This window comes from Mycobacterium sp. UM_11, assembly GCF_001414075.1.
GTDB lineage: Bacteria > Actinomycetota > Actinomycetes > Mycobacteriales > Mycobacteriaceae > Mycobacterium.
Genome location: NZ_LATC01000017.1, coordinates 1 through 55695 on the forward strand (window position 1 = coordinate 1; position 55695 = coordinate 55695).

Annotated in this window: 57 protein-coding genes and 2 pseudogenes (1 of these 59 only partly in view); 27 read left to right on the forward strand and 32 right to left on the reverse strand. The window is 69.4% G+C overall.

The features are described 5' to 3' along the window. From WU80_RS06615 to WU80_RS06625, 3 genes and pseudogenes are all read right to left on the reverse strand, one after another. Positions 1-240, reverse strand: a pseudogene (locus WU80_RS06615) (hypothetical protein); the annotation flags it as partial. Positions 241-349: 109 nt separating this feature from the next. After that, positions 350-775, reverse strand: a complete 426-nt coding sequence (locus WU80_RS06620; RefSeq protein ID WP_055400711.1) for a helix-turn-helix domain-containing protein — start codon at positions 773-775, stop codon at positions 350-352. A gap of 82 nt (positions 776-857) precedes the next feature. Then, on the reverse strand, positions 858-2237 hold the full coding sequence (locus tag WU80_RS06625) for a DUF445 domain-containing protein (protein ID WP_156349450.1): 1380 nt from the start codon (positions 2235-2237) through the stop codon (positions 858-860). Positions 2238-2373: 136 nt separating this feature from the next. Here WU80_RS06625 and WU80_RS06630 point away from each other — a divergent pair, with 136 nt between their 5' ends. Both WU80_RS06630 and pcaA read left to right on the forward strand, forming a co-directional pair. Beyond that, entirely contained in the window at positions 2374-3093 is a 720-nt protein-coding gene (locus WU80_RS06630; protein WP_055400709.1) for a TetR/AcrR family transcriptional regulator, read from the forward strand. 192 nt (positions 3094-3285) lie between these two features. Beyond that, the gene (pcaA, locus tag WU80_RS06635) at positions 3286-4149 is read left to right on the forward strand and encodes a cyclopropane mycolic acid synthase PcaA (protein WP_055400707.1); all 864 of its coding nucleotides are present in this window, start codon (positions 3286-3288) and stop codon (positions 4147-4149) included. A gap of 30 nt (positions 4150-4179) precedes the next feature. Here the strand turns inward: pcaA and WU80_RS06640 are convergent, their stop codons facing one another. The 3 genes from WU80_RS06640 to WU80_RS06650 all read right to left on the reverse strand — a co-directional run bounded on the left by WU80_RS06640 (position 4180) and on the right by WU80_RS06650 (position 7549). Beyond that, entirely contained in the window at positions 4180-5043 is an 864-nt protein-coding gene (locus tag WU80_RS06640) for a 3-hydroxybutyryl-CoA dehydrogenase (protein WP_156349449.1), read from the reverse strand. A 155-nt stretch (positions 5044-5198) separates the two neighbouring features. Further along, positions 5199-6485, reverse strand: a complete 1287-nt coding sequence (gene aceA / locus WU80_RS06645; RefSeq protein ID WP_055400703.1) for an isocitrate lyase — start codon at positions 6483-6485, stop codon at positions 5199-5201. A gap of 269 nt (positions 6486-6754) precedes the next feature. Further along, positions 6755-7549 carry an acyl-[acyl-carrier-protein] thioesterase gene (locus WU80_RS06650; protein WP_055400701.1) on the reverse strand — a complete coding sequence of 265 codons (795 nt, stop codon included), beginning with the start codon at positions 7547-7549 and terminating at the stop codon, positions 6755-6757. Between the two features lie 161 nt (positions 7550-7710). Between WU80_RS06650 and ramB the strand changes: the two genes are divergently transcribed. Together ramB and WU80_RS06660 are read left to right on the forward strand one after the other, a co-directional pair. Further along, entirely contained in the window at positions 7711-9126 is a 1416-nt protein-coding gene (ramB, locus tag WU80_RS06655; RefSeq protein WP_055400699.1) for an acetate metabolism transcriptional regulator RamB, read from the forward strand. Next, positions 9123-9683, forward strand: coding sequence for a carboxymuconolactone decarboxylase family protein (locus WU80_RS06660; protein ID WP_055400696.1), 561 nt, complete (start codon positions 9123-9125; stop codon positions 9681-9683). The genes ramB and WU80_RS06660 overlap by 4 nt, the downstream gene beginning before the upstream one ends. Before the next feature lie 10 nt (positions 9684-9693). Here the strand turns inward: WU80_RS06660 and WU80_RS06665 are convergent, their stop codons facing one another. The 6 genes from WU80_RS06665 to WU80_RS06690 are packed head-to-tail and all read right to left on the reverse strand — an operon-like array spanning position 9694 to position 14255. Beyond that, entirely contained in the window at positions 9694-9966 is a 273-nt protein-coding gene (locus tag WU80_RS06665; RefSeq protein ID WP_055400694.1) for a hypothetical protein, read from the reverse strand. 7 nt (positions 9967-9973) lie between these two features. Next, positions 9974-11368, reverse strand: coding sequence for a dihydrolipoyl dehydrogenase (lpdA, locus tag WU80_RS06670; RefSeq protein WP_055400692.1), 1395 nt, complete (start codon positions 11366-11368; stop codon positions 9974-9976). Positions 11369-11401: 33 nt separating this feature from the next. Then, positions 11402-11962: a hypothetical protein gene (locus WU80_RS06675; RefSeq protein ID WP_055400690.1), complete on the reverse strand. Its 561-nt coding sequence runs from the start codon at positions 11960-11962 to the stop codon at positions 11402-11404. Further along, complete coding sequence (locus WU80_RS06680) at positions 11955-12233, reverse strand: putative holin (RefSeq protein ID WP_055405739.1); 279 nt, start codon at positions 12231-12233, stop codon at positions 11955-11957. Before WU80_RS06680 ends, WU80_RS06675 begins: the two co-directional genes overlap by 8 nt. 19 nt (positions 12234-12252) lie before the next feature. Continuing rightward, on the reverse strand, positions 12253-12732 hold the full coding sequence (locus WU80_RS06685) for a DUF779 domain-containing protein (protein WP_055400688.1): 480 nt from the start codon (positions 12730-12732) through the stop codon (positions 12253-12255). Further along, positions 12732-14255, reverse strand: a complete 1524-nt coding sequence (locus tag WU80_RS06690; RefSeq protein WP_055400686.1) for an aldehyde dehydrogenase family protein — start codon at positions 14253-14255, stop codon at positions 12732-12734. The genes WU80_RS06685 and WU80_RS06690 overlap by 1 nt, the downstream gene beginning before the upstream one ends. Before the next feature lie 67 nt (positions 14256-14322). On the opposite strand from WU80_RS06690, the gene WU80_RS06695 reads away from it, so the two are divergent. Genes WU80_RS06695 through WU80_RS06710 form a run of 4 tightly spaced genes read left to right on the forward strand, consistent with a single transcriptional unit; the run spans position 14323 to position 18097 of the window. Further along, entirely contained in the window at positions 14323-16353 is a 2031-nt protein-coding gene (locus WU80_RS06695; RefSeq protein ID WP_055400684.1) for a prolyl oligopeptidase family protein, read from the forward strand. A gap of 9 nt (positions 16354-16362) precedes the next feature. Next, complete coding sequence (locus tag WU80_RS06700) at positions 16363-16674, forward strand: hypothetical protein (RefSeq protein WP_055400682.1); 312 nt, start codon at positions 16363-16365, stop codon at positions 16672-16674. 7 nt (positions 16675-16681) lie between these two features. Beyond that, positions 16682-17599 (forward strand): crotonase/enoyl-CoA hydratase family protein, encoded by a 918-nt coding sequence (locus WU80_RS06705; protein ID WP_055400680.1) that lies wholly within the window; start codon positions 16682-16684, stop codon positions 17597-17599. A gap of 51 nt (positions 17600-17650) precedes the next feature. Then, a complete protein-coding gene (locus WU80_RS06710; protein WP_055400678.1) occupies positions 17651-18097 on the forward strand; it encodes a DUF5078 domain-containing protein in 447 nt (148 codons plus the stop codon). A gap of 29 nt (positions 18098-18126) precedes the next feature. On the opposite strand, the gene WU80_RS06715 is transcribed toward WU80_RS06710, so the two are convergent. From WU80_RS06715 to WU80_RS06735, 5 genes are all read right to left on the reverse strand, one after another. Beyond that, the gene (locus WU80_RS06715) at positions 18127-21066 is read right to left on the reverse strand and encodes an RND family transporter (protein WP_055405740.1); all 2940 of its coding nucleotides are present in this window, start codon (positions 21064-21066) and stop codon (positions 18127-18129) included. Next, positions 21063-21617, reverse strand: coding sequence for an MmpS family transport accessory protein (locus WU80_RS06720; protein ID WP_055400723.1), 555 nt, complete (start codon positions 21615-21617; stop codon positions 21063-21065). The genes WU80_RS06715 and WU80_RS06720 overlap by 4 nt, the downstream gene beginning before the upstream one ends. 25 nt (positions 21618-21642) lie before the next feature. After that, positions 21643-22329, reverse strand: a complete 687-nt coding sequence (locus WU80_RS06725; RefSeq protein ID WP_156349447.1) for a TetR family transcriptional regulator — start codon at positions 22327-22329, stop codon at positions 21643-21645. Positions 22330-22410: 81 nt separating this feature from the next. Then, a complete protein-coding gene (locus WU80_RS06730) occupies positions 22411-23277 on the reverse strand; it encodes a hypothetical protein (protein WP_055400674.1) in 867 nt (288 codons plus the stop codon). 11 nt (positions 23278-23288) lie between these two features. Beyond that, the gene (locus WU80_RS06735) at positions 23289-23813 is read right to left on the reverse strand and encodes a mycothiol transferase (RefSeq protein WP_055400672.1); all 525 of its coding nucleotides are present in this window, start codon (positions 23811-23813) and stop codon (positions 23289-23291) included. A gap of 53 nt (positions 23814-23866) precedes the next feature. Between WU80_RS06735 and WU80_RS06740 the strand changes: the two genes are divergently transcribed. Genes WU80_RS06740 through WU80_RS06755 form a run of 4 tightly spaced genes read left to right on the forward strand, consistent with a single transcriptional unit; the run spans position 23867 to position 27232 of the window. After that, entirely contained in the window at positions 23867-25609 is a 1743-nt protein-coding gene (locus WU80_RS06740) for an amidohydrolase family protein (RefSeq protein WP_055400670.1), read from the forward strand. Positions 25610-25647: 38 nt separating this feature from the next. Then, the gene (locus WU80_RS06745) at positions 25648-26253 is read left to right on the forward strand and encodes a PPE family protein (protein WP_082459749.1); all 606 of its coding nucleotides are present in this window, start codon (positions 25648-25650) and stop codon (positions 26251-26253) included. A 29-nt stretch (positions 26254-26282) separates the two neighbouring features. Next, positions 26283-26675 (forward strand): hypothetical protein, encoded by a 393-nt coding sequence (locus WU80_RS06750; protein WP_055400666.1) that lies wholly within the window; start codon positions 26283-26285, stop codon positions 26673-26675. Next, on the forward strand, positions 26672-27232 hold the full coding sequence (locus tag WU80_RS06755; RefSeq protein WP_055400664.1) for a carboxymuconolactone decarboxylase family protein: 561 nt from the start codon (positions 26672-26674) through the stop codon (positions 27230-27232). The genes WU80_RS06750 and WU80_RS06755 overlap by 4 nt, the downstream gene beginning before the upstream one ends. On the opposite strand, the gene WU80_RS06760 is transcribed toward WU80_RS06755, so the two are convergent. From WU80_RS06760 to WU80_RS06775, 4 genes are all read right to left on the reverse strand, one after another. After that, positions 27221-28042, reverse strand: a complete 822-nt coding sequence (locus WU80_RS06760; protein ID WP_055400719.1) for an SDR family oxidoreductase — start codon at positions 28040-28042, stop codon at positions 27221-27223. The genes WU80_RS06755 and WU80_RS06760 overlap by 12 nt on opposite strands. A 30-nt stretch (positions 28043-28072) precedes the next feature. Then, entirely contained in the window at positions 28073-28447 is a 375-nt protein-coding gene (locus tag WU80_RS06765) for a heme-binding protein (RefSeq protein ID WP_055400662.1), read from the reverse strand. A 165-nt stretch (positions 28448-28612) separates the two neighbouring features. Next, the gene (gene groL, locus WU80_RS06770; protein ID WP_055400660.1) at positions 28613-30238 is read right to left on the reverse strand and encodes a chaperonin GroEL; all 1626 of its coding nucleotides are present in this window, start codon (positions 30236-30238) and stop codon (positions 28613-28615) included. A 205-nt stretch (positions 30239-30443) separates the two neighbouring features. Next, on the reverse strand, positions 30444-31010 hold the full coding sequence (locus tag WU80_RS06775) for a TetR/AcrR family transcriptional regulator (RefSeq protein WP_055400658.1): 567 nt from the start codon (positions 31008-31010) through the stop codon (positions 30444-30446). A 103-nt stretch (positions 31011-31113) separates the two neighbouring features. On the opposite strand from WU80_RS06775, the gene WU80_RS06780 reads away from it, so the two are divergent. The 3 genes from WU80_RS06780 to WU80_RS06790 are packed head-to-tail and all read left to right on the forward strand — an operon-like array spanning position 31114 to position 33296. Then, on the forward strand, positions 31114-32040 hold the full coding sequence (locus WU80_RS06780) for an SDR family NAD(P)-dependent oxidoreductase (RefSeq protein WP_055400656.1): 927 nt from the start codon (positions 31114-31116) through the stop codon (positions 32038-32040). 17 nt (positions 32041-32057) lie between these two features. Continuing rightward, positions 32058-32777, forward strand: coding sequence for an FkbM family methyltransferase (locus WU80_RS06785; RefSeq protein WP_055400654.1), 720 nt, complete (start codon positions 32058-32060; stop codon positions 32775-32777). Positions 32778-32801: 24 nt separating this feature from the next. Continuing rightward, complete coding sequence (locus tag WU80_RS06790) at positions 32802-33296, forward strand: cupin domain-containing protein (RefSeq protein WP_055400652.1); 495 nt, start codon at positions 32802-32804, stop codon at positions 33294-33296. Positions 33297-33478: 182 nt separating this feature from the next. Here WU80_RS06790 and WU80_RS06795 read toward each other — a convergent pair whose 3' ends face one another. Continuing rightward, the gene (locus WU80_RS06795; RefSeq protein ID WP_055400646.1) at positions 33479-34921 is read right to left on the reverse strand and encodes an NAD(P)/FAD-dependent oxidoreductase; all 1443 of its coding nucleotides are present in this window, start codon (positions 34919-34921) and stop codon (positions 33479-33481) included. After that, entirely contained in the window at positions 34912-35385 is a 474-nt protein-coding gene (locus tag WU80_RS06800) for a VOC family protein (RefSeq protein WP_055400644.1), read from the reverse strand. The genes WU80_RS06795 and WU80_RS06800 overlap by 10 nt, the downstream gene beginning before the upstream one ends. A gap of 51 nt (positions 35386-35436) precedes the next feature. Between WU80_RS06800 and glp the strand changes: the two genes are divergently transcribed. From glp to WU80_RS06820, 4 genes are read left to right on the forward strand one after another with little or no spacing between them, the layout of a single operon-like run. Further along, positions 35437-36642, forward strand: coding sequence for a gephyrin-like molybdotransferase Glp (glp, locus tag WU80_RS06805; protein ID WP_055400639.1), 1206 nt, complete (start codon positions 35437-35439; stop codon positions 36640-36642). A 23-nt stretch (positions 36643-36665) separates the two neighbouring features. After that, complete coding sequence (locus WU80_RS06810; RefSeq protein ID WP_055400637.1) at positions 36666-37388, forward strand: phosphatidylserine decarboxylase; 723 nt, start codon at positions 36666-36668, stop codon at positions 37386-37388. Then, complete coding sequence (gene pssA, locus WU80_RS06815; protein WP_055400635.1) at positions 37385-38248, forward strand: CDP-diacylglycerol--serine O-phosphatidyltransferase; 864 nt, start codon at positions 37385-37387, stop codon at positions 38246-38248. The genes WU80_RS06810 and pssA overlap by 4 nt, the downstream gene beginning before the upstream one ends. Continuing rightward, positions 38245-40425 carry an AAA family ATPase gene (locus tag WU80_RS06820; RefSeq protein ID WP_055400633.1) on the forward strand — a complete coding sequence of 727 codons (2181 nt, stop codon included), beginning with the start codon at positions 38245-38247 and terminating at the stop codon, positions 40423-40425. Before pssA ends, WU80_RS06820 begins: the two co-directional genes overlap by 4 nt. Here the strand turns inward: WU80_RS06820 and WU80_RS06825 are convergent. Continuing rightward, positions 40399-41007, reverse strand: coding sequence for a TetR/AcrR family transcriptional regulator (locus tag WU80_RS06825; protein ID WP_055400631.1), 609 nt, complete (start codon positions 41005-41007; stop codon positions 40399-40401). The two genes, WU80_RS06820 and WU80_RS06825, sit on opposite strands and share 27 nt — an antisense overlap. A 21-nt stretch (positions 41008-41028) precedes the next feature. Here WU80_RS06825 and WU80_RS06830 point away from each other — a divergent pair, with 21 nt between their 5' ends. Then, positions 41029-41814 carry a DUF2867 domain-containing protein gene (locus WU80_RS06830; protein WP_055400629.1) on the forward strand — a complete coding sequence of 262 codons (786 nt, stop codon included), beginning with the start codon at positions 41029-41031 and terminating at the stop codon, positions 41812-41814. Beyond that, complete coding sequence (locus WU80_RS06835; protein WP_055400627.1) at positions 41811-42740, forward strand: SDR family NAD(P)-dependent oxidoreductase; 930 nt, start codon at positions 41811-41813, stop codon at positions 42738-42740. The genes WU80_RS06830 and WU80_RS06835 overlap by 4 nt, the downstream gene beginning before the upstream one ends. Here the strand turns inward: WU80_RS06835 and WU80_RS06840 are convergent. The 7 genes from WU80_RS06840 to WU80_RS06870 are packed head-to-tail and all read right to left on the reverse strand — an operon-like array spanning position 42694 to position 47832. Then, positions 42694-43506 (reverse strand): enoyl-CoA hydratase/isomerase family protein, encoded by an 813-nt coding sequence (locus tag WU80_RS06840; protein ID WP_055400625.1) that lies wholly within the window; start codon positions 43504-43506, stop codon positions 42694-42696. The genes WU80_RS06835 and WU80_RS06840 overlap by 47 nt on opposite strands. Continuing rightward, complete coding sequence (locus WU80_RS06845) at positions 43503-44525, reverse strand: TIGR03617 family F420-dependent LLM class oxidoreductase (RefSeq protein WP_055400623.1); 1023 nt, start codon at positions 44523-44525, stop codon at positions 43503-43505. The genes WU80_RS06840 and WU80_RS06845 overlap by 4 nt, the downstream gene beginning before the upstream one ends. A gap of 16 nt (positions 44526-44541) precedes the next feature. Further along, positions 44542-45168: an LON peptidase substrate-binding domain-containing protein gene (locus WU80_RS06850; RefSeq protein ID WP_055400621.1), complete on the reverse strand. Its 627-nt coding sequence runs from the start codon at positions 45166-45168 to the stop codon at positions 44542-44544. Next, the gene (locus tag WU80_RS06855; RefSeq protein WP_055400619.1) at positions 45168-46298 is read right to left on the reverse strand and encodes a glutamate--cysteine ligase; all 1131 of its coding nucleotides are present in this window, start codon (positions 46296-46298) and stop codon (positions 45168-45170) included. The genes WU80_RS06850 and WU80_RS06855 overlap by 1 nt, the downstream gene beginning before the upstream one ends. Continuing rightward, positions 46288-47004, reverse strand: a complete 717-nt coding sequence (locus WU80_RS06860; RefSeq protein ID WP_055400617.1) for a superoxide dismutase family protein — start codon at positions 47002-47004, stop codon at positions 46288-46290. Before WU80_RS06860 ends, WU80_RS06855 begins: the two co-directional genes overlap by 11 nt. Positions 47005-47028: 24 nt before the next feature. Then, on the reverse strand, positions 47029-47505 hold the full coding sequence (locus WU80_RS06865; protein WP_055400614.1) for a LytR C-terminal domain-containing protein: 477 nt from the start codon (positions 47503-47505) through the stop codon (positions 47029-47031). An 18-nt stretch (positions 47506-47523) separates the two neighbouring features. Then, positions 47524-47832 carry a DUF3263 domain-containing protein gene (locus WU80_RS06870; protein WP_007167558.1) on the reverse strand — a complete coding sequence of 103 codons (309 nt, stop codon included), beginning with the start codon at positions 47830-47832 and terminating at the stop codon, positions 47524-47526. A 204-nt stretch (positions 47833-48036) separates the two neighbouring features. Here WU80_RS06870 and WU80_RS06875 point away from each other — a divergent pair, with 204 nt between their 5' ends. From WU80_RS06875 to WU80_RS06895, 5 genes are all read left to right on the forward strand, one after another. Beyond that, the gene (locus WU80_RS06875; RefSeq protein ID WP_055400612.1) at positions 48037-48630 is read left to right on the forward strand and encodes a peptide deformylase; all 594 of its coding nucleotides are present in this window, start codon (positions 48037-48039) and stop codon (positions 48628-48630) included. Then, positions 48630-49460: a hypothetical protein gene (locus WU80_RS06880; RefSeq protein ID WP_055400610.1), complete on the forward strand. Its 831-nt coding sequence runs from the start codon at positions 48630-48632 to the stop codon at positions 49458-49460. Before WU80_RS06875 ends, WU80_RS06880 begins: the two co-directional genes overlap by 1 nt. 47 nt (positions 49461-49507) lie before the next feature. Then, positions 49508-50314, forward strand: coding sequence for an exodeoxyribonuclease III (locus tag WU80_RS06885; RefSeq protein WP_055400717.1), 807 nt, complete (start codon positions 49508-49510; stop codon positions 50312-50314). Positions 50315-50528: 214 nt separating this feature from the next. Further along, entirely contained in the window at positions 50529-50963 is a 435-nt protein-coding gene (locus WU80_RS06890) for a hypothetical protein (protein ID WP_055400608.1), read from the forward strand. Between the two features lie 50 nt (positions 50964-51013). Then, positions 51014-55396 carry a cation-translocating P-type ATPase gene (locus tag WU80_RS06895; RefSeq protein WP_156349445.1) on the forward strand — a complete coding sequence of 1461 codons (4383 nt, stop codon included), beginning with the start codon at positions 51014-51016 and terminating at the stop codon, positions 55394-55396. Here WU80_RS06895 and WU80_RS26635 read toward each other — a convergent pair. After that, positions 55362-55439 (reverse strand): annotated as a pseudogene (locus tag WU80_RS26635) (hypothetical protein); the annotation flags it as partial. The gene WU80_RS06895 and the pseudogene WU80_RS26635 overlap by 35 nt on opposite strands. A gap of 63 nt (positions 55440-55502) precedes the next feature. Between WU80_RS26635 and WU80_RS06900 the strand changes: the two are divergent. Then, on the forward strand, positions 55503-55695 hold the 5' portion of the coding sequence (locus WU80_RS06900; protein WP_156349451.1) for a hypothetical protein. 83 nt of this gene lie beyond the right edge of the window; 193 of the gene's 276 nt are visible here — the first part of the coding sequence; it begins with the start codon at positions 55503-55505; the stop codon falls past the right edge of the window.

Sequence of the window (55695 nt, forward strand, 5' to 3'; positions counted from 1 at the left end):
ACCAAGCTGCAGGAGGACCTGCCCGAGCAGCTCGCCGATCTGCTCGGGCAGGTCCTCCTGCAGCTTGGTCAGGCGAGCGCGGCTCTCCTCGACCCGGGTGCGGGTGTCGGCGCGCGTCTCCTCGGCGCGATCGCGCAGGTTCGCGATCAGCTCGTTGACCGTCGCCAGGGCCAGGTCGGCCGCGCCGAGGGCCGCGAGCAGCGGGGCCCGCAGATCTTCGATGTTGGTGTTGTCCGCCATGATGATTCCTTTCGTTACGGCGTTCTTGGGTGGTTGTTATTGGGAGACGAAGGGCGACGGTTCCCTGCTTGTCTGTGGGTCTATGCGTGCCGGCCAGAACGGGGAAGCTTCACTCGCCGTTGGATTCGGGGGCACACTCCTCGTTGCTCGGTTCGGTGGATTCGTTCTGTTGGGTGAACGACGTGTAGATGTCGAGCAGGATCTGCTTCTGGCGCTCGGTGATCGCGGTGTCGGTGATGATGGCGTCGCGCACCTGGCTCTTGTCGCTGGGCTCGAGGATCCCGGCCCGCACGTAGAGCACCTCGGCGGAAACCCGCAAGGCCTTGGCGATTTGGTTGAGCACGTCGGCGGACGGTTTGCGCAGTCCCCGCTCCACCTGGCTCAGATACGGATTGCTCACCCCGGACTTCTCGGCGAGCTGGCGCACCGAAACCTGCGCTTGTTCGCGCTGGGTCCGGATGAAGCTACCGATGTCCGAGGCCATGTCGGAGGCGGCGTTGGACACCTTGGCGGAGAGCTTCTCCTCGGGCGCCATGGCGTGCTCCTGGTCGGACGGTCGATCTGACGGCCCTCAGACTACTACAAGTGCTTGCTATTGCAAGCACTTGTTAGCACTACTAGAAAAGCAGCTGCGCGACGGCGTAGATCACCAGGCCGGCGAGCGAGCCGACGACCGTGCCGTTGATCCGGATGAACTGCAGGTCACGGCCCACGTGGAGCTCGATGCGCCGGCTGGCCTCCTCGGCGTCCCAGCGCTCGATGGTGTCGGTGATGATCGCTGTGATCTCCACCCCATACTGAGAAACCAGGTGCTGGGCCGCCCGGACGATCCAGTTGTCCACCTTGTCGCGCAGGTCGGCGTCGTCGCGCAGCGACTCCCCGATGCGGACCACCGTGTCGGCGATGCGGGTGCGCAGCGTGCTGGACGGGTCGTCCACGCCCTCGAGCACCAGCCGCTTCAGCGTCTTCCACGCCGTCGCCGCCGCGTTGGCGATCTCGTCGCGCGCCATCAGCTGTTCTTTGATCGCGTCGGCGCGCGCGATGGTGTCCGCGTCGTGTTGCAGGTCGTCGGCGAATTCGAATAGGAACCGGGTCGCCGACCGGCGCAGCTCGTGATCGGGATTGCGGCGCACCTTGTCGGTGAAGTCCATCAGCTCGCGGTGGATGCGGTCGCCGACCAGGTGGTCGATGAAGCGCGGCGACCAGGTCGGCGAATCCCGCTCGACCACCCGCTGGATCACCTCGCCGGCGTTCAGGGACCACTGGAAGGCGCGGTCGGCCAGCAATTGGATCAGCGCCTCCTGGCGGTTCTCGGCCAGCAGGGTCGCCAGCACCCGTCCGACCGGCGGCCCCCACTGCGGTTCGGCGATGCGGCGCACGATCATCCGGTCGATCACCTGCTGGACGTCGTCGTCGCGCAGCAGCTCCACCAGCACCCGCAGCACGGTGGCCGTCTCGCTGGCCACCCGCTGCGCGTGCGCGGGCTCCGACAGCCACTTGCCGAGCCGTCCGGGCACCTGCGCGTCCCGCAGCTTGGTCTCCACCACCGGCGGTGACAGGAAGTTCTCCCGCACGAAGGTTCCCAGCCCCTCCCCGAGCTGATCCTTCTTGCGCTTGATGATCGCGGTGTGCGGGATGGGGATGCCCAGCGGATGGCGGAACAGCGCCGTCACCGCGAACCAGTCGGCCAGCGCGCCGACCATCCCGGCCTCCGAGGCGGCGCCCACGTAACCGACCCAGGCGCCCAGGTTGGCGTGGGCCTGGGCCCATCGGCAGGCGAGGAACAGGCCGGTGGCGCCGATCAGGAAGCTCAGGGCCACGGCCTTCATCCGGCGCAGCGCCACCCGGCGCTCGGCGTCGGCCTGCGGGTCGGCACCGGCGAAGGACTCGGCTAACGACGCGTGCGGGCGCCCCGCAGCGGTCGACGAAATCAGTGCGTCCGGCCCCGTCGATCGAGGGGCCGGCGCTTCGCCTCGCGACGAGGCTCTGTGTACCACCCCACCATCATCTATCGAAGCGGCCGATTGATGCGACGACACTGCTCCCGGGCCCGCAGCGGCGCGCCGTCAGAGTTCGAAACAGGCCCGCACGCCGTAGTATCGAGTGCGTCTAGTGAATGGGATATCGGCGACAGTGGCAGAGCGAATGTTGGCTGTGGCGGCCAAGACGGATGGCCGCAAGCGACGCTGGCACCAGCACAAGGTGGAGCGCCGCAACGAGTTGGTAGACGGCACGATCGACGCGATCCGGCGCCTCGGCGGCACCATCAGCATGGACGACATCGCCGCGGAGATCGGCGTCTCGAAGACGGTGCTGTACCGCTACTTCGTCGACAAGAACGACCTGACCACCGCCGTGATGATGCGGTTCACGCAGACCACCCTGATCCCCAACATGGCCTCGGCGCTGACCTCCAACCTCGACGGCTTCGACCTGACCCGCGAGGTCATCCGGGTGTACGTGGAAACCGTCGCGAACGAACCCGAGCCGTACCGCTTCGTGATGGCCAACAGTTCGGGCAGCAAGAGCAAGGTGATCGCCGACTCCGAGCGGATCATCGCCCGCATGCTCGCGGTGCTGATGCGCCGCCGGATGCAACAGGCGGGGATGGACACCGGCGGCGCGGAGCCGTGGGCTTACCTGATCGTCGGCGGCGTCCAGCTGGCCACCCACTCCTGGATGTCCTACCCGCGCATGAGCCGCGACGAGCTGATCGACTACCTGACGATGCTGAGCTGGAACGCGCTGAAGGGGATCGTCGAGGTCGGTGGGTCGCTGGAGAAATTCCGCGAGGAGCCCCACCCGTCGCCGATCGTGCCGCCGCGGGGACACGAGGATTCGTCCCCGACGTAGCCGGCCCACGGTGCGGCGCCGGGGTCGCTCTTTTGTGCATTCGGGCCATGTCGTGTGACGCTATGAGCCGCTAGCGAAGACGACTCGCATCGCCGCGACGACTAGCATGCAGGGATGCACCGGGGGTGACGCAGGGCTGCGTCGTGCAGACCGGTCATCCCCGCCTCCGCATAACGAAAGGCTCTTCTCGACATGTCTGTGCAGCTCACGCCGCATTTTGGAAACGTGCAAGCCCACTACGACTTGTCCGACGACTTTTTCCGGCTGTTCCTGGACCCCACCCAGACCTACAGCTGCGCCTACTTCGAGCGGGACGACATGACGCTGGAAGAGGCGCAGCTCGCCAAGATCGACCTGGCGCTGGGCAAGCTGAAGCTCGAGCCCGGGATGACGCTGCTGGACATCGGCTGCGGCTGGGGCGCGACCATGCGGCGGGCCATCGAGAAGTACGACGTGAACGTCGTGGGCCTGACGCTGTCGGAGAACCAGGCCGAGCACGTGCAGAAGTCGTTCGACGAGATGGACACCCCGCGCACGCGGCGGGTGCTGCTGGAGGGTTGGGAGAAATTCCACGAGCCCGTCGACCGCATCGTGTCGATCGGGGCGTTCGAGCACTTCGGCCGCCAGCGCTACGGCCGCTTCTTCAAGATGGCCTACCAGGTGCTGCCGTCCGACGGAGTGATGTTGCTGCACACCATCGTTCGGCCCTCGTTCAAGGAGGCCCGGGCGCGCGGCATGACGCTGACCCACGAGATCGTGCACTTCTCGCAGTTCATCCTCACCGAGATCTTCCCGGGGGGCTGGCTGCCCACGCCGCAGACCGTCGGGGAGTACGCGGTGACGGCCGGCTTCGAGCTGACCCGGGTGCACTCGCTGCAGCTGCACTACGCGCGGACGCTTCAGATGTGGGCCACCGCCCTGCGGGCGAACCGCGAGGAGGCGATCGCCATCCAGTCGCAAGAGGTCTACGACCGGTACATGAAGTACCTGACCGGCTGCGCCAAGCTGTTCCGCCAGGGCTACACCGACGTCGACCAGTTCACGCTGGAAAAGTAGGCGCGGCAAGCGCTTTCGCGGCGCCCGCCGTCAGTACGTGTAGAAGCCCTGGCCGGTCTTCTTGCCCAGCCGGCCCGCCTCCACCATGCGCAGCAACAGCGGCGGCGGGCCGTACTGCGGCTCCTTGAATTCTTCGAACATCTTGTCCGCGATCAGTTTCAGGGTGTCCAGCCCCACCAGGTCGGACAGCCGCAGCGGGCCCATCGGGTGCGATAGCCCGGCGACGACCGCCTTGTCGACGTCTTCGATGGTGGCGAAACCTGCCTCCACCATGCGGATGGCCGACAGCAGGTAGGGCACCAGCAGCGCGTTCACCACGAAGCCGGACCGATCCGAACAGCGCACCACCTGCTTGCCCAGCACCGCGCTCGCGAACTCCTCGGTGCGCGCCGCGGCGGCCTCGTCGGTGACCAACGTGCAGACCAACTCGACCAGCGGCAGCACCGGCACCGGGTTGAAGAAGTGCAGCCCGAGCACGCGCTGCGGGTTCTTGGTGGCCGCTGCGATCTTCATGATCGGAATGCTGGAGGTGTTGGACGCCAGCACCGCGTCGGGATCGGTGATGGCGCGGTCGAGTTCGGCGAAGATCTCCGCCTTGACGGCCTCGTCCTCGACGATGGCCTCGATCACCAGCTGGCGGTCGGCGAGGTCCTTCAGATCGGTGGTGAAGGTGAGCTTGCTCAGCGCGCGGTCGCGCTCCCGCTCGGTCACCTTGCCCGCGCTGACGCCGCGCTCCAGCGATTTCACGATGCGGTTGCGTCCGGCGGTGATCAGGGCCTCGGTGGTCTCGAACACCGTCACGTCGACACCGGCGCGGACCGAGACCTCGGCGATGCCGGACCCCATCTGGCCGGCCCCGACCACCCCTACCCGCTGAATCGCTGCGTCGCTCACTGTCATCTCTTTCGGTGTCGTATCGTCTTGCACCGCAATAGGCCCCGCCCAGGTTCGCTGGGCGGGGCCAATGCTACTTCACGGTCAGCAGGCGCTGATTCGCACGATCTGGATCGCAGCGGTGCGATTTCGCGACTGCTCGGCTCCGCAGACGATCAGTGAAACTGACCCTCTTCGGTGGAGCCGGTCAGCGCGGTCGTCGACGAAGTGGGGTCGACGGTGGTGGCGATGCGGTCGAAGTATCCCGCACCGACCTCGCGCTGGTGCTTGGTCGCGGTGTAACCGCGCTCCTCGGCGTCGAACTCGCGCTCCTGCAGCTCGACGTACGCGGTCATCTGGTTGCGGGCGTAGCCGTAGGCCAGATCGAACATCGAGTAGTTCAGCGCGTGGAAGCCGGCCAGCGTGATGAACTGGAACTTGAATCCCATTGCGCCCAGCTCCTTTTGGAACTTGGCGATGGTCGCGTCGTCGAGGTGCTTCTTCCAGTTGAACGACGGCGAGCAGTTGTAGGCCAGCAGCTGGTCGGGGAACTCGGCCTTGACGCCCTCGGCGAACTTCGCCGCCAGCTCCAGGTCCGGGGTGCCGGTCTCCATCCAGATCAGGTCCGAGTACGGCGCGTAGGCCTTGGCCCGGGCGATGCAGGGCTCGAGGCCGTTGCGCACCCGGTAGAAGCCTTCCTTGGTCCGCTCACCGGTGATGAACGGCTGGTCGCGCTCGTCGACGTCCGAGGTGATCAGCGTGGCCGCCTCGGCGTCGGTCCGGGCGATCACGACGGTCGGCACGTCGGCCACGTCGGCCGCCAGGCGGGCCGAGGTCAACGTGCGGATGTGCTGCTGGGTCGGGATCAGCACCTTGCCACCGAGGTGACCACACTTCTTCTCCGAGGCGAGCTGGTCCTCCCAGTGCGAGCCCGCGACCCCCGCGGCGATCATCGCCTTCTGCAGCTCGTAGACGTTGAGCGCGCCACCGAAGCCCGCCTCGCCGTCGGCGACGATCGGCGCCAGCCAGTTCTCCACCGAGGTGTCACCCTCGACCTTGGCGATCTGGTCGGCGCGCAACAGCGCGTTGTTGATCCGGCGCACGACCTGCGGCACCGAGTTGGCCGGGTACAGGCTCTGGTCGGGGTAGGTGTGACCGGACAGGTTGGCGTCACCGGCGACCTGCCAACCCGACAGGTAGATGGCCTTAAGGCCGGCGCGGACCTGCTGGACGGCCATGTTGCCGGTCAGCGCGCCGAGCGCGTTGACGAACTCGAGGTCGTGCAACTGGCTCCAGAGGACCTCGGCGCCGCGGCGGGCCAGGGTGTTCTCCTCGACCACTGTGCCCTGCAGGGCGACGACGTCCTCGGCGCTGTAGGTGCGGGTGACACCCTTCCAGCGCGGGTTGGTGTCCCAGTCCTTCTTGATCTCTTCGGCGCTCTTGGGGGTGCCAACGGCAGACATTGGGCATGCTCCTTCAACGATCTTCACTACTGGTTAGGTGAACGCGTCACCGGCGGCAGCTAGAGGCTCAACTTCGCTGGTGTGCTAACTCGACGATGGCACAGCTGTTGACGCAGGTCCAGCCGTTTCATTTGCCAATTTCGGCAACGACTGCTCCCCATTTTGCGAATTTTGCGAAGTTGAACGGAAACTTAACCGTTTCAGAATCTACCGGTCAGTAACCCCATATCCGCAGGTCAGAATGGAAATTGACGGGGGTGAAGGTTGCCCTATCGGGTGAAGATCGCGGCGACCGCTTTGGCCTCGTCGCCGACCGCGTATGTGAGCGTTGTAACAGTGCGATCGGCCAGGTTGGGACCGAACTGATCGGTCGAACCGGGCGGGTGCACGTGCGAAATGATCTCCAGCTTGTCGCCGAGGGCCACCGGCGCCTCGTGCTCGATGGTGATCCGCAGGGGAAGCTGCATCAGCTCCAGGTGCGAGGCCAGGTAGTCCTCGATCACGCTCCAATACACCGAGTTGTTCATGTGGTCGAACAGGTCGATGTCGGTGACCCGGACCGGAAACTCGTGGATCTCCGAGGCGTCGTCCCGGCTGCCCGGCTTCAGGTAGCCCTTCCAGCGCAGCCGGTCGATCGACGTGGTCTTGTGCAGGCCGGCGAGGAAGTCGTCGGAGATGCGCGACGGCATCTGGGTCTCGCGGTTGATGTTGATCCAGAAGGCCTCGGACTCGATCAGGCCGCCCTTGCGCCCGTCGACGCGAACCCGCATCTCACACCAGCGGTTCGAGGTGCCCGAACACCACCGGCGGCAGCGCAGCATGTCCTGGAATTCGATCGGGCGGATCAGGTCGAGCATCGTGCGGCGGACGATCCAGAGCGGGTGTGTTTCCTCGAAGCCCATCTCGCGCAGCTGATCCTGCCCGATGTCCTGGATGTGCCGGCACGCCGCGTCCAGCCGCAACCGGCCGGTGCGGTCGATGTCGGCGACCCGCAGCGGCCATTCGCGGTCGAACACGTCGGGGTGCCCGTCGGGAACCGGCATCAGTTCTTTGTCCAGGCTCACGGCTTCGCTCCCCGTTTCCTCCTCGTGGGCACCCCAGGCCAGTCCTGGGGCCTCCGCAGCGAATCATGCCAACCACCTGGGTCAAAAACCAATTGCGACGCGGACGCCGCCCATGCGAACTCTGCCAACGTCCGCTTAGCAACCCCGGTACCCTGGGCGAAGTGTCCAAGACCTTCGTCGGCTCCCGCGTCCGCCAGCTGCGCAACGAGCGCGGGTTCTCTCAGGCCGGCCTGGCGCAGATGCTGGATATCTCGCCGAGCTACCTGAACCAGATCGAGCACGACGTTCGCCCCCTGACGGTGGCGGTGTTGCTGCGCATCACCGAGGTGTTCGGCGTGGATGCGACGTTCTTCGCCTCCCAGGACGACACCCGGCTGGTCGCCGAGCTGCGCGAGGTCACCCTGGACCGCGACCTGGACATCGACGTCGAGCCCGCCGAGGTGGCCGAGATGGTCGCCGCGCACCCCGGGCTGGCCCGGGCGGTGGTCAACCTGCACCGGCGCTACCGGATCACCACCGCGCAGCTGGCGGCCGCCACCGAGGAGCGGTTCTCCGACGGCAGCGGCAGCGGGTCGATCACCATGCCGCACGAGGAGGTCCGCGACTACTTCTACCAACGCCAGAACTATCTGCACGAGCTGGACACCGCCGCCGAAGACCTGACCATCCAGATGCGCATGCACCACGGCGACCTGGCTCGCGAGCTGAACCGCCGGCTGACCGAGGTGCACGGGGTGCACATCAACCGCCGCATCGATCTCGGCGACACCGTGCTGCACCGGTTCGACCCCGCCACCAAGACGCTGGAGATCAGCAACCACCTCTCGCTGGGGCAGCAGGTTTTCAAGATGGCCGCCGAGTTGGCCTACCTCGAATACGGCGACCTGATCGACGCCCTCGTAGCGGAGGGCAAGTTCACCAGCGACGAGTCGCACACCTTGGCCCGGCTGGGGCTGGCCAACTACTTCGCCGCGGCCGCGGTGCTGCCCTACCGCCAATTCCATGACGTCGCGGAGAATTTCCGTTACGACGTCGAGCGGCTGTCCTCCTTCTACTCGGTGAGTTACGAGACCATCGCGCACCGGCTTTCGACGCTGCAGCGGCCGTCGATGCGCGGCGTGCCGTTTTCGTTCGTCCGGGTGGATCGGGCCGGCAACATGTCAAAACGCCAGTCCGCCACCGGTTTTCACTTCTCGTCCAGCGGCGGCACCTGCCCGCTGTGGAACGTGTACGAGACGTTCGCCAACCCGGGCAAGATCCTGGTGCAGATCGCCCAGATGCCCGACGGCCGCAACTACATGTGGGTGGCCCGCACCGTGGAGCGCCGCGCCGCCCGGTATGGTCAGCCGGGTAAAACCTTCGCGATCGGGCTGGGCTGCGAGCTTCGCCACGCGCACCGGCTCGTCTACTCGGAAGGACTCGACTTGTCGGGTGATATCGCCACACCGATCGGCGCGGGCTGCCGCGTCTGCGAGCGCGACAACTGCCCGCAGCGGGCGTTCCCGGCGCTGGGGCGCGCCCTGGACCTGGACGAGCACCGCAGCACGGTCTCCCCGTACCTGGTGCAGCAACCGTGACCGCGCCTGAAAACGGCCGCATCCCGTCGGGGCGGTTGCGCGAACTCGGGCTGATCAACTGGATTCTCGCGAAGTCGGCCGCCCGCAAGGTCCGCGCGCCCGAGATGCACCTGTTCACCACGCTGGGCCAGAACAAGTTCCTGTTCCTGGTGTGGAGCATCTACAGCGGCCGCGTGCTGCGCGGCCGGCTGCCGGCGATCGACACCGAGCTGGTGATCCTGCGGGTCGCGCACCTGCGCTCGTGCGAATACGAGCTGCAGCACCATCGCCGGATGGCCGCCAGGCAGGGGCTCGACGCGGACCTGCAGGCCGCGATCTTCGCCTGGCCCGAGCGGCTGGAGCCGGTCGAGGCGCGGCTGACCGTGCGCCAGCAGGCGCTGCTGACCGCGACGGACGAGTTCGTCAAGGACCGCACCATCACCGACGCCACCTGGCAGCAGCTGGCCCAGCACCTGGACCGGCGTCAGCTGATCGAATTCTGCTTGCTGGCAAGCCAATACGACGGCCTGGCCGCGACCATGTCGGCCCTGGCAATCCCGCTGGACAACCCCCGCTAGGCCCTACCCGTCAGAGGTAGACGTTGGCGAACACGGCCAGCGTCAGCAGTAGCGGCGGCACCGGCAGCCCGAACCCGAAGCCCGACCACGCGTACTGTCGGCGCCGCCGCAGCAACGACGCCCACATCGTCGCGCAGACCGCCAGGGCGAGCGAGGCCAGTAACACCGTCGGCGCCCACTGCCCCACCGCCGCGTTGTCGTCGGCGATCGAAAAGGCAAGCAGCCACAGGACATAGCCCGCGGCGAGGCCGCCCACGGCCCCCAGAACGACGTCGCTGCGCATGGGTCCGTCAGAAGTTGATCATGTGGCCGGTCAGGCCGTGGAAGCACTCCTGCAGCGCCTCCGACATCGTCGGGTGCGTGTGCACGTTGCGCGCCAGCTCGGTAGCGGTCAGGTCCCACTTCTGCGCCAGCGTCAGCTCGGGCAGCAGCTCGGACACGTCGTGGCCGATCAGGTGCCCGCCCAGCAGCTCGAGGTGTTTCGCGTCGGCGATCAGCTTGACGAAGCCGCTGGGGTCGCCGAGGCCGTGCGCCTTGCCGTTGGCGGTGAACGGGAACTTGGCCACCACGACGTCGTAGCCCTCGTCGCGGGCCTGCTGCTCGGTCAGCCCGAAGCTGGCGACCTGGGGCTGGCAGAACGTCGCCCGCGGCAGCATCCGGTAGTCGCCCAGCGCCAAAGTCTCTGCGCCGGCGATGGTTTCGGCCGCCACCACGCCCATCGCCTCGGCCACGTGGGCCAACATCAGCTTGCCGGTGACGTCGCCGATGGCGTAGATGTGCGGAACGCTGGTCATCATGTAGTCGTTGATCCCGATGGCCTTGCGGTCGGTCAGCGCGACCCCGGTCTTCTCCAGCCCGAAGCCCTCGATGTTGGGCGCAAACCCGATGGCCTGCAACACCTTCGCGGCCTTGAGTTCCTGCTTCTCGCCGTCCTTGCTGACGGCGACGGTCACCTCGGAGCCGTTGTCGTCGATCGACTCGACCTTGGTTCCGGTGAGGATCTTGATGCCCAGCTTCTTGAACTGCTTCTCGATCTCCTTGGACACGTCGGCGTCCTCGTTGGGCAGCGCCCGCGGCAGGAACTCCACGATGGTCACGTCGACGCCGTAGTTCTTCAGCACGTAGCCGAACTCCATGCCGATCGCGCCGGCCCCGGCGATCACGATCGACTCGGGCAGCTCCCGGGACAGGATCTGCTCCTCGTAGGTGACCACGTTCTCCGACAACGAGGTCCCCGGCACCAGCCGGGTGCTGCTGCCGGTGGCGATGATGGCGTTGTCGAACGTGACGTTCTCGGTGCCGCCGTCGTTGAGCTCGACCGAGAGCGTGTTGGCGTCGGTGAACCGGCCGTAGCCGTGGATCTCGGTGATCTTGTTCTTCTTCATCAGGAAGTGCACGCCCGCAACCCGGCCCTCGGCCACCTTGCGGCTGCGGTCGAAGGCGGTGCCGTAATCGAAGGTCGCCTCGCCGTTCATGCCGAACGTCTTGGCCTCCTTGGTGAAGATGTGCACCAGCTCGGCGTTGCGCAGCAGCGCCTTGGACGGGATGCAGCCGACGTTGAGGCACACGCCGCCCCAGTACTTCGGCTCGACGACTGCGGTGTTCAGGCCGAGCTGTGCGGCGCGAATGGCTGCGACATATCCACCGGGACCGGCCCCGAGGACGACGACGTCAAAATGGGTCACGGCCCCTACCCTAATGGCCACCCGGGCCGGGCGTTAATACGGAACGACGCCCAGCAGGCAGTGGCCGACGCGCGCGCAGTGGTAGTAACCAGCCATGGGCGCCGCGGCGGCCAGGGCGGCGAACGGCCCCGACATCACCGCCAGCGACAGCGCCGAGACCAGCGGCCGGCCCTCCACCATGGCGAGCAGCACGCCGCCGACGGCGCACGCCACCACATACACCAGGACCGCGAACAACGCCGGCGTCTTGTCGGCGGCGTGGTACCACCAATAGAACAGGCCGAGCCCGACGACGGCCGCCACGAACCAGACGCCGAGGATGACCAACAGCAGCTTCCACCACTTGAGGTAGAGGTAGCGCCCGGGGACGGTGACCGGCTGCACGGGCACGACGGCGGATTCGGCCTCGTCATCGTCCGCCGCGACGGCCGGCTCGGCCGGTTCGTCCTTCGCGGCGGCCGGGTGCTCGCCGGTGTCGTCGTCGTCGGAGAAATCCGGCACCCACGACTGCGTCCCGGTGTCCTCCTCGGAATCGGAGAAGTCCGGCACCCATGACTGGGTCCCCGGGCTCGACGGGGTGTCCTCGTCAGCCACCGGCCGTCACCTGAAGGGCGACGAGCACGCCGAACCAGCCCGGCCCCACCGACAGGACGAACGCGCCCAGCATCGTCACCCATCGACGTCCGGAGAAGAGGACGGTCACCAGCCCGACCACGCTGGGGATGCCCACCACCAACGCCAGGGCGACGGCCGGGCGGACGTCCCCGTGGGCCGGGACGGCGAATCCCACCCCCGCCAGCAGCCCGAGGGCGGCGCCAATCAGCATGGCGCCGGCCAATAGTCGCGGGCGCGGCAGCGGGATCACACTTTCGACACTACTGCGGTCACCGACCCGGAGGGCACGTTCGCAGCGCCGCGTCGGCCACCACCCGGCCGCGCGCCGACGGGCGCTCGCCGCGCTCGTAATCGGCGCCGGTGATCACCGGCGCGGCCCGCAGCCCGGCCTGCTCGTCGTCGCTGAAGACCCGGCCGCGCGACAGGAACCGCAGCCCGTCGGGCGCCTCCAGGCTGAAGCCGCCGCCGCGGCCGGGGACCACGTCGATCACCAGCTGGGTGTGCTTCCAGGTCTCGTACTGCGGGCCCGAAATCCACACCGGCACCCCGTCACCGACGTCGAGGACGCCGAGCAGGACGTCGCGGTCACCGACCAGAAAGTCCCCGCGCGGGTAGCACATCGGCGACGACCCGTCGCAGCAGCCGCCGGACTGGTGGAACATCACCGGGCCGTGCCGCTGTTGCAGTCGCTCCAGCAGTTCGGCGGCGGGGGCGGTGATGACCACCCCGGTGACGGGGTCCGGAGCCATCAGAAGAAACCGAGCGCCTTGTCCGAGTAGGACACCAGCATGTTCTTGGTCTGCTGGTAGTGCTCGAGCGCCATCTTGTGGCACTCGCGCCCGAAGCCGGACAGCTTGTAACCGCCGAACGCCGCGTGCGGCGGATACACGTGGTAGCAGTTGACCCACACCCGGCCGGCCTGGATGTCGCGGCCGGCCCGGTAGGCGGTGTTGCCGTCGCGGCTCCAAACGCCCGCGCCCAGGCCGTAGAGGGTGTCGTTGGCCATCGCGATCGCGTCGTCGTAGTCGGCGAACGGCGCCACCGCCACCACCGGCCCGAAGATCTCCTCCTGGAAGATCCGCATGCCGTTGTTGCCCGAGAAGATCGTCGGCTGCATGTAGTAGCCGCCGGACAGGTCGCCGCCGAGCTCGGCCCGCTCGCCGCCGGTGATCACCTTGGCGCCCTCGTCCTGGCCGATCGCGATGTAGGACAGGATCTTTTCCAACTGGTCGTTCGACGCCTGCGACCCCAGCATGGTTTCGCTGTCCAGCGGGTCGCCCTGGCGGACCGCCTTGGTCCGGATGGCGGCCAGCTCGAGGAACTCGTCGTAGATGTCGGCCTGGATCAGGCTGCGCGACGGGCAGGTGCACACCTCGCCCTGGTTGAGGGCGAACATGGTGAAGCCCTCGAGCGCCTTATCCTGGAAGTCGTCGCCGCGCGCCATCACGTCGTTGAAGAAGATGTTGGGGCTCTTGCCGCCCAGCTCCAGGGTCACCGGGATCAGGTTCTGGGAGGCGTATTGCATGATCAGCCGCCCGGTGGTGGTCTCGCCGGTGAACGCGATCTTGGCGATCCGGTTGCTCGAGGCCAGCGGCTTGCCGGCCTCCGCGCCGAACCCGTTGACCACGTTGACCACTCCGGCGGGCAGCAGGTCCCCGATGAGCGACATCAGGTAGAGCACCGAGGCCGGGGTCTGCTCGGCGGGCTTGAGCACCACCGCGTTGCCGGCGGCGAGGGCGGGCGCCAGCTTCCAGGCGGCCATCAGGATCGGGAAGTTCCACGGAATGATCTGCCCGACCACGCCGAGCGGCTCGTGGAAGTGGTAGGCGACGGTGTCGTCGTCGATCTGGGACAGCGAACCCTCCTGCGCGCGCAGCGCCGCCGCGAAATACCGGAAATGGTCGGCCGCCAACGGGATGTCGGCGGCCAGCGCCTCGCGCACCGGTTTGCCGTTGTCCCACACCTCGGCGACGGCCAGCGCCGCCGTGTGCTCGTCGATGCGGTCCGCGATCTTGGTCAAAATGGCCGCCCGCTCGGCGGGGGCGGCCTTGCCCCAGGCCGGGGCCGCCGCGTGGGCGGCGTCGAGCGCCTTGTCCACGTCGGTCTCGTCGGAGCGCGGTATCTCGCAGAACGGTTGGCCGGTCACCGGTGAGGGGTTCTCGAAATAGCGGCCGGCCGCCGGGGCGACCCACTGGCCCCCGATGAAGTTCTCGTACCGGGATTCGTACGACATCAGCGCCCCGGCAGCACCCGGACGTGCGAAAACAGTCATCTGCTGCGCTCCTCGTCTCGCCTGTGTAATACACCTCACAGTACCGCCGCGGGCCACAATGGCAGCCATGACGTCACACGCCGCCGCCACCCCCGAGGACCCGCAAGACCCCTACCTGTGGCTCGAGGATGTCACCGGCGACGAGGCCCTGGACTGGGTGCGCGCGCGCAACGAACCGACGCTGGCCAAGTTCCGCGACGAGGCTTTCGAGCGGATGCGCACCGAGGCGCTCGAGGTGCTCGACACCGACGCCCGCATCCCGTACGTGGTCCGCCGCGGCGAGCACCTGTACAACTTCTGGCGCGACGCCGCCAACCCGCGCGGCGTGTGGCGGCGCACCACGCTGGACAGCTACCGCACCGATTCCCCGGAGTGGGACGTGCTGATCGACGTAGATGAACTGGGGCGCGCTGACAATGAGAAGTGGGTGTGGGCCGGCGCCGGCGTCATCGAACCCGAGTACACCCGCGCCCTGGTCGCGCTGTCCCGGGGCGGCTCGGACGCCTCCGTCGTGCGCGAATTCGACATGACGGCAAGGGAATTCCTCGACGACGGATTTCAGCTGCCGGAGGCCAAGTCGCAGCTGAGCTGGGTGGACCTCGATACCGTGCTGGTGGGCACGGACTTCGGCGACGGCTCGCTGACCGACTCGGGCTACCCGCGGGTGATCAAGCGGTGGCGCCGGGGCACGCCGCTGACCGAGGCCGAGACCGTGTTCGAGGGCGACCGCACCGACGTCCGAGTCTCGGCGTCGGTGGATCGCACCCCCGGCTTCGAGCGCACCCTGCTCGGGCGCGCCCTCGACTTCTGGAACGAAGAGGTCTACGAGTTGCGGGGCTCCGAGCTGATCCGGATCGACGCCCCCACCGACGCGAGCCTGTCGATACACCGCGAATGGCTGTTGATCGAGCTGCGCACCGAATGGTTCTACGGCGCCGACAGCTATCCGGCCGGCGCCCTGCTGGCGGCCAACTACGACGAATTCCTCGCGGGCACAGCCCAATTGACTCCTGTGTTCGCACCCGACGAACACACCGCGTTGAATCACTACGCCTGGACGCGCGACCACCTGCTGATGGTCACCCTCGCCGACGTGGCCAGCCGCGTGGAAATCGTCACGCCAGGAAACTGGCGCCGCGAGCCGATCCCGGGCATCCCGGATGCGACCAACACCGTCGTGGTCACCGCCGACGACACCGGCGACGAGTTCTTCTTGGACTCCAGCGGATTCGTCACACCGTCGCGGCTCATGCGCGGCACCGGCCCCGGCCCGCTCGAACGGATCAAGTCCGCGCCGGCCTTCTTCGACGCCGAAAACATGGCGGTGGCACAGCATTTCGTGCCCTCGCAGGACGGCACGCCGATCCCCTACTTCGTGGTGCGCCCCGCCGACGCGCGCGGCCCCGGCCCGACCATGCTGTACGGCTACGGCGGCTTCGAATCGTCCAACACCCCGGCCTACAGCGGGGTGCTCGGCCGGCTGTGGCTGGCCCGCGGCGGCACCTACGTGCTCGCCAACATTCGCGGCGGCGGCGAATACGGGCCCGGCTGGCACACCCAGGCGATGCGCGAGGGCCGGCACAAGGTGGCCGAGGATTTCGCTGCGGTGGCAACCGATTTGGTGGAACGCGGCATCACGACCGTTGACCAGCTCGGCGCGCAGGGCGGCAGCAACGGCGGCCTGTTGATGGGCATCATGCTGACCCAGTACCCGGAGAGATTCGGCGCGCTGGTCTGCAGCGTGCCGCTGCTGGACATGAAGCGCTACCACCTGTTGCTCGCCGGCGCGTCGTGGATGGCCGAGTACGGCGACCCGGACAACCCGCAGGACTGGGCCTTCATCTCCGAATACTCGCCCTACCAGAACATTTCGTCGACGCGCCACTACCCACCGGTGCTGATGACCACGTCCACCCGCGACGATCGGGTCCATCCGGGGCACGCGCGCAAGATGACGGCGGCGCTGCAGGCCGCCGGGCACCGGGTCTTCTACTACGAGAACATCGAGGGCGGTCACGCCGGGGCGGCCGACAACGAACAGGTCGCGTTCAAGTCCGCCCTGACCTACTCGTTCCTCTGGCGGATGCTGGGCCCATAGGATCGTGGCGTGTCAGCGACCCAACGCATCGAACTCACCCTGCTGGCGACCGGGCTGATCTTCGTCCTGGTTTCGGCGGCGCAGGCACGCTACCGATTCATCGGCGACCGCCGCGCCGGCCGGCGGTTCTACTGGGCGACCGCGGCGATCGGCACCGTCTGCTTCGCGATCGGCACGGGCCGGCTCTGGCCCAACGCCGTCTGCGTGGCGCTGATCTTCTCCGGCCTGATCGTCATGTCGGCCTACCTGACGACGCCCTACCTGAAGATCGGCGACCGCATCTACGCGTCGTCACCGGAAAACCGTCAGCCCGACCCCTAGGGAAGCCATGCCGACACCCGACTTCGAGACGCTGCTGTACACCACGGCCGGCGCGGTTGCCACCATCACGCTGAACCGTCCGGAGCAGCTCAACACCATCGTGCCGCCCATGCCGGACGAGATCGAGGATGCGATTGGGTTGGCCGAGCGCGACCCGGCCGTCAAGGTCATCGTGTTGCGCGGCGCCGGCCGGGCGTTCTCCGGCGGCTACGACTTCGGCGGCGGCTTCCAGCACTGGGGCGACGCCATGATGACCGACGGTCGATGGGACCCCGGCAAGGACTTCGCGATGGTCAGCTCCCGCGAGACCGGGCCGACGCAGAAGTTCATGGCCATCTGGCGCGCCTCCAAGCCGGTCATCGCCCAGGTGCACGGCTGGTGCGTCGGTGGGGCCAGCGACTACGCGCTGTGCGCCGACCTGGTCATCGCCAGCAACGACGCGGTGATCGGCACCCCGTACAGCCGGATGTGGGGTGCGTACCTGAGCGGGATGTGGCTCTACCGGCTCAGTTTCGCCAAGGTCAAGTGGCATTCGCTGACCGGGCGCCCGCTGACCGGGGTGCAGGCGGCCGAGATCGAGCTGATCAACGAGGCGGTGCCGTTCGAACGGCTCGAGGCGCGGGTCGCGGAGGTCGCCGCCGAGCTGGCCCGGATCCCGTTGTCGCAGCTGCAGGCGCAGAAGCTGATCGTCAACCAGGCCTACGAGAACATGGGGCTGGCGTCCACGCAGACGCTCGGCGGCATTCTCGACGGCCTGATGCGCAACACCCCGGACGCCCTCGACTTCATCACCACCGCCCAGACCCGGGGCGTGCGCGCGGCGGTCGAGCGCCGCGACGGTCCGTTCGGCGACTACAGCCAGGCCCCGCCGGAGCTGCGGCCCGACCCCACACACGTCATCGTGCCTGATCGGGACCAATGCTGAGCTGACCTAGGAATTCTGTACCGGCGGCCAAAAAGTGTTACCGTAGTTCCTATGTCTCGGCTGAGTTCTGGCCTGCGTGCAGGCGTCGCTGTCCTCGCCCTGGGTATCGCCGCCACGGCGTTCCCGAAAACGGCCCTGGCCGATTCCACCGAGGACTTCCCGATCCCGCGCAGGATGATCAACACCACCTGCGACGCCGAGCAGATCATGGCGGCCACCCGCGACACCAGCCCGGTGTACTACCAGCGCTACATGATCGACTTCAACAACCACCCGAACGTTCAGCAGGCGACCATCGACAAGGTGCACTGGTTCTACTCGCTGTCACCCGAGGACCGCCGGACGTATTCCGAGAACTTCTACAACAACGACCCGCTGTGGTACGCGTGGCCGAACCACATGAAGCTGTTCTTCAACAACAAGGGCGTCGTCGCCAAGTCGACCGACGTGTGCGCCCAATACCCGCCCGGCGACATGTCAGTGTGGAACTGGGCCTAACGGCTTAACAATTCGCGCGCCGTAGAAGATCAGCGCGGCTGTACCACCCCGCCCGGCGGGCGCTCGTCGACGTTCCTCAGGAGCAATTCGCGCACGGCGGGACGCGGTCCGTACGGTCGCAGCATGGTGCTGGCCGGGCGTGGCCGCACGTGCTGCGGCCACCAGAACCAGCGCCCGAGCAAGGTGGCCAGCGACGGCGTCATGAACGACCGCACGATCAAGGTGTCGAACAACAGACCCAGCGCGATCGTCGTCCCCACCTGGGCCATCACCAGCAGCGGGCTGAACATGAACGTGGCCATGGTCGCGGCGAACACCAGCCCGGCGGAGGTCACCACCGAGCCCGAACCGGCCATCGCGCGGATCGTCCCCGTTCTGAGCCCGGCGTGGATTTCCTCCTTGAACCGCGATATCAACAGCAGGTTGTAGTCCGAGCCGACCGCCAGCAGCAGGATGATCGCCATCGCCAGCACCATCCAGTGCAACTTCATGCCCAGGATGTACTGCCATAGGAGCACGGAGAGTCCGAACGAGGCGCCCAGTGACAGCAACACCGTACCGACGATCACCAGGGCCGCCACGACGCTTCGGGTGATCACCAACATGATGATGAAAATCAGTGTGGCCGCGGCAATTCCGGCGATCAGCAGGTCGATGTCGGAGCCGTCGTGCATGTCCTTGTAGGTCGCGGCGGTGCCGCCGAGGTAGACCTTGGAGCCCTCCCAGGGCGTGCCCTTGATGGCCTCGTGCACGGCCTGCTTGATCGGTTCGATGTGGCTGATGCCTTCGGGACTCGCCGGGTCACCCTCATGGGAGATGATCAACCGGACGGCGTGCCCATCCGGCGAGATGAAATTTTTGAGACCCCGTGCGAAGTCCGGGCTCTTGAACGCCTCCGGCGGAAGGTAGAACGTGTCGTCGTTCTTGGCTTTGTCGAAGGCGTCGCCTTGCGCGGTGGCGTTGTCCGCCTGCGCTTTCGACTGTTCGTTGAGGCCCATGGTGGTCGCGTAGTTCGACATGATGGTGTCGAGGTTGCGCTGCTGACTCTCGATCTGCGGCGGGATGAGCGCCACCAACTGCGGCTGAATCCGATCCAGCTTGTCCAGGTTCGCGCTGAGCTCCACGATGTTCTGGGCCACCTGGTCGATGCCGTCAAGCGCGTTGAAGACCGACCGTAGCGCCCAGCAGACCGGGATGTCGTAGCAGTGCCGCTCCCAGTAGAAAAAGCTGCGGATCGGCCGCAAGAAGTCGTCGAAGTTGGCGATGTCGTCGCGCAACGCCTCGGTGATCTTCACGGTTTCTTTTGTGAGCCTGGTGGTTTCATGCGTCGTGTTGCTGAGGTCCTGGGTCACCCGCATCTGTTCGTGCAGGGTGGCCATCGTCTTCTTCAGCTCGTCCGCCTGCTTGAGCAGGTTGTTCGCCTGCTCCTCCTGATAGTGCTGGGTCTGGATCCGACCCGCGGCTTGTGCACTCATCTGAAAACCGAGGGTGCTGTGGTCCAGCGGCGTGCCCAGCGGCCGGGTGATGGTCTGCACCCGGCCGATACCGGGGATGTGGAAGACCGCCTTGGCAACCTTGTCCAGGACGAGGAAATCGGCCGGGTTACGCAGGTCGTGGTCGGTCTCGATCATCAACAACTCAGGATTGAGCCGAGCCTGGTCGAAGTGCCGATCCGCGGCGGCATAACCGACGTTGGCCGGGGTGTCCGCCGGCAGGAAGTGTCGGTTGTCGTAGTCCGTCTTGTACCCGGGCAGGGCGAGCAGACCGACCAACGCGATGCCGATGGTCACCGCGAGAACCGGTGCGGGCCAACGGACGACGGCGGTGCCGATGCGACGCCAGCCCCGGGTCTGCAGCTTGCGCTTCGGATCCATGAGCTTGAAGAACGAGGCCACCGTCAGTATCGCCGGGGCCAGCGTCAAAGCCGCCAGCACCGCGACCAGCATGCCGACCGCGCACGGCACCCCGAGCGACTGGAAGTACGGCAGCCGGCAGAAGCTCAGGCAGTACATCGCGCCGGCGATCGTCAGGCCCGATCCCAGCACGACGTGCGCGGTGCTGTGGAACATCGTGTAGAACGCTTGCTCGCGGGTCTCGCCCAGACCGCGTGCCTCGTGGTAGCGGCCGACCACGAAGATCGCGTAATCCGTCCCGGCTGCTATCGCCATCAGCACCAGCATGTTGTTGGCGAAGGTCGACAGCCCCATGATGCCGTAGTTACCGAGCGTCGCGACGACACCGCGGGCCGCCGCCAGCTCGATGAACACCATGGCCAGCATGATCAGAACGATGCTGATCTTCCGATAGACGATCAGCAGCATCACGATGATCACCAAAAAGGTGACAAGGGTGACGAGCATGACGCCCTTCTCACCCGCGTGGGACTGGTCGGCGAACAGCGGACCGGCGCCGGTCACATACGCCTTGATTCCCGGCGGCGCGGGCACCGAGTCCACGATCTTGCGGACGGCAAGGGCAGACTCGTTCGCCAGCCCGCCGCCCATGTTGCCGACGAGGTAGACCTGGACGTACGCGGCCTTCTGGTCGTGGCTCTGGGAACCCGCCGCCGTCAGCGGATCGCTCCAGAAATCCTGGACGTGCTGAACGTGTTTCTTGTCTTGCTCTACGCGCCTGACGATTTCGTCGTAGTAGCTGTGCGCTTCGGCCCCGAGTGGCTTGTCGCCCTCCAGCAAGATCATGGCCGAGTTGTCGGAGTTGAACTCTTTGAAGGTCGATCCGACCTTCATCATCGACTGAAAGGACGCCGCGTCCGTCGGGCTCATCGACACCGAGTGGGTTTTGGCGACGACCTCCAGCTGCGGGGCCACGGTGTTGGTGACGAACACGATGCCCAACCACACCAGGACGATCGGCAGCGCCAGCCGGTGGATCATCCGCGGCAGGAACGGCGGGATCAGCGGCTGCGAGATTGGCGGCGCGGCGAAATCAGCCTCGGCTGGCTCGCTCATGCGGACTTGTCCAGGCAGTAGACGAAGGCGTTCACGGTTTGGGTGGGATCCGAGCGGTTCGGAGTCTTGATGACGTCACCGCTCCCGTCGTGCTTGTTCACCACGAATTGGCAGGCGATCCAACTGCCGTCGCCTTGCGCCACCAGGTTTGCCGGGATGCCGGGCTTCGTTGAACTCAATACTTTGCTCCAGGGCAAGGGCACGTTGAGGGCCTGCTGTGGATGGGAGTTTTCGTCGAGGTAGTTGATGGTTGCCGTGCTGCCCGGTGGGCCCCAGACCTGGAGCGTGATCGTCTTGGCGTTGAACTCGTCGAGGACCTCGCCCGAGGTGCCACCACCGAACGAACCTTTGTGAACGCCGAATACGCCGTGCAATCGGTATACGACGAATCCCGACAGCGCGACAACAGCCGCGATCGTGAGCACCAACCAGAAACGCGCGAACAGGCCTTTTAGGCCCTTCTTCTTGGCGCGCTGCGGAGCGAGGTTTTCGCCCTCCCCGCCAGTCGAGCCCGCCCTCAGCGGCTCGGTCCTAGGCTCAGTCGTCGTCATGGGCACTCCGAGTCCTTCCCCCTGATCATGGCTTCTCCGCGATGAGACCGACGCACGTCGCGGTCAGCAGCCGGGTGAGGGCCGACGCGAAGTCCAGATTCCATTCCGGCGGAATCACTTCCGGCTCCTCGGCATAGGCGTCGTTGAGGCGCTCCGGCGGGTTGGCGACCTGCCACAGCGTGGCCGCCAGCGAGTACGCCGCGAGCAAGATGTCGAGCGACCCCGAGCGGCCGAGTTCCGGCAGCGCGCTCTCGATGGAATCGGCGAGCGAGAGCGTGGCGGCGGTGCTGATGCGCTTGACCTCGACGACCCGCTCGACGTCCACCTCGTGTTCGAGGTGCAGGTGCAGGTTCGCCAGCAGGTCGCAGAAGAGCGGGTCCTGGGCCAGGGCGTCGGCCAGCGTCTCGGCGATCTGCGACGGCGACTTCCGGCCGGGCTGGGCCAGTTTCTCGGACACGGTGTTCGACCAGCGCACCCAGCCCTCGGCGGACAGGTGCAGGAGGACTTCCTTGTGCGAGGTGAAGTAGCGGCGCACGGCCGAGTAGTGAATGCCGGCGCGGCTGGCGACGGCGGTCAACGTGACCGAGGCGACGCCCGTCTCGAGCGCCAGCGAACGCGCGGCTTCCACGAGTGCCTCCGCACGTTGGCGCTTCTTCTCCTCGGTGCGGGCACGCTGGAAAGTCAACTGCGCCACCGACAGAGCGTAACGCACATTGTGTGATTTGTATAACGCACGCCGTGTGATTTGTGCCAGGTCACCGCGGCGCGCCGCGGGCGGGCAACCGCGTCGGTGTCAAGCCTTGGGCGGCAAGCCTTTTCGCAAGCTGCCGAGCATCGCGGCGACCACCCCGGCGACCACCAGCGCGGCCCCGGTCAGCAGCGTCAGGTTGAGCCATTCGTGCAGCCCCGCCTCGGCGCGGCCGACCATCACCTCGGCGATGCGGCGGATATCGCCGGTGGTGCGGTTGAGCGCGTCGTTGACGTACCGGTGGGCGATCTCGATGCCCGCCCAGCCGCCGGCGCCGACCAGCAGCGCGGAGATGCCCAGGCTGGTGAGCGCCTTGCCGCGGCGGCGGGCGACGGCCAGCGTCAGCACCGCGCAGACGACGCTGAGCGCGGCCGCCCCGATGCTCACCCAGGGGCACCAGGTGGCGAGCGGGCGCAGCTGCCCCTGCCGCAGCGATCGCGGCGGCGATGCGGTCAACGGAACGGTAAGCGTCGCAGGCACTTTCACGTTGTGGCTGCTCAGGATCCGCTGCAGCGACGGGTCCTGCAGCATCGGGGCCACGTCGATCTCCCAGGCCTCGCCGGCGCCGTCGGCGGCGAACAACCAGCGGTGCGCGGCCCGGTTCGCCCCGGCGAACAGCCCCGGAAACGCCGGCCCGGCCGTGAACGCGGCGGCGGCCCGGTGCACCTCCGCGCCGTCGACCGGGCGGCCTCCGCCGCTGTGCTCGGCGATGAGCGCCGTCGCGCGGCCGGTCAGTTCATTCGCGGCGGCGGCCTGCAGCGCGCGGTCCGTCGCGGCCCTCTGGGCCAGCGCCGCGTAGCCGCCCTCGCTGACGACGTTGAGCTGCAGCCACGCCGCCGGGATCGCGACCGCCAGCGCGACGGTGGTGGCCAGCCACAGCACCGCCCGGAGCACCGCGGCCAGGAAGCGCACGCCGGAAAACCCTAGGGCGCGATGCCGCGAACGTAAGCGGCCTGCCCGAGGTGTTGGGCACAGTCGTCGATGATGCTGACCAATCGCGCGCTGGCCGTCACCGGCGGATCCCAGTTGGTGTCGACCACCCGCTCCAGCTCGCCCGCGGTCACGCCGGCGACGTATTCAAGAGTGAGCTCGTGCACCGCGTGGTAGTACGCGGACAGCAGGTCCGCGGGCGCCTTGACCTTCCCGACCTGCTCGGGCTTGTGCCCGTAGCCGGTGTCGTTGCGCGGCAGGTCCAGCCCGAACCGGTCCACCCAGCCGTCGCGCAGCCACACCTGCTCGACGCCGGCCACGTCGGCCAGCTGGACGTCCTGCACCCGCGCGCTGTGCCAGAGCAACCAGGCGATGCTGTTGGCGTCGGGCGTCGCGCGATAGTCGGCGACCTCGTCGGTCAACCCGTCGGCGATGTCGTCGACGTGTTCGATCAACCGGGTGAAGGCGTCGCGGAGCAGTTCTTGGACGGCGGCATCGGGGCTGGAGGTGTTGGCCATACAGCGACACTAGATCCTGGCACGACCCACCGGCGCGGTCGTAGATTGTTTGGATGACGTACGACCTGATCATCCGCAATGGCACCATCGTCGACGGTCTGGGCGGTGAGCCGTACGTCGGCGACGTCGCGGTGCGAGACGGCCTCATCGCGGCGGTCGGCCACGTCAACGGCGAGAACGCGGACCGCGAGATCGACGCGACCGGGCTGCTGGTCACCCCCGGCTTCATCGACCTGCACACCCACTACGACGGCCAGTCCATCTGGTCGGAACGCCTGACCCCGTCGTCGGCGCACGGCGTGACCACGGTGGTGATGGGCAACTGCGGCGTCGGCTTCGCCCCGTGCCGCCAGGAGGACCACGACGTGCTCGTCGACGTGATGGCCGGGGTCGAGGACATCCCCGGCGTGGTCATGACCGACGGCCTGCCCTGGACGTGGGAGACGTTCCCCGAATACCTGGACGCGCTGGACTCGGGCAAGCGTGACATCGACGTGGCGGCGTACCTGCCGCACTCGCCGCTGCGGGTCTACGTGATGGGCCAGCGCGGCGCCAACCGCGAACCCGCCACCGCCGAAGACCTGGCCAAGATGCGGGCGCTGGCCAAGGAGGCGGTCGAGGTCGGAGCGCTGGGCTTCGCGTCGTCCCGGCTGACCATCCACAAGACCGAAAGCGGTTCGCCCATCCCGAGTTACGACGCCGCCCGGGAGGAGATCGAGGAGATCTCCCGCGGGGTCGTCGACGGCGGCGGGGGCCTGCTGCAGTTCGTGCCGGACATCCCCGCCGGTGGCTACGAGCCCGTGCTGCAGACGGTGTTCGACGTGGCCGAGGACGTCGGCCTGCCGCTGACGTTCACGCTGGTTGTCGCGAATGCCGGCGACCCGACGTGGCCGGACGCCATCACGATGATCGAGAAGGCGAATTCACGGGCGGGCTCCGACGGCCCGCAGATCACCGCGCAGCTGCTGCCGCGCCCCATCGGCCTGATCATCGGGCTGCAGCTGACCGCCAACCCGTTCGTGCTCTACCCCAGCTACCGCGAGATCGCGCACCTGCCGCTGGCCGAGCGGGTCGCCGAGATGCGCAAGCCGGAGGTGCGCGCCCGCATCCTGGCCGACAAGCCCGGCGCCGGCCACCCGATCCTGTACGTGGCGCAGATGTGGGACTGGATCTTCCCGCTGGGCGACAACCCGGACTACGAGCCGAACCCGGCGGACAGCATCGGTGCCCGGGCGCGGGCCAAGGGGGTGGCACCGATGGAGGAGGCCTACGACCGGCTGCTCGACGACGACGGCCGCGCCATGCTGTTGGTGGCCACCAGCAACCTGCAGGGCAACTCGCTGGACACCGTCGGCGAGCTGCTGCACCGCGACGACGTGATCCTGGGGCTCGGCGACGGCGGCGCCCACTACGGGATGATCTGCGACGCCAGTTACTCGACGTATTTCCTGGCGCACTGGGCGCGCGACCGCAAATCGGGGCGGTTCACCGTGCCGGCGGCGGTCCGGGAGCTGACGTCGGTGCCCGCCGGGGTCGCGGGGCTGGGCGACCGGGGCCGCATCGCCGTCGGGTACAAGGCCGACCTCAACGTCATCGACCACGCGGCGTTGCGCCTGCACAAGCCCGTTATCAGCTACGACCTGCCGGCCGGGGGGCGGCGCCTGGACCAGACCGCAGACGGGTACGTCGCGACGATCGTGGCCGGACAAGTGATCGCGGAGAACGGCGTCCCCACCGACGCCCGTCCAGGCAAGTTGGTGCGGGGGCGGCAAACTTGCCCGGTACCCGCGCAATAACGCCACCAAAGCGGCCGAATCCCGGGTAAGTTGAGCCGGTGACGAGCCCGCATTTTGCGTGGTTGCCGCCAGAAGTCAACTCGGCACGAATCTATGAGGGTCCCGGAGCCGGGCCGCTGCTTGCTGCCGCGGAAGCGTGGGACGGGTTGGCCGAGGACCTGGCATCGTCAGCATCGTCGTTTTCTTCGGTCACGTCAAATCTTGCCAACGGATCCTGGCAGGGGCCGTCGTCGGCGGCGATGATGGCGCTCGCCACGCATTACGTCAGCTGGCTCAGCGCGGCGGCCGCGCAGGCCGAGGCGGTGTCCAGCCAGGCCTCGGCCGTCGCGGCCGCGTTCGAGGGGGCGCTGGCGGCCACCGTGCAGCCCGCGGTGGTCGCGGCCAACCGCGCGCTGGCGCAGGCGTTGTCGGCCACCAACTGGCTGGGCCAGAACACCCCGGCGATCGCCGACATCGAGGCCGCCTACGACCAGATGTGGGCCTCGGACGTCGAGGCGATGTACGGCTACCACGCCGACGCGTCGGCGGCCGTGGAGAAGCTGGCGCCCTGGCAGCAGGTGCTGCAAAACCTCGGTTTCCACTTCAACAGCAGCGGCCAGCTCACGTTCGGCCTGCCGGCGGCGCGGGTTCCGCGCACGCTGTAGCGGCCCGGCCCGGGCCTATCCTGAGCATCATGCGCACGAAGAAGAGCGTGGACTTCGAGCGGCTCGCCGCCGCTCTTCCCGACTACCCGTACGCCTACCTGGTCACCGTCGACGACGACTACCGCGTGCACACCGTGACGGTCGAGCCGCAGCTGCGCGAGGCCACGCTCGACATCGGGCTCATCGGCGGCCGCACCCAACAGAATCTGGCCCGGCGCCGCGACGTCACGCTGCTGTGGCCCCCGGCCGAAGCGGGCGGCTACTCGCTGATCGTCGACGGCACGGCCGAGGTGACCGAGGCCGGGGACGCCGTTCGCCTAGGCGTCGTGCCCACCCGCGCGCTGCTGCACCGCGACGCCGACCCCGACTCGCCGGAGGCGGCCAAGGGTTGCCTGCACGACTGCGTGGTGTTCTCCAAGTGAGCCGCGTCGCTCCGCTCGCCCCGCCGTGGAGCGAGGAAGATGCCGCTGGCATCAACAGCTGGGGTCATCCGGACCGCACCTACGAGCCGCTGCTGTTGGTGCGCTGCCTGCAGCGCCACCCGGCGCTGGCCACCCGGCTGCGCAAGCTCGGCGAATCACTCTATGTCTCAGCGCTTTTGCCGGGCCGCACGCGGACGATCGCGATCCTGCGCATCTGCGCGCTGCTGGGTTGCGAGTACGAGTGGGGCGGGCAGGCGGCGTTCTGGGGGCCGATCGCCGGGGTCAGCGACGACGAATGCGACGCGCTGGTGACCGGGGGCGCCGACGACCCACGGTGGGGCCCGGACGAGCGCACGCTGATCGAGGCGGTGGACGAGGTGGAGCGCACCGGCTCGTGGTCGGAGGCGACCTGGAAAGGACTGGGGCGTTTCCTTTCTGACGAGCAGCGGATCGAATTGCTCACGGCCGTCGGCTGGTATCGCACCATCTGCACGCTGTGCAACGCGCTCGCGCTGCCGGTGGAGGGCTGGATGCGGCGCTGGCCCTCAGCCGGCTAGGTCCCGTTTGAGCCCCGGGTGCTGGTTCTTCAGCAGCGGCAGCAGCACGCGCCGCGGCATGAACTGGAACAGCCGGGTGGACAGCTGGCTCGGCAGCCCGGCGATCACGGTGCCGCGGTCGTGCTCGAGCGCGTCGACCCCGGTCCGCGCGACGTCCCGCGAGGGCATCCACATGAACTTCGGGAAGGCGTCGGCGAAGGTGCGCTCGTCCATGCCCGCGTTCTTGAGGAACTCGGTGCGCACCGGCCCGGGGCAGAGCAGGGCGACCGTGACGCCGGTGCCGGCGAGCTCGCCGCGCACCCCCTCGGTGTAGGTCTTCACGAAGGCCTTGGTGGCGGAGTAGCCGGCCTGACCCGGGAACGGGTGATACCCCGCGGTGGAGCCGACGTTGAGGATGGCGCCGCGTCCGCGCGGGACCATCTGCTGGACCGCGCGGGTGGTCAGGTCGATGACGGCCTCGACGTTGACCCGCACCTGGGCGATCTCGTCGGAGACGCGCGTCTTGGCCACCGAGCCGATGGTGCCGACGCCGGCGTTGTTGACCAGGATGTCGGCGGTCAGCCCGCGGCGGTCGACCTCCTCGAGGAGGCCCGCGCGTGCCGCCGCGTCCGCCACGTCGCAGGCGATCGCCTCGACGCGGACGCTGCCCGACAGTTCGTCGGCCAGCTCGCGCAGCCGGTCCTCGCGGCGGGCGACGAGGGTGACGCCGTGGCCGCGGTCGGCGAGCTCGCGGGCGATGTCGGCGCCGATGCCCGACGATGCGCCGGTCACGACGGCGGTGCTGGTGGGAGAGGGTGTCGGTAGGGCCACGCCCTTCACCCTAGGCCGACGCGCGAGTGGTTAGCCGGACAGCGCGTCGAACAACGCCGCCAGTTGGTCCGGCGACACCGAGGTGTTGCACCGTCCGCGGAGGTCGAGCAGCGGCTGCGCGATGCCCTTGAGATCGAGCGCTTCACCGGGATGACCGAGGAAGTAGCCACGCACCGAAGCCCTCGCGTCGGCGGGCGTTTGGCCGGCCGCGGCGGTCAGAACGTTATTGGCGTCGGGATGGCCGTCGAGATATCCGCTGGCCGAGTTCAGGACCCCGCTGGCCACCGCGGCGAACCCGCTGGCCGAACAGGGGTCCGGCGCGGCAGCTGCGGTCGGCGCCACCAAGACGCACAGAGCGCAGCCAAGAATCGCTCCGAAAGCCGTGCGCCATAACGATGTGCTCATTGCCTGGTCCTCCCGTGCCCAACTGATCGAACGTTCAGTACATCAGTTACCCAAAACCGCGCTCGGCGTACTCCGCGGCGCGCACGGAAAAGCCCGGCCCCCAGAGGGACCGGGCTTTTCAGTGGTTGGAACTTTTCCGCTCTTGGAACTTTTCCGCTCTTGGACTTAGAAGTCCATGCCGCCCATGCCGCCGGTCGGGTCGCCCGCGGGAGCGGCCGCCTTCTCCGGCTTGTCGGCGACGACGGCCTCGGTCGTCAGGAACAGCCCGGCAATGGACGCCGCGTTCTGCAGCGCCGAGCGGGTGACCTTGACCGGGTCGGCAACGCCGGCCTTGAGCAGGTCCTCGTACTCGCCGGTGGCCGCGTTCAGGCCGGTGCCGGCCTTCGCGTTGCGAACCTTCTCGGCGACAACGCCGGGCTCCAGCCCGGAGTTGAAGGCGATCTGCTTCAGCGGGGCCTCGAGCGCGACGCGCACGATGTTGGCGCCGGTGGCCTCGTCACCGGTGAGCTTGAGCTCCTCCAGGGACGGCGCCGACTGCAGCAGGGCGACGCCACCACCGGCGACGATGCCCTCCTCGACGGCGGCCTTGGCGTTGCGGACCGCGTCCTCGATGCGGTGCTTGCGCTCCTTGAGCTCCACCTCGGTGGCGGCGCCGGCCTTGATCACCGCAACACCGCCGGCCAGCTTGGCCAGGCGCTCCTGCAGCTTCTCGCGGTCGTAGTCGGAGTCGCTGTTCTCGATCTCCTGGCGGATCTGGGCCACGCGCCCGGCGATGGCGTCGGTGTCACCGGCACCCTCGACGATGGTGGTCTCGTCCTTGGTGACGACGACCTTGCGGGCCTTACCGAGCAGCGCGACGTCGGCGCTCTCCAGCGACAGGCCGACCTCTTCGCTGATCACCTGACCACCGGTGAGGATCGCCATGTCCTGCAGCATCGCCTTGCGGCGGTCACCGAAGCCGGGGGCCTTGACCGCCACCGACTTGAAGGTGCCGCGGATCTTGTTGACCACCAGGGTGCTCAGGGCCTCGCCCTCGACGTCCTCGGCGATGATCAGCAGCGGCTTGCCGGCCTGGATGACCTTCTCCAGCAGCGGCAGCAGGTCCTTGACGGTGGACACCTTGGAGCTGACCAGCAGGATGAACGGGTCCTCGAGGACGGCTTCCTGACGCTCGGCGTCGGTGACGAAGTACCCCGAGATGTAGCCCTTGTCGAACCGCATGCCCTCGGTGAGCTCGAGCTGCAGGCCGAAGGTGTTGGACTCCTCGACGGTGATGACGCCCTCGTTGCCGACCTTGTCCATGGCCTCGGCGATCAGGTCGCCGATGGACTGGTCGCCCGCGGAGATGGCCGCAGTGGCCGCGATCTGCTCCTTGGTCTCAACGTCCTTGGCGGACTTGAGCAGGACCTCGGTGACCTTCTCGACGGCCTTCTCGATGCCGCGCTTGAGGCCAAGCGGGTTGGCACCCGCGGCGACGTTGCGCAGGCCCTCCTTGACGAGCGCCTGGGCCAGCACCGTGGCCGTCGTCGTGCCGTCACCGGCGACGTCGTCGGTCTTCTTGGCGACTTCCTTGACCAGCTCGGCGCCGATCTTCTCGTACGGGTCCTCCAGCTCGATCTCCTTGGCGATGGACACACCATCGTTGGTGATCGTGGGAGCGCCCCACTTCTTCTCCAGGACGACGTTGCGGCCCTTGGGACCCAACGTCACCTTTACCGCGTCGGCGAGGGCGTTGAGCCCCCGCTCGAGGCCGCGACGGGCCTCTTCGTCGTACGCAATTGTCTTGGCCATTGCGAAGTGATTCCTCCGGATCGGGAATGACACCGGGTGACCACAGCGTGGCCACCCCATTACTTACGCTGGCCGGGTGCAGTGCCCGCGACGGACGACCCCAGGTGTCTGCTGGTCTCACCGTCCCGACCTAGCACTCGCCAGTCGCGAGTGCCAACGTCATTCTTAGCACTCGCCTATGCCGAGTGCAAGAACAGGTCAGGCCTTATCGCTGCACGCGCAAACCGTCGATGACGACGTCGGTCGCCCGCTCGGCCAGGGCCGAGTCGTACGCCTGCATCGCCTGGCATCCGACCAGGATCGCCTTGAGATCCCGCATGTCGACGTCCCGCCGCGCGGTGCCGGCCTCCTGCGCCGCGCGCAACAGCTCGCCCATCATGGCCTTGAAGGCGTCCTCGGCCTCCGGCGCCGCGCAGGCGATGTCGATCCCGTATCCCGCCAGGGCGTCGACCAGGCCGCGGTCCGCGGGCCCCCAGTGCAGCACCATCGAGCGCAGGAAGGCGAAGAGCGCCTCGCCGCCGCCCGCCGTTTCCAGCAGCTTGCGGCCGTCGTCCACCAGCCGCTGCATGCGGTCCTCGATCACGGCCGCGAAGAGCGCCTCCTTGGTCGGGAAGTGCCGGTAGACCGTGCCGGCGCCGACGCCGGCGCGGCGGGCGACCTCGTCGATGGGCACCGACAGGCCCTCCGCGGCGAAGGTTTCGTAGGCGACGTCCAGCACCCGCGCGCGGTTGCGCGCCGCGTCGGCGCGCAACGGCCGGGCGGGCTGCGCCATGTGTTCACCATTCATCGGTTGACAAAGCGGGGCGTGCGTTCCGTATAGTTGCCATCAACCGGAGCGCTCGCCCCGTTTACCTTACTAGCTTGAGGAGCCTGCCATGGCCACTTCCAAGGCCAAGTGGACCGCCGCCGACATCCCCGACCAGGCCGGTCGCGTCGCCGTCATCACCGGGGCCAACACCGGCCTGGGCTACGAGACGGCCGCCGCGCTCGCCGACCGCGGCGCCCGCGTCGTGCTCGCGGTGCGCAACCTGGACAAGGGCAAGGACGCCGCCGCCCGGATCACCGCCGGCAGCCCGCACGCCGAGGTCGCGCTGCAGGAGCTGGACCTGACCTCGCTGGATTCCATCCGCGCCGCGGCCGCGCAACTCAAGGCCGATTACGACCACATCGACCTGCTGATCAACAACGCCGGCGTCATGTACACGCCGAAGGAGACAACCAAAGACGGCTTCGAGATGCAGTTCGGCACCAACCACCTCGGCCACTTCGCCCTCACCGGCCTGCTGCTGGACCGGCTCCTGCCGGTCGCCGGTTCGCGGGTGGTCACCGTCAGCAGCATGGGCCACCGCATCCTGGCCGACATCCATTTCGACGACCTGCAGTGGGAACGCTCCTACAACCGGGTCGCGGCCTACGGGCAGGCCAAGCTGGCGAACCTGCTGTTCACCTACGAGCTGCAGCGCCGGCTCGCCCCGCGCGGGACGACGATCGCCGTCGCCGCCCACCCCGGCGGGTCGAACACCGAGCTGGGCCGCTACACGCCCGCGGCGTTCCGGCCGCTGGTCAACGTGTTCTTCAGCGTGATCGCGCAGGACGCGGCCATGGGCGCCCTGCCGACGCTGCGCGCGGCCACCGATCCCGGCGTGCTCGGCGGCCAGTACTACGGCCCCGACGGGCTGGGCGAGACCCGGGGCTACCCGAAACTGGTGTCCTCCAGCGCGAAGTCGCACGACGTCGACGTCCAGCGCCGGCTGTGGGCCGTCTCCGAGGAGCTAACTGGCGTCGTCTACCCCGTCGACTGACGGGGAGAATAAGGCCCATGGCGGGCGTGCTGCAGGGCTACGACGTGGCGGGCACGCGGCTGCGCATCGTCGATGAGCCGGGGTCGATCGCGGCGGGCGTGGTCGCGACCGAACTCGCCATGGACGGCTACGGGCTCGGCCGCATCACGTTCGAACCCGGGGACGTCGTCGTCGACGTCGGCGCCCACGTGGGGATGGTCGCGATCTGGCTTGCGGTGCGCAACCCGCGCGTCACCGTGATCGCGATCGAGCCGGAACCGCTCAACCTCGCCCACCTGCGCACCAACGTCGCCGCCCACGGCGTCGACAACGTCGTCGTGGTGCCGCTGGCGTTGACCCGCGACCGGCGCACGGTGCGCATCGCGCGGCCCCCGCTGAACAGCGGGGGCGCCGGCTGCTACCACGACCGCGCGGATGGCTACCCCACCACCGAGGTCCGTTCGACGACGCTGGACGCGATCTTCGATGAGTACGTGCCGGGGCGATGCCGGCTGCTCAAGGTCGATTGCGAAGGGGCGGAACACGAAATCCTCCCGGCGAGCCGCGCGCTGCGCCGGGTCGATTGGTTCGCCGGCGAATTTCACGTCAGCTCCCGGCTGGCCGCCGGCGGCCACAGCGCCGAGGCGCTGACCGCGTCGGTCGGGCAATTCGTCGATCCCGACCGGATGTCGGTGACGACGGTCGACCTCGACGACATGGCGGCGTGGGAGCGGCGATTCGCCGGAGCGGCCGGGTAGCGCCAGGCGCGCCACACTGGAGGCATGTCGCTCGTCGTCCCGCCCTATCCCCCGCCCCGATACACCAAGGACGAGCCGGAGATCAGCGCCTGGCTCAAGCGCGCTGACGCGCCGCCCGACTACGAAACCTTCGGGACCAAATACCACTACCTGGCCAACCAGCAGGCCACCGACGGCGACTACGGCCTGTACCGGGTCGACATCGCCCCGGCCGGCGGCGGTCCCCCCGCCCACTTCCACCGGGCCATGTCCGAGGCCTTCTTCGTGCTGTCCGGGACGATGAAGCTCTTCGACGGCAACGAGTGGGTCGACGGGCATCCGGGCGATTTCCTCTACGTCCCGCCCGGCGGCGTGCACGGCTTCCGCAACGAGGCCGACCAGCCGGCGTCGGTCCTGATGTTGTTCGCGCCCGGTGCGCCCCGCGAGGCCTACTTCGAGGGATTCGGGGCGCTGGCCGACATGACCGACGACGAGCGCCGGGAGTGGTTCATCCGCCACGACAACTACTGGATCCAGTAGGGTTTGGCGGTGCAGGTCAGGTCGAAGCGCGCCGCGGCATGGTTGCGAATGAAGGTCGAGACGGCGTTCAGCGCGCCGATCAGGACCGCCGAGCGGGTCAAGCGGCCCCGCCGGCCGGGCCTGCGGCCGGTGCCGACCGCGTCGGCCAGGGTGCGCGGGCGGCGGCTGAGGCCGCCGACAAGTCACCGACCGAAGCGGTAGTCGGCCTCGACCAGCTCGCGGGTGCGCTCGAAGAAAGTCCGCCCGCTGTAAGGCAATTGGGTGACCACCTTCCCGCTGGGATGCCGGAAGTAATTGCTGCACGCCAGCCACACCTTGCCCACCATCGCGGCCTGTAGCTCGTCGTTGTAACGGCGCTGCGCGTCTGCCGTCACCTCCACGGTGTGCGCGCCGCGGGCGTGCATCGCGTCGAGAATGTGCCGGACGAAGGTGGTCTGCGCCTCGTGGATGTAGATGATGGAGTTGACGCCGTTGGTGTTGGGGCCGTACAGCGTGAAGAAGTTGGGGTAGCCGGCCACCAGCGTGCCCAGGTACGCCTCGGCGCCGCCGCGCCAATCCTCCGCGAGGCGGCGGCCGCCCGTCCCGTACACGTCGATGCTGGCCAGATAGTCGGCCGCGGTGAACCCGGTGCCGTAGATGACGGTGTCGACGCGGTGCTCGACGCCGTCGACGGTGCGCACCCCGCGTTCGGTCAGCTCGGCGATGGCGGTCGTCTCCAGGGAGACGTTGGGCAGCGCGAAGGTGGGGTACCAGTCGCGTGACATCAGCGGCCGCTTGCAGCCGGCCGGATAGTCGGGCATCAGCTTGGCCCGCAGCTCGGGGTCGGTCACCTTGCGCATGAGGTAACTGCGGGCCAGCTCGGTCGCCTCGCGCGTCTGGTCGGCGTCGACGTCGAAGCTGGCCGACTCGTAGGCGTCGAACGCCTCGTCGCGCAGCTTCTGCGCCATCTCGGGATGGCGTTCGAACAGCTCGTGCTGCTCGGGCGTGAACGGGAAGTCGAACCGCGGTGCGATCCAGATCGGGGTGCGCTGAAAAACGGTGAGGTGCGCGGTTTCTCGCGCGATCGCGGGGACGTACTGGATGGCGCTGGCCCCCGTGCCGATGGACGCCACCCGCTCGCCGGCCGTGGACTTGCTGTGATCCCAACGCGCCGAATGGAATTGGCGGCCCCGGAATCGGTTCGCCCCGGGGATGTCCGGAATGTAGGGCACGTCGAGCATCCCGACGGCGCTGACCACGGCGTCGAACTCGTGTTCACCACCGTCGCCGTCGACCAGGGTCCAACGACGCCGGGTGTCCGACCACCGGGCGGTCGCCACCGCGGTGTTGGCCCGCAGGCGCGCGCCCAGCCCGTGGCCGGCGGCCACCTTCTCGAGGTAGGCCAAGATCTCGGGCTGGTTGGCGTACGTCTTGCTCCACCGCGGGTTGGGCGCAAAGGAATACGAGTACAGGTGCGACGGGACGTCGCACGCCGCGCCGGGAAAGGTGTTGTGCCGCCACGTTCCGCCGAACCCGTCGGCCCGGTCGAAGATGGTGAACTCGTGGCCGGCCTCGGCCAGCTGGATGCCCATGGCGATGCCACCGGCGCCCGCGCCGATGATCCCGACGGTCGGCTTCATCCCCATTGCGCGTAGTACGGGCGCTGCGGGCGGCTCTTCTCCACCAGGATGAACACCACGCCCCAGGGGTCGACAAACCAGGTGGTGCGGACCCCGGCCACCTCCGCGATGCCGTTGACCAGAAACCGCACGCCCTTGCTCTCCAACTCCGCCCGGGTGGCGTCGAGGTCGGAACAGATCAGCCCGACGTGCGACAGGCCGTGATCGGTCAGGGCCCGACCAGCACTGCCGCCGCCGACGTTCAGGTATTCGATGACCTCGAGCACGCGATCGCCGTCGTCGCCGAACCCCACGATGGCCGCCTTCATGCTGGGATCGGCCACCAGCTCACCCATGTCGTCGCGAATGGCGTTACCGCTCATGACATACGGCGGCGAAAGCACACGCAGGCCCAACACGTCGCGATAGAACGCCACGGCGGCCTCGCAGTCCGGAACACACACCCCGGTGTGGGCCATCCCGGTAATCACGTTCTCGACTCTACGTCGGCCTGCGCAATTCGGCGGGCCGATAATGGCCGGGTGCGGTCGGTCCAAGAACATCAGCGCGTCGTCGCCGAACTGATCCGTTCCCGGCCGGCGGCCACCGCGGTGCTGGCGGCGGCGCAGGGCCTGGTCCTGGCCGACGACGTGGTCGCCCGGCTGGCGCTGCCGGTCTTCGACAACTCCGCGATGGACGGCTACGCGGTGCGCGCCGAGGACACCTCCGGCGCCACGCCCGAGCACCCGGTGGTGCTCGAGGTCGCCGAGGACATTCCCGCCGGGCGCACCGACGAGTTGACGTTGCAACCGAATACCGCGCACCGCATCATGACCGGCGCGCCGCTGCCGGCCGGGGCGACGGCCGTGGTGCCGGTCGAGGACACCGACGGCGGGGTGGACGTGGTGTCGATTCGCGCGCCGCGCGAGCCCGGCAAGCACATCCGGCGCGCGGGCGAGGACGTCGCCCCCGGCACCACGGTGCTGCGGCGCGGCCAGGTGGTGACGCCGGCCGTGCTCGGCCTGGCGGCGGCGCTGGGAATGGCCGAGCTGCCGGTGCTGCCGCGCCAGCGGGTGCTGGTGATATCGACGGGCTCGGAGCTGGTGACGCCGGGCGATCCGCTGCGGCCGGGGCAGATCTACGAGTCGAATTCGATCATGCTGGCCGGCGCGGTCCGCGACGCCGGGGCCGACGTGATCGCGGTGGCGACCGCCGAAGACGATGTCGCACAGTTCAGTTCGCTCATCGATGAGTACGCCGGCGAGGCGGACCTGATCATCACCAGCGGTGGGGTCAGCGCCGGCGCCTACGAGGTGGTCAAGGACGCCCTCGGCCGCGAAGGTGACCAGGGCGTCGAGTTCGTCAAGGTCGCGATGCAGCCCGGCATGCCGCAGGGCATCGGCCGGGTGGCCGGCGCGACGATCGTCACGCTGCCCGGTAACCCGGTCAGCGCCCTGGTGTCCTTCGAGGTGTTCATCCGGCCCGCGCTGCGCCGCGCGATGGGCCTGCCGGACGCGGACCGCCCGCACCGCGCCGCGGTGCTCACCGAGTCGTTGACCTCGCCGCGGGGCAAGCGCCAGTTCCGCCGCGCGGTGCTGGACCGCGACGCGGGCACGGTCACCAGTTACGGCCCGCCGGCCTCGCACCACCTGCGGTGGCTGGCGTCCGCGAACGCCCTGCTGGACATCCCCGAGGACGTCGTCGAGGTGCCGGAGGGCACCGAGCTGCAGGTCTGGGATCTGAGCTAGCCAAGCTTTCGTAAGATGGCCGCGTGGCACGACGCCCCCGCCCAATCGGCCCCACGGCCGAGGAGCCAACGTTCAGCCCGCAGCACGCGTTGGAGTTGGTGCGGGCAACCGTTCCGCCGGTCCACCCGGCCGGCCGCCCGTTCATCGCGGGCGGGCTGGCGGTGGCGCTGGCCGGCCGCAAGCACCGGTGGATTCGGCGGGCCGGCCTGCTGGCGGCGGGCGCGTGTGCCGGCTTCTTCCGCCACCCGCCCCGGGTGCCGCCGGCCCGGCCGGGCGCGATCGTGGCCCCCGCCGACGGGGTGGTCTGCGTGATCGATTCCGCCGCCCCGCCCGCCGAACTCGGCATGGGTGACGCGCCGTTGCCGCGGGTGAGTATCTTCCTGTCGCTGCTGGACGCCCACGTGCAGCGCGCGCCGGTGAGCGGCGAGGTGATCGCCATGCAGCACCGGCCCGGCCGGTTCGGCTCGGCCGATCTGGCGTCGGCCAGCACCGAGAACGAGCGCACCAGCCTGCGGATCCGGACGCCCGCGGGCGCGGAGGTGGTGGCGGTGCAGGTCGCGGGGCTGCTGGCGCGGCGCATCATTTGCGACGCCCGCGTCGGGGACAAGCTCACCATCGGCGACACCTACGGACTGATCCGGTTCGGCTCCCGGCTCGACACCTACCTGCCGCCGGGCGCCGAACCGTTGGTCCTTGAGGGACAGCGGGCGATCGCGGGCGAGACCGTGCTGGCCGAGCTGTCATGATCAGCAAGCCGCGCGGCAGGCCGTCGGTCAACCTGCAGATCCTGCCCAGCGCGATGACGGTGCTGTCCATCTGCGCGGGCCTGACCTCGATCCGGTTCGCCCTCGAGCACCAGCCGAAGGCGGCGATGGCGTTGATCGCCGCGGCCGCCATCCTCGACGGGCTGGACGGGCGGGTGGCCCGCATCCTGGACGCCCAGTCGCGGATGGGCGAGGAGATCGACTCGCTGGCCGACGCGGTGAACTTCGGGGTCACACCGGCGATCGTGCTCTATGTGACGATGCTGACCAAGTCGCCGGCCGGCTGGGTGGTGATCCTGCTCTACGCCGTCTGCGTGGTGTTGCGGCTGGCGCGCTACAACGCACTGCAGAACGACGGCAGCCAGCCCGCCTACACCCACGAGTTCTTCGTCGGGATGCCGGCGCCGGCGGGCGCGGTGTCGATGATCGGGCTGATCGGGCTCAAGCTGCAGTTCGGTGAGGGCTGGTGGACGTCGACGACGTTCCTGTGCATCTGGATCACCGGGACGTCGATGTTGATGATCAGCAAGATCCCGATGCGCAAGATGCACGCCGCGGCGGTGCCCCCGAGCTGGGCCGCACCGCTGCTGGCGCTGCTGGCGATCTGCGCGGCCGCGGCGGTGCTGGCGCCCTACGTCCTGATCTGGGTGATCATCATCGCCTACCTGTGCCACGTGCCGTTCGCGGTCCGCAACCAGCGCTGGCTGGCCGCGCACCCCGAGGCGTGGTCCGAGGAACCCAGGCAGCGCCGCGCCGCGCGACGCGCGATCCGCCGGGCGCAGCCGAACCGCCGGTCCATGGCGCGGCTCGGCCTGCGCAAGCCGGGTGGGCGCCTGCCATGAGCCGGCCGGGCGAGGATGCGCCCCGTCAGCTCACGCTCACCGCGCGGTTGAACACCTCCGCCGTGGACTCGCGCCGCGGGGTGGTCCGCTTGCATCCGAGCGCCATTGCGGCGCTTGGCATTCGGGAGTGGGACGCGGTGGCGCTGACCGGCTCGCGGACGACCGCGGCGGTGGCCGGTCTGGCCGGAGCGGACACACCGGTGAGCACCGTGCTGCTCGACGACGTGACGCTGTCCAACGCCGGGCTTCGCGAGGGCACCGCCGTGATTGTCGGCGCGGTCACCGTCTACGGTGCCCGGTCGGTGACGCTGTCCGGCTCGTCGCTGGCCAGCCAGTCGATCGCCCCGGTGACCCTGCGGCAGGCCCTGCTCGGCAAGGTGCTGACCGTCGGCGACGCCGTCTCGCTGCTGCCCCGCGACCTGGGGCCGCCGTTCTCGACGTCGGCCGCTGCCCGCGCGCTGGCCGCCTCGGTCGGCATCAGCTGGACCTCGGAGCTGTTGACCGTCACCGGCGTGGATCCGCAGGGACCCGTTAGCGTGCAACCGAATTCGCTGGTCTCGTGGGGCGTGGGCGTTCCGTCGGGCGCCGGGGCGTCGTCGCCCGTATCGATCGAGGTGACCACGCCGGACACGGTCGTCGAGGAACTCAAGGGCTCGCAGCCGCAGGCCGCCAAGCTCACCGAATGGCTCAAGCTCGCGCTCGACGAGCCGCACCTGCTCAAGACCCTGGGCGCCGGCGCCAACCTCGGCGTGCTGGTGTCGGGCCCGGCCGGCGTCGGCAAGGTGACGCTGGTGCGCGCGGTGTGCGCGGGCCGCCGGCTGGTGAACCTGGACGGCCCGGAGGTGGGCGCGCTGGCGCCGGAAGACCGGCTCAAGGTCGTCGCCTCGGCGGTGCGGGCCGTCCGCGACGGCGGCGGCGTCCTGTTGATCACCGACGTGGACGCGCTGCTGCCGGCCACCCCCGAGCCGGTGGCCGCCCTGATCCTGGGCGAGCTGCGCACCGCGGTGGCCACCGAGGGCGTCGCCCTGATCGCCACCTCCGCGCGGCCCGACCAGCTCGACGCCCGGCTGCACGCGCCGGACCTGTGCGACCGGGAGCTGAGCCTGCCGCTGCCCGACGCCGGGACCCGCAAGGCGCTGCTGGAGTCGCTGCTGAAATCGGTGCCCGCCGGAGCGCTCGATCTCGATGAGATCGCCGCGCGCACACCGGGTTTCGTGGTGGCCGACCTGGCCGCGCTGCTGCGCGAGGCGGCGCTGCGCGCGGCGTCGCGGGCCAGCTCCGACGGCCGGCCGCCGGAGCTGAACCAGGAGGACCTCGTCGGTGCCCTGACGGTCATCCGGCCGCTGTCCCGTTCCGCCAGCGAGGAAGTGGCCGTCGGCAACGTCACCCTCGACGACGTCGGCGACATGGCCGAAGCCCGGCAGTCGTTGACCGAGGCCGTGTTGTGGCCGCTGCAGCATCCGGACACCTTCGCCCGGTTGGGTGTCGACCCGCCCCGCGGGGTGCTGCTGTACGGGCCGCCCGGCTGCGGAAAGACCTTCGTGGTGCGGGCGCTGGCCAGCACCGGTCAGCTGTCCGTGCATGCGGTCAAGGGTTCCGAGCTGATGGACAAGTGGGTGGGCAGCTCGGAAAAGGCCGTCCGCGAACTGTTTCGGCGCGCCCGCGACTCCGCCCCGTCGCTGGTGTTCCTCGACGAGATCGACGCGCTGGCGCCCCGGCGCGGGCAGAGCTTCGACTCGGGCGTGACCGACCGGGTGGTGGCCGCGCTGCTCACCGAGCTCGACGGCGTCAACCCGCTGCGCGACGTCGTCGTGCTGGGCGCCACCAACCGGCCGGACCTGATCGACCCGGCGCTGCTGCGCCCGGGTCGCCTCGAGCGGCGGGTGTTCATCGAACCGCCCGACGCCGCCGCGCGCCGCGAAATACTGCGCACCGCAGGCAAATCCGTGCCGCTGAGCGACGACGTCGACCTGGACGAGGTGGCCGCCGGGCTCGACGGCTACAGTGCCGCCGACTGCGTGGCGCTGCTGCGGGAGGCGGCCCTGACCGCGATGCGGCGGTCCATCGACGCCACCGACGTGACGGCCGCCGACATCGCCGCGGCGCGCCAAATCGTGCGCCCCTCATTGGATCCCATGCAGGTGGAGTCGTTACGGGCCTTCGCCAAAGCTCCGTAGCACGGCCAGCGCCGAGGCCGCGACGTCTTTTTCCAGCCAGGACGGCATCGGGTCGTCGTGGGCGTGGCGCCGCACCACGGCGTAGGGCAGGTCCGCGACCGCTCGCGCGACGGCGTCCACCGACCGCGGCCTGCCGTTCCCGTACAGCTGCCGCGCCAGCACCGCGAGGCGCTCGGTCAACGGGGCGTTCATCGCGGCCAGCGTCTCCCGGAATGAGGCGTCGGGCTCGTCGTCGAGCAGGTCGCCGGGCCGGATCGTCAACAACAGCCGGGCGTCCTCGGGCAGTTCGCGCGCGAATCTGACGGCCGACACCGCCATCGCTATCGCCGTTTCCAGGGCGGTGTCCGCCGCCGTCGCGGCGTCCGCGGCCAGCGCCCGCGCCTGGAACCGTTCGAGCGCGCGCAGCCACGCCGCGGTCAGGATGCCGTCCCGGTTGCCGAACCGGTGATACAGCGTGCCCGCCGGGGCCCCGCTGGCCTTGGCGATCGCCGCGACGCTGGCCGCGCGCGGGCCGCCGTCGAGCACCAGCGCCCGGGCTGCGTCGAGGATCACATCGGTTTCATGCTTCCGCGGAGGGGCCATGATCTAGTACATTCCTTCTATATGGAACGATTACCCTATATCGATGAGCATGCCATAACCGTCGACGCGGAGCGCGCGGACACGTGGTCCGCGCTGCTGCGGGTGCTGTGCCGGGACCCGGGCGACCCGTCGACCGTGCCGCCCGGCTTCGCGCTGGACGAGGCGCGGCCGCCGGCGCGGTTCGCGCTGAAGGGCCGGCACCCGTTCGCGGTGTACCGCTGGGTGTTCGAGCTGGACGACGATCCGGCGGGCGGCACCCGGGTGCGCGCGGCCACCTGGGCGGCCTTCCCCGGCCCGCACGGCAAGGCCTACCGGGGGCTGGTCATCGGCAGCGGTGGGCACCGCGTGGTGGTCCGCCGGATGCTGAAACGCATCGCGGCGACCGCCGAGCGGGCCGACTACACCGACGTGTTCGAAGTGCCGCTCCCGCAAGGGGATTCGCGCGGCGCCGAGCAGATGTTCCGGGACGCCCTGGGGCACGCCCCGGGCGGGGGCGTCGTGCTGTGGATCCACCGCCACGTGCTGAGGTTCGACCTCGGCCCGGGCTCGTCGCCCGATCACCCGATCGGCTGGACGATCGTGCGGTCGGAGCACGACGAACTCGTGCTGCGCGCGCGGGGGCCGCTGATGGATGGCGAGCTGACGCTGCGCCGCGAGGACGATCGGCGGGCCGCCCTAACCACCCGCGTGCGTTACCGCCGCCGGCTCACCGCTCGAGCCGTCTGGGCGGTCGTCGGTCCGCTGCATCGGGTGGTGGCGCCACGGCTGATGGCCCGCGCCGTGGTGTGGCAGCCTATACCGGCATGACCGAGCACCCGACCGCGCTGCAGATCGTCGACGGAATCGATCTGTCCGGCAAGGTCTGTGTGATCACCGGCGCGTCCTCAGGGCTGGGGCGCGAGTCGGCGCGGGCGCTGGCGGCGGCCGGCGCGCATGTCGTCCTGGCCGCCCGCGACGCCGAGGCGTTGGACCGGACCGCCCGCTGGATCGCGGCCGAGGTGCCCGGCGCGATCACGTCACAGGTGCGGCTCGACCTCACCGCGCTGGCCGCGGTGCGCGCGGCGGCCGGCGCGATTCGCGAGATCGCCCCGGCCGTCGACGTGTTGATGAACAACGCCGGGGTCATGTTCACCCCGTTCGGCAGGACGCGCGACGGCTTCGAGATGCAGTTGGGCACCAACCATTTCGGGCACTTCGAACTCACCCGGCTGCTCGTCCCGCAACTGGCCGCCGCCGGCGGGGCCCGGATCGTCAACCTGTCGTCCGGCGGTCACGTCCTGGGCGACGTCGACTTCGACGACCCCAACTGGGAGCGCCGCCCGTACGACAAGTTCGTCGCGTACGGCGCGTCGAAGACGGCGAACATCCTGCACGCGAAAGAGGCCGACCGGCGGCTGCGCGATCGCGGGATCCGCGCCTACGCCGTGCATCCCGGCACCGTGGCCACCGCGCTCGCGCGGCACATGTCGCGGGCGGACTTCTCCCAGCTGCGCGGGCTGGCCGGCGGGTCCCTCGACGTCATTACCCCCGAGCGCGGCGCGGCCACCCAGGTTTGGGCGGCGGTCAGCCCGGAGCTGTCCGACCGGGGCGGCCTCTACCTCGAAGACTGCCGAATCAGCGAACGGGCGGCCCCCTACGCCCGCGACGGGCAGCGCGCGGCGCGGTGGTGGGAGCTCTCCGAGCAGCTCACGGATCGGGCAGCGCCGTCCACTCCCGGGACAGTCGCGACGTGAACGACGCCGGCCGGCGCTCGAGAAAGGCCGCGACCCCTTCGCCCGCATCGGGCGTGCCCATCACGCGGTGGTGCAGCTGCGTTTCCAGCGCGGCGACCTGTCGCGGGGTGTAGTTGTTGATCGCGGTGTCCCACAGCAGCCGTTTGCACAGCGCCGCCGACATCGGCGCCACGTTGACCGCGATGTCGCGGGCCACCGCGACCGCGTGGTCGAGCACCTGCCCCGCGGGCAGCGCGCGGTTCGCGATGCCGAGCGCCGCCGCCTCGGCCCCGCCGAAGGTGCGCCCGGTGAGCAGGATGTCCGCGGCCACCCCCAGCGTGGTCAGCTGCGCCAGCGTCCAATGCGCCATGCAGTCGGGTAGCACACCCCGGCGGACTTGCACCACACCGTATTTCGCGTCGTCGGCGACGAAGCGCAGGTCGGCTTGCAGGGCGATGGTCAGGCCGATGCCGATCGCGTGGCCGTTGACCGCGGCGATCACCGGCTTGCGCAGCTCGAAGGCGGCCGGGGTGATCGGCGACGCCGAGAATTCCTCACCTGGGGCATCGAAAGGGCTTGTCCCGCCGGAGAAATCCGCGCCCGCGCAGAAGGCTCGCCCGGCCCCGGTCACCACGATGGCCCGGACGTCGTCGTCGCCGTCGCAGTCGGCGTACGCCCGACTCAGCAGCGCGCCCATCTCGGCGGTGTAGGCGTTGAGCTGCTCTGGCCGATTGAGCGTGAGCACCGCCACACCCGCGTCGACATCGACCGTCACGTCCGGGCTCATCGCAGCGCCGGGGTTCGGTGCAGGGCGCCGATCAGGTCCGCGACGTCCGCAGTGGCCGGCGTGTAACCCGGGAAGTAGCAGCACACCTCGGCGGCGTGCTCGCCGAACCGGGCGGCGATCTGCCGCGCGCAGTCCTCGGGGGTGCCGACAATCCCGATCCGGGCCACCATCTCGTCGCTTATCAGCCGGCGCATCTCGGGGAAGCGGCCTTGTTTGGACAGGGCGTTGAGCTCGGGCTGGACGTCGGCCCAGCCCTCGGCCTCGAGCACGGGCAGGTAGGCCGGCGTCGAGCCGTAGAACGAAATGAGGCCCGCGACACCGGCTTTCGCGGCGACCAGGTCTGCCTCGTCGCGGCCGACGGCGACCATGGCCTGGACGATGATCTCGAAGTCCTCGGCGGATCGCCCGGCGCGCCGCAGGCCCTCGGCCACGGCGGGCAGGGTGCGTTCGGCGAAGTGGCGGCCGCTGTTGAAGGGCATCACCAGCAACCCGTCGGCCACCTCGGCGGCGGTGCGCGTCATCACCGGGCCCAGCGCCCCCAACAGCACCGGCGGCGGCCCGAACGGGTTGGGCCCGGGATTGAAGTTGGGTGCCATGATGGTGTGGGTGAAGAATTCGCCGCGAAAGTCCAAGCGGGCGTGGCCTTCCCAGGCCGCGAAGATCGCCTTGATCGCCGCAATGGTCTCGGCCATTCGGGCCGCGGGCCGCTCCCACTTACTGCCGTAACGCTTTTCGATGTGGGCCTTCACCTGCGAGCCGAGGCCGAGCCGGAACCGCCCCCCGCTGTAGAGCTGCAGGTCGTAGGCGGCGTGCGCCAGGTGCAGCGGGCTGCGGGGCGGCGCGATCGCCACGTTGGTCATCAGCTCCAGGCCGGTCGTGCCGGCGGCTAGGATCAGCGGGAAGAACACGTCGTGCTGGCCCTCGAAGGTGAACAGGCCGTCGGCGCCCGTCGCGGCGATCTCGGCCGCGCTCGAGGCCGCGTCCACCGGTGAGCCGTTGACCTGCAGATGTACCTTCATCTACTCCCCTGTCGAGCTATTCGGAAAGCTGGAACTCCACCACCTCGGCCACCGCGGCCACCGCCTCGCGCAGCGCGGTCAGGCGCTCGGCGACCGACGGCGCCGCCAGCACCGTGTATCGATCGGCGGTGCCGATGGGGATGCGGGACGCCAACGCGTACAGGCGTTCCCCGGGATCGCCGGCCGCGTCGTCGCCCAGGACCGCCTCGCGGCCCGGCAGCGCCAGGCCGCGCGCGTCGGCGATCCTCTCGAACAGGGCCATCACCGCGTCCTCGACCTCGCGCAGTTGGGCCGGGGTGACCGGATCGCCCGGCTCGTCGGGCCAGACCGCCACGGTCGCGCGCGGGTAGGGCTCGTCGGGCAGCCACTGCGACACCCGGATCCGTTCCCCGGTGCGGCAGTGCATCGAGTACCGGCCCGCGCCGTGCTCGACGCAGTCGATGATCCTGGCCAAAACGCCGACATCGCAACGTGATTCGCCGCCGCCGACTTCACGTCCCCGCGAGATCAGCACCACGCCGAACGGATCGCCGGTGGCCAGGCAATGCCGGACCAGCGCACCATAGCGCGGCTCGAAGATGCGCAACGGCAGGTCCTGATCGGGCAGCAGCGCCGACTCCAGCGGGAACATCGCCAGTTCCATCAGATCTCCAGCTCGGCCACCAGGGCGTCGACCACCGTCCGCAGGTCGCCGTCGTTTTCCTCGGCCACCCGGCGCTGCCGCTGATAAGAGGCGCCCTGCCTGGGGATCTCGGCCACCGCGGCCAGTTCGTCAACGCAATTCAGCGATTTCGCGACGGGCTCGAGCCGGTTGAGCACCTCGTCGAGGTCCTCGGTGACCAGCCGCTCGTTGCTGTCGGCGTCCTGGATGATGATCGCGTCCAGCCCGTAGCGGGCCGCGCGCCACTTGTTCTCCTGGTTGTGCCAGGGCGGCATGGTCGGCAGCGTCTCGTCGGCCTCCAGCCTGCGGTCCAGGTCCACCACCAGGCAATGCGTCAACGCCACCAGCGCGCCCAGCTCACGCATGTTCGACACCCCGTCGCACACCCGCACCTCGATGGTGCCCAGGTGCGGCGAAGGCCTGATGTCCCAACGGACTTCGTCGACGTGATCGATGATGCCGGTCTTCTTTTGGTCGTAGACGAAACCCTCGAACTCCGCCCAGGTCTGAAACTGGAACGGCAAGCCGGCGGTGGGCAATTGCTGGAACATCATCGCGCGGTTGCTGGCGTATCCGGTGTCCACCCCGGCCCACCACGGCGAGGACGCCGACAGCGCAAGCAGGTGCGGGTAGTACTTCAGCAGCGACGTCATGATCGGCATGACCTTGTGCGCCGAGGAGATCCCGACGTGCACGTGCACGCCCCAGATCAGCATCTGCCGTCCCCACCATTGGGTGCGCTTGATCAGTTCGGCGTACCGGGGCGCGTCGGTGAGCTTCTGGGTGGTCCACTGCCCGAACGGGTGCGCGCCGGCACAGAACAGCTCCATCCCACGGTCCCGGACGATGCGGTGCGCGGGCCCCAGGGTTTGGCGCAGATCCTCCATCGCCTCCCCGGTGGAATTGCACACGCCGCTGACCACTTCGACCGTGTTGCGCAGCAACTCCTTGTGCACGCGCGGGTTTTCGCCGATCTCGGCGATCACCGCCGTGGCCTCGTTGCTCAGGTCGCGGGTCTGCGCGTCGACGAGGGCGAACTCCCACTCCACGCCGAGTGTGGGCCGCGGTGAACGGGCGAAATCGATGCGCGCGGTTGCCCTGTTAGCCGGCACCGATCACACCGCACGCGACCCGCTTGCCGGCGTCACCGGTGCTCATCGTCATCTGGTCGGGACCCGGGGTTCCGTTGCTCTGGCTGTAGCGCTCCGGCGGGATGTTGGCGAAATTGTCGGCGCCGGCGTGGATGATGATCGCGGTCTTCTCGCCGGTGAGCAGGTCTTCCATGGCGAACGCCTCGGTGGTGGTCATCAGCATCGCGGAGCCGTCCCTGCGCACCTGAAGCGACGTCAGGTCACCGCTGGCCGGCTCGCCCGTGTGCCCGGGCTTCTGGAAGTGTCCACCCGCGGACAGGAAGTCGCCCGGCGCGCCGCCGGTCGGGGCGACGGAGCTGGGCTCGCACTTGCCGACCTTGTGAATGTGCACCCCGTGGAAGCCGGGCGTCAGCTCCCCGTTGGCCGTCGTCTCGATCGTGATGGTGGCGTAGCCGTTGTTGAACTGGAATGTCGCGGTGCCGACCTCGGTGCCGTCGGCCGCCCTGAGGTGGGTGGTGATGTTCTGCCCCGGCGCCGCGGCGGGCCGGCCCTCCGGGGTCCCGCCGCCCGACGGCGCCGGCGCCCCGGTCCAGACCGCCGGCGTGGTGCCCGGTGACGACGAGGCGTGTTGGGGCGACGAGCACGCGTTCAAAAGCGCCACGGAAGTGGCTGCGCAGAGCGCGGAAACGGTGACGGCGGCTTTGCGGTGACCGGCGAGGGAAGGCATAGCGGAAGCCTAACCGCTGACGCGTCAACCCGTAACGAGGACGATGACCCCGGGCGGCTGGCCGGACAGCGCGGGGATGCGCGGCTCGACGGGCGCGCCCAGGCTTTTGCCGACCGCGTCGGCCGTCGCGTGCTCGTCGTCCGCGTCGGTGAAGTAGACGGTGGTGGCCGTGACGTCGGGCACGGTCAGGTTGTCGACCTTGGTGACGTTGAAGCCGGCCGCCGTGAGCTGATCCTTGGTGCGGGCGCCGACGCCCTCTTTCGTCGAGATGTTGTAGATCTGCACCTCGGCGTGAGTTCCCGCGGGCTTATTGCTGGTCGGCGTGGCCGACGAGCTGGTGGAGGTGGACGTGGAGACCGCCGACGCCGAATCGTCCTCGGAGCTGCCGGAGGACCCCAGCGCCTGCCATCCGAGCAGCAGGAAGATGACGCCCAAGAACAACAGCACCATCACCATGGCCCGTAGGGGCAGCCCCGTGGAGTCGGGGACTCGCTCTTTCATCGAGCCCACTGTAGCGAGTCAGGTCACCTCGAAGCCGAGGCGCCGCGCCGCCCGGGCCTTCTGACGGCTGGCGCGCAGCCGCCGCAACCGCTTCACCAGCATGGGGTCGGCGGCCAGCGCCTCCGGCCGGTCGACGAGCGCATTGAGCACCTGGTAGTACCGCGTCGCCGACATCGAGAACAATTCCTTGATCGCTTCTTCTTTCACGCCCGCGAATTTCCACCACTGACGTTCAAAGGCGAGGATGTCGTGTTCGCGGCGGGTGAGCCCATCTGCGATCTCGGCATCGTCCCCCGATCGATTTGCCCGCGCCATGGCGCTGTCCATATAGCTTCCCCTGGACCCTTCCGGCGAATGCTCGGCTGCTGTAGATGACTTGACTTACCTGAGGGCGTGTTTCGGCGAATATTGAACCACGGCCCAAACCCTCAAGCCGTCATCCAGACCCGCGAGTCGGCCGATTGGCTCAGATTGCCCGACTGGAAGATCGCCGGCTTCGACGCGCGGGCGCGTGCGGTAGCTTAGCCGACCATGGCAGTCGTACCGATCCGGATCGTCGGCGATCCGGTCTTGCACACCCCGACGCAGCCGGTGCCCGTCGGCGCCGACGGTTCGCTGCCGGCGGATCTGCCGGAGTTGATCGCCGACATGTACGACACCATGGACGCCGCGCACGGAGTAGGCCTGGCGGCCAACCAGATCGGCGTCGGGTTGCGTGTCTTCGTCTATGACTGCGCCGACGACCGCGGCCGTACCGAGCGCCGCCGCGGGGTGGTGGTCAACCCGGTGCTGGAAACCTCCGACGTGCCGGAGACCATGCCCGATCCGGACAACGACGACGAGGGTTGCCTCTCGGTGCCCGGCGAGTCGTTCCCCACCGGCCGCGCCACCTGGGCGCGAGTCACCGGCCTCGACGCCGACGGAAAGCCGGTCGAAATCGAGGGCTCCGGGCTGTTCGCGCGGATGCTGCAACACGAAACCGGGCACCTGGACGGCTTTTTGTACCTGGACCGTCTGATCGGTCGCCACGCCCGCAGCGCCAAACGCGCCGTCAAGGCGCACGGCTGGGGCGTGCCCGGCCTGTCGTGGCTGCCGGGTGAAGGGCCGGACCCCTTCGGTCACTGATGATCTCGTGGCCGGACCCGGGCACGCGGGTGACGCTTCGTTACCGGCGCCCCGCCGGCTCGGTCCCGCCGCTCACCGACGCCGTGGGGCACCTGTTGGCGGTCGAGCCGGAGGTGCGGGTTCGGACCAAGACGGGCACGGTCGTAAGCGTGGCGGCCGACGACGTGGTCGCGCTGCGGGTGCTCACCGACGCGCCGGTACGCACCTGGCAGATCCGGGGGCTCGAGCAGGCGGCCGCCACGGCGGCGCCAGGCACGGAACGGGCCTGGCTCGACGGCTGGCTGCTGCGCGCCGGGGATGGCGTCAATTACGCCGTGCCCCTGGATGTTTCGGCCCACGCCGGCACCGTTGCGGCGATCGTCGAGTGGTACGAACGGCGCGGCCTGACACCGCGGCTGGCGATTCCGGATCGGTTGTTGCCGGTCCCGCCGCGGCTGAGCGCCGAACGCACCGAGCGCGTGCTGGTGCGCGACGTCTCGGCCGCGGCCGCACCCGACCCGGCCAGCACCGTGTCGGCCCACCCGGGCGAGGCCGGCGGCGAGCTGGCGGTCGGCATCCGCGCCGGGGCGGCGCTGGCGCGCGCGGCGGTGACCGACGCGACCGACGGCACGCGCTGGGTGGGGTTGTCGGCCATCGGGGCCGGTGACGACCCGGCGACGGCAGCCACCGGCGCGGCGCTGCTGGCGTGGGCCGCGGGGCGCGGCGCGACTCGCGCCTACCTCGTCGTCCCCGGCGCCGGCGGCTCGGCGCTGGCCGACGCGCTCGGTTTCCGGGCGCACCACCGCCGCCGCTACTTCCCGGCCCGCTCCCCCGCCTGGGATACCGTCTAGCGATGATCGATGGCGGCGACCCGCTGCGGCTAGATGGGGGCGACCCGCTGCGGCTTGCCACCTGGAACGTGAATTCGATTCGCAGCCGCCTGCCCCGGGTCCTCGACTGGCTGGGCCGCGCGGACGTCGACGTGCTGGCGATGCAGGAGACCAAGTGTTCCGACAGCCAATTCCCCGCCCTGCCGTTCTTCGAACTCGGCTACGAGGTGGCGCATGTCGGTTTCAATCAGTGGAACGGCGTGGCGATCGCCTCGCGGGTGGGCCTGGACGACGTGCAGATCGGCTTCGACGGCCAGCCCACCTGGAGCAGCAAGCCGGAGGTGGCCGCGACGGCCGAAGCCCGCGCGCTGGCGGCCACCTGCGGCGGCATCCGGGTGTGGAGCCTGTACGTGCCCAACGGCCGCGCGCTCGGTGACCCGCACTACACCTACAAGCTGGAATGGCTTGCCGCGCTGCGTGATACGGCGGCCTCATGGTTGCGCGACGACCCCACCGCGCAGATCGCGCTGGCCGGCGACTGGAACATCGCCCCCACCGACGACGACGTGTGGAGCACCGAGTTCTACACCGGCGCCACCCACGTCTCCGAGCCGGAGCGCCGCGCGTTCAACGCCATCGTCGACGCGCAATTCACCGACGTGGTAAGGCCTTTCGCGCCCGGCCCCGGCGTCTACACCTATTGGGACTACACCCAGCTGCGGTTCCCGAAACGGCAGGGCATGCGCATCGATTTCATCCTCGCCTCACCGGAGTTGGCCGCCCGCGTGACAGCCGCGGAGATCGTCCGCGAGGAGCGGAAGGGAAAGGCCGCCAGCGATCACGCGCCCGTCCAGATCGATGTGAGGCGAGCCTAAATCGCTGTTAGCGCGGTCGCGTCGCAACCATAACCAGGTTAAGCTCAGGCAAATAAAATGCGGCTGCTCGTTGTCTGCGCCTTTCCAAGGTGGCAGGCTTTGATTTGTTAGAAGCAACAAACAGTGTTGTTTTGCTGTTAACGATGCGTTCAGCGGGTGCGTCTCGCTGGTGGCGCGGGTTTCGCGGCAAGGGCATACAAGCCAGGGAGTCAGCATGAGTGTCATCGGCGGAGCGGTCCGGGGCGTAGGTCAGGCGGTGAGTCGCGCGGCGACCACGACGACCGCGGCCGCCGGCGCTGTGGGTGGCGCGGCGGTCAACGGAGTCATCGGCGGGGTCACCGGAGCCGCCGAGGGCGTCAAAAAGGGAATGAGCACCGGCAGCCACTCGGCGCCGGCCGCCGCGGTGGCCTTCGGCGCGCTCGGCGTCGCCGGACTGGTCGAGTGGCCGGTGCTGCTGGCGGTCGGCGGCGGCGCCCTGCTGCTGCAACGGCTGGGCCGCAAGCGGGAACCGGCAAAGGCCAGCCTGAAGGCCGTGCCCGCCGAACCGGCGCCGCAAAAGGCCGCGCCGCAAAAGGCGGCCGCCAAGTCGACGGCCAAGAAGACCGGCGGTCGGCGCGCCGGCGGCAGCCAGTTGCGCAGCACCAACTAACGGGACTGTCCGAACCCGCTTTGAGCATTGCGGCCGCGATACGACGATCAATGCCGTTGCGCGCCGTCGCGACCGGCGTCCAGGCGACCACCTCGCTCGTCGAGACCGGCGTCGCCATCGCCGCGATTCCGCTGCGCGAGGGCGCCCGGGCGATCGCGGGCGAGCTGCCCCAAGACATCCCGGCAACGCTGAGCCGGCGGTGCTGGCGCGGCCAGGAGCGCGCCTGGATCGAGGTGCGCGGCCTGGACGGCGCCCCCGACGACCGGCTCGGGCGCTCGGTGCTCGACGCGGTGCTGGCCCACCCCGGCGTCGCGTCGGCCGCCCTGAACTACCCGCTGTCGCGCGTGGTGGTCACCCTCGGCGACGCGGGCACGTCGCTGCGCGACCTGTGCCGCCTCGTCAACGAGGCCGAGAAGCATTGCGGCCCGGCGCAATTCGTGGCCCCCCCGACAAGCCTGCCCGGCGACGGCGTGGTGCTGGCGACCCGGGCGGCCACCGCGGCCGCCAGCGCGGCCGGGCTGGGCATAGCGCTGACCGGGCGAGCGCTGCGCTGGCCCCGCATGCCCATCGGGGTTCTGGCGGGCGTGGTGGCCGTCGACTACCAGCCGTGGCTGCGCCGCCTGCTCGAGGACCGTATCGGCCGGCCCGCGACCGACACCGTGCTTGCGCTGGCCGTGACGGCGGCCGAAACCGTCACGCTGTCCCCCACGTCCCTGTCGGTCGGCCTGCTGATGCAGTCGCTGAAGGCCGCCGAATGCCGCGCCGAGGCGCGCGCCTGGGTGCGGCACGAGCCGCAGCTGGCCGGCCACGCCGACCACCCGCTCACCGACGCGTCGGCGGGGTCCAAGCCGCCGCGCGGCCGGCCCGCCGACCACCACGCCAACCGGTTCGCGCTCGTCCAGGCGGTCAGCGCGGCGGTCGTCGGCGCCACCACCCGTAACCTCAACCAGGCGGCGCTGGCGGTCCTGGTGACCACCCCCGCGGCCAACCGCACCACGCCGGAGGCCTTCGCGGCCGCGCTCGGCCAGGGACTGGCCGACCGCCACGCGGTTCTGGCGTTGCGGCCCGAGGCGCTGCGGCGCCTGGACCGGGTGGACGCGATCGTCATCGACCCGCGGGTCTTGTGCACCACCAACTTGCGGGTGTCGCTCATCCGGGGCGCCCAGGAGGCCGAGCTGCCCGCCGCGTGGTCGCGCGCACAGCTGATGCTGGAGAAGAATCGACTGCGCCCGGGCTGGCATCCGGTGCCGGGCATCACCGCCAGCAAGCCGAACGCGAAAGTGCAGGCGCTGTTCTGCTTCACGCACGACCCGCTGGCGTCGGCCGTCGTCGCCGAGGCGCACCGGACCGGGTCGGAATTGGTTTCGGTCGAGCACGATTCGCTGGGCGAACTGCGCCCGGCCTTCGACGAGATCAGGCCGCTCAAGGGCGGATCCATCGACGACGCCATGGCCCTCGCCGTGGCGGACCTGCAGGACGAGGGCCGCACGGTCGTCGTGCTGTCATCGCCTGGCGCGCAAGCGATCTGGTCGGCCGACGTGGCGCTGGGCATGATGCCCGAACCCGGCGCCGGCCCACCGCCCTGGTACGCCGACCTGTTGCTGCCCGACCTGGCCGCCGCCTGGCGGGTGCTGCACGCGCTCCCGGCGGCCCGGGCCGCCGCGCAACGCGGCGTGGGGATCTCGGCCGGCGCGACGGCGATGGGCTCGCTGCTGATGATCCCCGGCGTCCGCGGGATCGGGCGCGGGCCGGTGACCAGCGGTGCGGCCGCCGGTCTGCTGTCGGGAATGCTGTTGGCGCGCGGCATCATCAAGGCCGACCCACCGCGCGCGGCCCCCGTCCAGGAATGGCACGCGATGGCGGTCGAGCACGTCCGCCGGGCGTTGCCGCGGCCCGACTCGGAGCCGGCCGGCGACCCGCGGCGCCTCGCGCTGGCCACCCTTGGCGCAGCGCCGCCCCAAACGCGCGCGCACGCCTTCCTGCAATTCCTGGCCGCCGTGCGCGCCGAGTTGACCGACCCGTTGACCCCCGTGCTGGCGCTCGGCTCGGCGGCCAGCGCGGTGCTGGGCTCGCCGGTGGACGCCGTCCTGGTCTTCTCGGTGCTGGCCGGCAACTCCATGCTCGCGGCCAGCCAGCGGCTGCGGGCCGAGAACCGGTTGAATCACCTTCTCGCGCAACAGATCCCACCGGCCCGCAAGGTGTTGTCGGACGGGCCCGATCGGATGTACACCGACGTCATCGCGGCGCAGCTGCAGCCCGGCGACGTCATCGAGGTGCGCACCCACGAGGTGGTGCCCGCCGACGCCCGGATCATCGAGGAGGTCGACGTCGAGGTCGACGAGTCGACGCTGACCGGTGAGTCCCTGTCGGTGGAGAAGCAGGTCGAGCCGACGCCCGGCGCGGCCCTCGCCGAGCGCCGCTGCATGCTCTACGCCGGGACCACCGTGGTGGCGGGCACCGCGGTGGCGGTGGTGACCGCCGTCGGGGCCGACACCCAGGAACGCCGCGCGGCCGAGCTGGTGTCCGGTGATCTGTCCTCGGACATCGGTCTGCAGCACCAGCTCAGCCAGCTGACCAACCGGGCCTTCCCGGTCAGCATGACCGGCGGCGCGCTGGTCAGCGTGCTGGGGCTGGTGCGCGGGTCGGTCCTGCGGCAGGCCGTCGCCAGCGGGATCGCGATCGCCGTCGCGGCGGTTCCCGAGGGGATGCCGTTGGTGGCGACGCTGGCGCAGGCCGCGTCGGCGCGGCGGCTGACGAAGTTCGGCGCGCTGGTCCGCGTCCCGCGTTCGGTGGAGGCGCTCGGCCGCATCGACGTGGTCTGCTTCGACAAGACCGGCACGCTCAGCCAGAACCGGCTGCGGGTGGCCGAGGTCGTCGCGGTGCCGGGAACGTCGCGCGAAGAGGTGCTGCGCTGCGCCGCGCACGCCGCGCCACCGTCCAACGGCGGCCCGCACGCGCACGCCACCGATGTCGCGATCGTCGAGGCCGCCGCGTCGGTCAACGGCCACGGCTCCGGCGCACCCGTCGCGCACCTGCCGTTCCGCTCCGGCCGGTCCTTTTCGGCCTCCGTGACGGACACCGAGCTGGCCGTCAAGGGCGCCCCCGAGGTGGTGCTGGCCGCCTGCGGCGATGTCGGCCACGCGATGGAGGAGACGGTCGCGCGGATGGCCGGCAACGGCCTGCGGGTGATCGCGGTGGCGCGGCGGCAGCTGAGCGCCGCCCAGGCCAAGGCGATCCGGCGGGACCCCGACGATATCGCCGACTTCGCCCGGGACGGGCTGACCCTGACCGGCTTCCTGGGTCTGTCCGACACCCCCCGCGCCGAAGCCGCGCCCCTGCTGGCCGACCTGCGACGGCTTTCGGTGGGCGTCAAGCTGATCACCGGCGACCACCCGATCACCGCCAAGGCCATCGCCGAGGAGCTCGGCCTGAGCGTGACCGCCGAACAGGTGATCAGCGGCGCGCAGTGGGATGCGTTGTCGCGCAAGGAACAAGAACGCGTCGTGACCGAGCGGGTGATCTTCGCCCGGATGACACCGGAGAACAAGGTCCAGGTGGTTCAGACGCTCGAAACCGCGGGCGTGCGCACCGCGATGGTCGGCGACGGGGCGAACGACGCCGCCGCCATCCGGGCGGCCACCGTCGGCATCGGCGTCGTCGCCGGCGGCAGCGACCCGGCGCACATGGCCGCCGACGTGGTGCTGGTGGACGCCCGCATCGAGGGCCTGCTGCACGCCATCGGAGAGGGCCGCCAGCTCTGGCAGCGGGTGCAGGCGGCCGTGTCGGTGCTGCTCGGGGGCAACGCCGGCGAGGTGTTGTTCGCCATCATCGGCAGCGCGATCACCGGGACCTCACCGCTGAACACGCGGCAGCTGCTCCTGGTGAACATGATGACCGACGCTCTGCCGGCGGCGGCGCTGGCGGTGAGCGAGCCCAGCGGGCCGGTGGACCCGGGCATCCGGGGGCCGGACCAGCCCGCGTTGTGGCGCGCGGTCGCCATCCGCGGCGTCACCACCGCCGCCGCGACGACGGCGGCGTGGGCGATGGGCAGCGTGACCGGCCGCCCGCAGCGGGCGTCCACGGTCGCGCTGGTCGCCCTGGTGGGCGCCGAGCTGGGTCAAACGCTGCTGGACTCGCACGCCCCGCTGGTGGTGTTCACCGCGGTGGGCTCGCTGGCGGCGATGGGAACGCTGATCAGCATCCCCGTGGTCAGCCAGTTGCTCGGCTGCACACCGCTGGGTCCAGTCGGCTGGGCCCAGGGGCTGGGATCCGCTGCCGCGGCGACCGTCGCGATCGGTGTGCTGAATCGTGTGCTGACGGATCCGGACAAATCGGCCGATGCCCCCGCTGAGGTGGGCGAATCTCCACCACCCCGGCGCGCCATAACAGCGCATAGAGTTCCTGTAACGGCACCTTCAGGACGTGAGCAATAGAGGAAACTAGCGGATCGCCCCCGGCGTCGGTCATCGTCGACATATGTCCGACGGTGGCCGCACCACCCGGCGAGTCGGCAAACCCTTCGTTACTGAAAGGCAAATGATGGCGGAAAAGAAGACGCGTAAGGGGACCTCGCAGCGCGAGGCGGTGCAGAAGATCCGCGAGGGCGAAACGTTCGTCGTGAACCTTCCGGTGGTCGGGCAGATGGAGATCCCCCGGCCGGAGCAGCTGGCCTATTTCGGGGGCCTGGCCGCGCTGGCGGCGTTCGAGCTGATCGACTGGCCGGTGGCCGTGG

Excerpts from the sequence above, each read along its gene's own strand:
- WU80_RS06875 (WP_055400612.1), top strand. The coding sequence starts at position 48,037 with ATGGCAGTCGTACCGATCCGGATCGTCGGCGATCCGGTCTTGCACACC.
- WU80_RS06870 (WP_007167558.1), bottom strand. The coding sequence starts at position 47,832 with ATGGACAGCGCCATGGCGCGGGCAAATCGATCGGGGGACGATGCCGAG.
- WU80_RS06735 (WP_055400672.1), bottom strand. The coding sequence starts at position 23,813 with ATGGCCAACACCTCCAGCCCCGATGCCGCCGTCCAAGAACTGCTCCGC.
- WU80_RS06890 (WP_055400608.1), top strand. The coding sequence starts at position 50,529 with ATGAGTGTCATCGGCGGAGCGGTCCGGGGCGTAGGTCAGGCGGTGAGT.
- WU80_RS06795 (WP_055400646.1), bottom strand. The coding sequence starts at position 34,921 with ATGGGGATGAAGCCGACCGTCGGGATCATCGGCGCGGGCGCCGGTGGC.
- WU80_RS06665 (WP_055400694.1), bottom strand. The coding sequence starts at position 9,966 with ATGCGCAGCGACGTCGTTCTGGGGGCCGTGGGCGGCCTCGCCGCGGGC.
- WU80_RS06895 (WP_156349445.1), top strand. The coding sequence starts at position 51,014 with ATGCCGTTGCGCGCCGTCGCGACCGGCGTCCAGGCGACCACCTCGCTC.
- WU80_RS06705 (WP_055400680.1), top strand. The coding sequence starts at position 16,682 with ATGCCGACACCCGACTTCGAGACGCTGCTGTACACCACGGCCGGCGCG.
- WU80_RS06715 (WP_055405740.1), bottom strand. The coding sequence starts at position 21,066 with ATGAGCGAGCCAGCCGAGGCTGATTTCGCCGCGCCGCCAATCTCGCAG.
- pssA (WP_055400635.1), top strand. The coding sequence starts at position 37,385 with ATGATCAGCAAGCCGCGCGGCAGGCCGTCGGTCAACCTGCAGATCCTG.
- WU80_RS06775 (WP_055400658.1), bottom strand. The coding sequence starts at position 31,010 with ATGGCGCAGCCCGCCCGGCCGTTGCGCGCCGACGCGGCGCGCAACCGC.
- WU80_RS06825 (WP_055400631.1), bottom strand. The coding sequence starts at position 41,007 with ATGGCCCCTCCGCGGAAGCATGAAACCGATGTGATCCTCGACGCAGCC.
- WU80_RS06750 (WP_055400666.1), top strand. The coding sequence starts at position 26,283 with ATGCGCACGAAGAAGAGCGTGGACTTCGAGCGGCTCGCCGCCGCTCTT.
- WU80_RS06785 (WP_055400654.1), top strand. The coding sequence starts at position 32,058 with ATGGCGGGCGTGCTGCAGGGCTACGACGTGGCGGGCACGCGGCTGCGC.
- WU80_RS06850 (WP_055400621.1), bottom strand. The coding sequence starts at position 45,168 with ATGGAACTGGCGATGTTCCCGCTGGAGTCGGCGCTGCTGCCCGATCAG.
- WU80_RS06835 (WP_055400627.1), top strand. The coding sequence starts at position 41,811 with ATGACCGAGCACCCGACCGCGCTGCAGATCGTCGACGGAATCGATCTG.
- WU80_RS06880 (WP_055400610.1), top strand. The coding sequence starts at position 48,630 with ATGATCTCGTGGCCGGACCCGGGCACGCGGGTGACGCTTCGTTACCGG.
- WU80_RS06820 (WP_055400633.1), top strand. The coding sequence starts at position 38,245 with ATGAGCCGGCCGGGCGAGGATGCGCCCCGTCAGCTCACGCTCACCGCG.
- WU80_RS06840 (WP_055400625.1), bottom strand. The coding sequence starts at position 43,506 with ATGAGCCCGGACGTGACGGTCGATGTCGACGCGGGTGTGGCGGTGCTC.
- WU80_RS06860 (WP_055400617.1), bottom strand. The coding sequence starts at position 47,004 with ATGCCTTCCCTCGCCGGTCACCGCAAAGCCGCCGTCACCGTTTCCGCG.
- WU80_RS06685 (WP_055400688.1), bottom strand. The coding sequence starts at position 12,732 with ATGGCTCCGGACCCCGTCACCGGGGTGGTCATCACCGCCCCCGCCGCC.
- aceA (WP_055400703.1), bottom strand. The coding sequence starts at position 6,485 with ATGTCTGCCGTTGGCACCCCCAAGAGCGCCGAAGAGATCAAGAAGGAC.
- WU80_RS06790 (WP_055400652.1), top strand. The coding sequence starts at position 32,802 with ATGTCGCTCGTCGTCCCGCCCTATCCCCCGCCCCGATACACCAAGGAC.
- WU80_RS06780 (WP_055400656.1), top strand. The coding sequence starts at position 31,114 with ATGGCCACTTCCAAGGCCAAGTGGACCGCCGCCGACATCCCCGACCAG.
- WU80_RS06740 (WP_055400670.1), top strand. The coding sequence starts at position 23,867 with ATGACGTACGACCTGATCATCCGCAATGGCACCATCGTCGACGGTCTG.
- WU80_RS06690 (WP_055400686.1), bottom strand. The coding sequence starts at position 14,255 with ATGACTGTTTTCGCACGTCCGGGTGCTGCCGGGGCGCTGATGTCGTAC.
- WU80_RS06845 (WP_055400623.1), bottom strand. The coding sequence starts at position 44,525 with ATGAAGGTACATCTGCAGGTCAACGGCTCACCGGTGGACGCGGCCTCG.
- WU80_RS06695 (WP_055400684.1), top strand. The coding sequence starts at position 14,323 with ATGACGTCACACGCCGCCGCCACCCCCGAGGACCCGCAAGACCCCTAC.
- pcaA (WP_055400707.1), top strand. The coding sequence starts at position 3,286 with ATGTCTGTGCAGCTCACGCCGCATTTTGGAAACGTGCAAGCCCACTAC.
- WU80_RS06765 (WP_055400662.1), bottom strand. The coding sequence starts at position 28,447 with ATGAGCACATCGTTATGGCGCACGGCTTTCGGAGCGATTCTTGGCTGC.
- WU80_RS06720 (WP_055400723.1), bottom strand. The coding sequence starts at position 21,617 with ATGACGACGACTGAGCCTAGGACCGAGCCGCTGAGGGCGGGCTCGACT.
- WU80_RS06710 (WP_055400678.1), top strand. The coding sequence starts at position 17,651 with ATGTCTCGGCTGAGTTCTGGCCTGCGTGCAGGCGTCGCTGTCCTCGCC.
- WU80_RS06620 (WP_055400711.1), bottom strand. The coding sequence starts at position 775 with ATGGCGCCCGAGGAGAAGCTCTCCGCCAAGGTGTCCAACGCCGCCTCC.
- groL (WP_055400660.1), bottom strand. The coding sequence starts at position 30,238 with ATGGCCAAGACAATTGCGTACGACGAAGAGGCCCGTCGCGGCCTCGAG.
- WU80_RS06830 (WP_055400629.1), top strand. The coding sequence starts at position 41,029 with ATGGAACGATTACCCTATATCGATGAGCATGCCATAACCGTCGACGCG.
- WU80_RS06865 (WP_055400614.1), bottom strand. The coding sequence starts at position 47,505 with ATGAAAGAGCGAGTCCCCGACTCCACGGGGCTGCCCCTACGGGCCATG.